The organism is Solidesulfovibrio aerotolerans (assembly GCF_009856865.1).
GTDB classification, from domain to species: domain Bacteria; phylum Desulfobacterota; class Desulfovibrionia; order Desulfovibrionales; family Desulfovibrionaceae; genus Solidesulfovibrio; species Solidesulfovibrio aerotolerans.
Genome location: NZ_WVUD01000025.1, coordinates 1 through 56,938, shown reverse-complemented (window position 1 = coordinate 56,938; position 56,938 = coordinate 1). Strand labels below are relative to the sequence as shown.

51 protein-coding genes (1 of these 51 cut by a window edge) are annotated in these 56,938 nt (G+C 65.6%); 36 read left to right on the top strand and 15 right to left on the bottom strand.

Annotated features, from left to right (window positions below; translation table 11 throughout):
• The 3 genes in view from GTA51_RS13485 to GTA51_RS13475 are tightly spaced (each overlapping or abutting the next) and all read right to left on the bottom strand, a layout consistent with a single transcriptional unit that may run on beyond the window.
• On the bottom strand, positions 1–990 hold the 5' portion of the coding sequence (locus tag GTA51_RS13485; RefSeq protein ID WP_160961878.1) for an efflux RND transporter permease subunit. The gene continues 2,133 nt to the left of window position 1, outside the view; only the first 990 of its 3,123 coding nucleotides appear in the window; the start codon lies at positions 988–990; its stop codon lies beyond the left edge, outside the window.
• On the bottom strand, positions 987–2,198 hold the full coding sequence (locus tag GTA51_RS13480; RefSeq protein WP_160961876.1) for an efflux RND transporter periplasmic adaptor subunit: 1,212 nt from the start codon (positions 2,196–2,198) through the stop codon (positions 987–989). The genes GTA51_RS13485 and GTA51_RS13480 overlap by 4 nt, the downstream gene beginning before the upstream one ends.
• The gene (locus tag GTA51_RS13475) at positions 2,195–2,875 is read right to left on the bottom strand and encodes a CerR family C-terminal domain-containing protein (protein ID WP_160961874.1); all 681 of its coding nucleotides are present in this window, start codon (positions 2,873–2,875) and stop codon (positions 2,195–2,197) included. The genes GTA51_RS13480 and GTA51_RS13475 overlap by 4 nt, the downstream gene beginning before the upstream one ends.
• A gap of 180 nt (positions 2,876–3,055) precedes the next feature.
• Between GTA51_RS13475 and GTA51_RS13470 the strand changes: the two genes are divergently transcribed.
• Together GTA51_RS13470 and GTA51_RS13465 are read left to right on the top strand one after the other, a co-directional pair.
• Positions 3,056–4,663, top strand: a complete 1,608-nt coding sequence (locus tag GTA51_RS13470) for an aldehyde dehydrogenase family protein (protein ID WP_160961872.1) — start codon at positions 3,056–3,058, stop codon at positions 4,661–4,663.
• Positions 4,664–4,744: 81 nt separating this feature from the next.
• Complete coding sequence (locus GTA51_RS13465; protein WP_160961870.1) at positions 4,745–5,050, top strand: putative quinol monooxygenase; 306 nt, start codon at positions 4,745–4,747, stop codon at positions 5,048–5,050.
• A 118-nt stretch (positions 5,051–5,168) separates the two neighbouring features.
• On the opposite strand, the gene GTA51_RS13460 is transcribed toward GTA51_RS13465, so the two are convergent.
• From GTA51_RS13460 to GTA51_RS13440, 5 genes are all read right to left on the bottom strand, one after another.
• On the bottom strand, positions 5,169–6,314 hold the full coding sequence (locus tag GTA51_RS13460; RefSeq protein WP_160961868.1) for an ATP-binding protein: 1,146 nt from the start codon (positions 6,312–6,314) through the stop codon (positions 5,169–5,171).
• A gap of 184 nt (positions 6,315–6,498) precedes the next feature.
• Positions 6,499–6,810, bottom strand: coding sequence for an ACT domain-containing protein (locus GTA51_RS13455; RefSeq protein ID WP_160961866.1), 312 nt, complete (start codon positions 6,808–6,810; stop codon positions 6,499–6,501).
• Entirely contained in the window at positions 6,797–8,482 is a 1,686-nt protein-coding gene (gene ilvB / locus GTA51_RS13450; RefSeq protein WP_160961865.1) for a biosynthetic-type acetolactate synthase large subunit, read from the bottom strand. The genes GTA51_RS13455 and ilvB overlap by 14 nt, the downstream gene beginning before the upstream one ends.
• A gap of 497 nt (positions 8,483–8,979) precedes the next feature.
• Complete coding sequence (locus GTA51_RS13445; RefSeq protein WP_160961863.1) at positions 8,980–11,943, bottom strand: PD-(D/E)XK nuclease family protein; 2,964 nt, start codon at positions 11,941–11,943, stop codon at positions 8,980–8,982.
• Positions 11,940–15,125 carry a UvrD-helicase domain-containing protein gene (locus tag GTA51_RS13440; protein WP_160961861.1) on the bottom strand — a complete coding sequence of 1,062 codons (3,186 nt, stop codon included), beginning with the start codon at positions 15,123–15,125 and terminating at the stop codon, positions 11,940–11,942. The genes GTA51_RS13445 and GTA51_RS13440 overlap by 4 nt, the downstream gene beginning before the upstream one ends.
• Before the next feature lie 100 nt (positions 15,126–15,225).
• On the opposite strand from GTA51_RS13440, the gene GTA51_RS13435 reads away from it, so the two are divergent.
• Entirely contained in the window at positions 15,226–16,086 is an 861-nt protein-coding gene (locus GTA51_RS13435) for a pseudouridine synthase (protein WP_160961859.1), read from the top strand.
• 97 nt (positions 16,087–16,183) lie between these two features.
• Here GTA51_RS13435 and GTA51_RS21410 read toward each other — a convergent pair whose 3' ends face one another.
• Positions 16,184–16,366 (bottom strand): flagellar biosynthesis anti-sigma factor FlgM, encoded by a 183-nt coding sequence (locus GTA51_RS21410; protein WP_160961857.1) that lies wholly within the window; start codon positions 16,364–16,366, stop codon positions 16,184–16,186.
• Positions 16,367–16,575: 209 nt separating this feature from the next.
• On the opposite strand from GTA51_RS21410, the gene GTA51_RS13425 reads away from it, so the two are divergent.
• The 20 genes from GTA51_RS13425 to GTA51_RS13335 all read left to right on the top strand — a co-directional run bounded on the left by GTA51_RS13425 (position 16,576) and on the right by GTA51_RS13335 (position 37,592).
• Positions 16,576–17,307 (top strand): LexA family transcriptional regulator, encoded by a 732-nt coding sequence (locus GTA51_RS13425; RefSeq protein ID WP_160961856.1) that lies wholly within the window; start codon positions 16,576–16,578, stop codon positions 17,305–17,307.
• Positions 17,308–17,376: 69 nt separating this feature from the next.
• A complete protein-coding gene (locus tag GTA51_RS20635; RefSeq protein ID WP_170300338.1) occupies positions 17,377–17,541 on the top strand; it encodes a hypothetical protein in 165 nt (54 codons plus the stop codon).
• A gap of 376 nt (positions 17,542–17,917) precedes the next feature.
• A complete protein-coding gene (locus GTA51_RS13420; protein ID WP_160961854.1) occupies positions 17,918–19,081 on the top strand; it encodes an MFS transporter in 1,164 nt (387 codons plus the stop codon).
• Between the two features lie 225 nt (positions 19,082–19,306).
• On the top strand, positions 19,307–19,696 hold the full coding sequence (locus GTA51_RS13415; protein WP_246198135.1) for a flagellar basal body-associated FliL family protein: 390 nt from the start codon (positions 19,307–19,309) through the stop codon (positions 19,694–19,696).
• Entirely contained in the window at positions 19,693–20,337 is a 645-nt protein-coding gene (locus tag GTA51_RS13410; protein WP_160961850.1) for a histidine phosphatase family protein, read from the top strand. Before GTA51_RS13415 ends, GTA51_RS13410 begins: the two co-directional genes overlap by 4 nt.
• 251 nt (positions 20,338–20,588) lie before the next feature.
• Positions 20,589–21,011 (top strand): hypothetical protein, encoded by a 423-nt coding sequence (locus tag GTA51_RS13405; protein WP_246198134.1) that lies wholly within the window; start codon positions 20,589–20,591, stop codon positions 21,009–21,011.
• Positions 21,012–21,089: 78 nt separating this feature from the next.
• A complete protein-coding gene (locus tag GTA51_RS13400) occupies positions 21,090–21,362 on the top strand; it encodes an LUD domain-containing protein (RefSeq protein ID WP_160961846.1) in 273 nt (90 codons plus the stop codon).
• Between the two features lie 159 nt (positions 21,363–21,521).
• Positions 21,522–22,115 carry a hypothetical protein gene (locus tag GTA51_RS13395; protein ID WP_246198133.1) on the top strand — a complete coding sequence of 198 codons (594 nt, stop codon included), beginning with the start codon at positions 21,522–21,524 and terminating at the stop codon, positions 22,113–22,115.
• Between the two features lie 160 nt (positions 22,116–22,275).
• A complete protein-coding gene (locus GTA51_RS13390) occupies positions 22,276–23,451 on the top strand; it encodes a hypothetical protein (RefSeq protein WP_160961842.1) in 1,176 nt (391 codons plus the stop codon).
• Positions 23,452–23,522: 71 nt separating this feature from the next.
• Positions 23,523–24,842, top strand: a complete 1,320-nt coding sequence (locus GTA51_RS13385) for an HDOD domain-containing protein (protein WP_160961840.1) — start codon at positions 23,523–23,525, stop codon at positions 24,840–24,842.
• A 31-nt stretch (positions 24,843–24,873) separates the two neighbouring features.
• The gene (locus GTA51_RS13380; protein WP_160961838.1) at positions 24,874–26,265 is read left to right on the top strand and encodes a sigma-54-dependent transcriptional regulator; all 1,392 of its coding nucleotides are present in this window, start codon (positions 24,874–24,876) and stop codon (positions 26,263–26,265) included.
• A gap of 137 nt (positions 26,266–26,402) precedes the next feature.
• A complete protein-coding gene (locus tag GTA51_RS13375; RefSeq protein ID WP_160961836.1) occupies positions 26,403–26,831 on the top strand; it encodes an ATP-binding protein in 429 nt (142 codons plus the stop codon).
• Positions 26,819–27,160, top strand: a complete 342-nt coding sequence (locus tag GTA51_RS13370) for an anti-sigma factor antagonist (RefSeq protein WP_160961834.1) — start codon at positions 26,819–26,821, stop codon at positions 27,158–27,160. Before GTA51_RS13375 ends, GTA51_RS13370 begins: the two co-directional genes overlap by 13 nt.
• A complete protein-coding gene (locus tag GTA51_RS21405; RefSeq protein ID WP_343039516.1) occupies positions 27,153–28,856 on the top strand; it encodes a CgeB family protein in 1,704 nt (567 codons plus the stop codon). The genes GTA51_RS13370 and GTA51_RS21405 overlap by 8 nt, the downstream gene beginning before the upstream one ends.
• Entirely contained in the window at positions 28,853–30,502 is a 1,650-nt protein-coding gene (locus GTA51_RS13360; RefSeq protein WP_160961832.1) for a glycosyltransferase family 2 protein, read from the top strand. The genes GTA51_RS21405 and GTA51_RS13360 overlap by 4 nt, the downstream gene beginning before the upstream one ends.
• Positions 30,495–31,928 (top strand): glycosyltransferase family 9 protein, encoded by a 1,434-nt coding sequence (locus GTA51_RS13355; RefSeq protein WP_343039515.1) that lies wholly within the window; start codon positions 30,495–30,497, stop codon positions 31,926–31,928. Before GTA51_RS13360 ends, GTA51_RS13355 begins: the two co-directional genes overlap by 8 nt.
• Before the next feature lie 113 nt (positions 31,929–32,041).
• On the top strand, positions 32,042–33,982 hold the full coding sequence (locus GTA51_RS13350) for a flagellar hook-length control protein FliK (protein WP_160961828.1): 1,941 nt from the start codon (positions 32,042–32,044) through the stop codon (positions 33,980–33,982).
• A 14-nt stretch (positions 33,983–33,996) separates the two neighbouring features.
• The gene (locus GTA51_RS13345; RefSeq protein WP_160961826.1) at positions 33,997–34,713 is read left to right on the top strand and encodes a flagellar hook assembly protein FlgD; all 717 of its coding nucleotides are present in this window, start codon (positions 33,997–33,999) and stop codon (positions 34,711–34,713) included.
• 35 nt (positions 34,714–34,748) lie between these two features.
• A complete protein-coding gene (locus GTA51_RS13340) occupies positions 34,749–36,413 on the top strand; it encodes a flagellar hook protein FlgE (protein ID WP_160961824.1) in 1,665 nt (554 codons plus the stop codon).
• 285 nt (positions 36,414–36,698) lie between these two features.
• Entirely contained in the window at positions 36,699–37,592 is an 894-nt protein-coding gene (locus GTA51_RS13335) for a flagellin N-terminal helical domain-containing protein (RefSeq protein ID WP_160961822.1), read from the top strand.
• Between the two features lie 370 nt (positions 37,593–37,962).
• Here the strand turns inward: GTA51_RS13335 and rnc are convergent, their stop codons facing one another.
• Entirely contained in the window at positions 37,963–38,700 is a 738-nt protein-coding gene (gene rnc, locus GTA51_RS13330; RefSeq protein WP_160961820.1) for a ribonuclease III, read from the bottom strand.
• Positions 38,701–38,976: 276 nt separating this feature from the next.
• On the opposite strand from rnc, the gene GTA51_RS13325 reads away from it, so the two are divergent.
• The 3 genes from GTA51_RS13325 to GTA51_RS13315 all read left to right on the top strand — a co-directional run bounded on the left by GTA51_RS13325 (position 38,977) and on the right by GTA51_RS13315 (position 43,932).
• Entirely contained in the window at positions 38,977–40,038 is a 1,062-nt protein-coding gene (locus GTA51_RS13325) for a phosphotransacetylase family protein (protein WP_160961819.1), read from the top strand.
• Positions 40,039–40,290: 252 nt separating this feature from the next.
• Positions 40,291–42,753 (top strand): CBS domain-containing protein, encoded by a 2,463-nt coding sequence (locus GTA51_RS13320; RefSeq protein ID WP_160961817.1) that lies wholly within the window; start codon positions 40,291–40,293, stop codon positions 42,751–42,753.
• Positions 42,754–42,885: 132 nt separating this feature from the next.
• Entirely contained in the window at positions 42,886–43,932 is a 1,047-nt protein-coding gene (locus tag GTA51_RS13315) for a DUF1786 domain-containing protein (protein WP_160961815.1), read from the top strand.
• Between the two features lie 250 nt (positions 43,933–44,182).
• Here the strand turns inward: GTA51_RS13315 and GTA51_RS13310 are convergent, their stop codons facing one another.
• Complete coding sequence (locus tag GTA51_RS13310; protein WP_160961813.1) at positions 44,183–45,100, bottom strand: LysR substrate-binding domain-containing protein; 918 nt, start codon at positions 45,098–45,100, stop codon at positions 44,183–44,185.
• A 98-nt stretch (positions 45,101–45,198) separates the two neighbouring features.
• Here GTA51_RS13310 and GTA51_RS13305 point away from each other — a divergent pair, with 98 nt between their 5' ends.
• Positions 45,199–46,071, top strand: coding sequence for a carboxymuconolactone decarboxylase family protein (locus tag GTA51_RS13305; protein ID WP_246198132.1), 873 nt, complete (start codon positions 45,199–45,201; stop codon positions 46,069–46,071).
• 291 nt (positions 46,072–46,362) lie between these two features.
• Here the strand turns inward: GTA51_RS13305 and GTA51_RS13300 are convergent, their stop codons facing one another.
• Positions 46,363–47,214: a YitT family protein gene (locus GTA51_RS13300; RefSeq protein WP_160961812.1), complete on the bottom strand. Its 852-nt coding sequence runs from the start codon at positions 47,212–47,214 to the stop codon at positions 46,363–46,365.
• A 152-nt stretch (positions 47,215–47,366) separates the two neighbouring features.
• Here GTA51_RS13300 and GTA51_RS13295 point away from each other — a divergent pair, with 152 nt between their 5' ends.
• Positions 47,367–48,083, top strand: coding sequence for a hypothetical protein (locus tag GTA51_RS13295; RefSeq protein ID WP_343039514.1), 717 nt, complete (start codon positions 47,367–47,369; stop codon positions 48,081–48,083).
• A 128-nt stretch (positions 48,084–48,211) separates the two neighbouring features.
• Here the strand turns inward: GTA51_RS13295 and GTA51_RS13290 are convergent, their stop codons facing one another.
• Together GTA51_RS13290 and GTA51_RS13285 are read right to left on the bottom strand one after the other, a co-directional pair.
• On the bottom strand, positions 48,212–48,643 hold the full coding sequence (locus GTA51_RS13290) for an SH3 domain-containing protein (protein ID WP_160961810.1): 432 nt from the start codon (positions 48,641–48,643) through the stop codon (positions 48,212–48,214).
• A 21-nt stretch (positions 48,644–48,664) separates the two neighbouring features.
• Complete coding sequence (locus GTA51_RS13285; RefSeq protein ID WP_160961809.1) at positions 48,665–49,135, bottom strand: hypothetical protein; 471 nt, start codon at positions 49,133–49,135, stop codon at positions 48,665–48,667.
• A 102-nt stretch (positions 49,136–49,237) separates the two neighbouring features.
• Here GTA51_RS13285 and GTA51_RS13280 point away from each other — a divergent pair, with 102 nt between their 5' ends.
• The 6 genes from GTA51_RS13280 (at position 49,238) to pal (ending at position 54,800) form a co-directional block, all read left to right on the top strand.
• Positions 49,238–49,999 carry an SIR2 family NAD-dependent protein deacylase gene (locus GTA51_RS13280; RefSeq protein ID WP_160961807.1) on the top strand — a complete coding sequence of 254 codons (762 nt, stop codon included), beginning with the start codon at positions 49,238–49,240 and terminating at the stop codon, positions 49,997–49,999.
• Positions 50,000–50,031: 32 nt separating this feature from the next.
• Positions 50,032–50,784: a MotA/TolQ/ExbB proton channel family protein gene (locus GTA51_RS13275; protein ID WP_160961805.1), complete on the top strand. Its 753-nt coding sequence runs from the start codon at positions 50,032–50,034 to the stop codon at positions 50,782–50,784.
• A 3-nt stretch (positions 50,785–50,787) separates the two neighbouring features.
• A complete protein-coding gene (gene tolR / locus GTA51_RS13270) occupies positions 50,788–51,240 on the top strand; it encodes a protein TolR (RefSeq protein ID WP_160961803.1) in 453 nt (150 codons plus the stop codon).
• 45 nt (positions 51,241–51,285) lie between these two features.
• Positions 51,286–52,512: a cell envelope integrity protein TolA gene (gene tolA / locus GTA51_RS13265; RefSeq protein ID WP_160961801.1), complete on the top strand. Its 1,227-nt coding sequence runs from the start codon at positions 51,286–51,288 to the stop codon at positions 52,510–52,512.
• A 191-nt stretch (positions 52,513–52,703) separates the two neighbouring features.
• Entirely contained in the window at positions 52,704–54,029 is a 1,326-nt protein-coding gene (locus GTA51_RS13260; RefSeq protein WP_160961800.1) for a PD40 domain-containing protein, read from the top strand.
• A gap of 255 nt (positions 54,030–54,284) precedes the next feature.
• On the top strand, positions 54,285–54,800 hold the full coding sequence (gene pal / locus GTA51_RS13255; protein WP_160961798.1) for a peptidoglycan-associated lipoprotein Pal: 516 nt from the start codon (positions 54,285–54,287) through the stop codon (positions 54,798–54,800).
• A gap of 103 nt (positions 54,801–54,903) precedes the next feature.
• Here the strand turns inward: pal and GTA51_RS13250 are convergent, their stop codons facing one another.
• A complete protein-coding gene (locus GTA51_RS13250) occupies positions 54,904–55,725 on the bottom strand; it encodes a hypothetical protein (protein ID WP_160961796.1) in 822 nt (273 codons plus the stop codon).
• 202 nt (positions 55,726–55,927) lie between these two features.
• Here GTA51_RS13250 and GTA51_RS13245 point away from each other — a divergent pair, with 202 nt between their 5' ends.
• Together GTA51_RS13245 and GTA51_RS20630 are read left to right on the top strand one after the other, a co-directional pair.
• A complete protein-coding gene (locus tag GTA51_RS13245) occupies positions 55,928–56,713 on the top strand; it encodes a DUF2092 domain-containing protein (protein ID WP_160961794.1) in 786 nt (261 codons plus the stop codon).
• 10 nt (positions 56,714–56,723) lie between these two features.
• A partial coding sequence (locus GTA51_RS20630) for a hypothetical protein (RefSeq protein ID WP_211922568.1) occupies positions 56,724–56,938 on the top strand: 215 nt, incomplete at its 3' end.

Below are 56,938 nucleotides of genomic sequence, written 5' to 3'. Positions count from 1 at the left end.
GGATTCGCGGATGGAGGTGGAGCGGTCGTAGAGGACTTTGAGCGACACCGAGGCCGGCAGTTGGGCCTGGAAATTGGGCATAAGGCCCTTTATGGCATCCACCACTTCCACGGTGTTGGCCCCGGGCTGGCGCTGCACGGCCAGGACCATGCCCGGGGTGCCGCTAAACCAGTTAAACCGCCGCGTTTCCTCCACCGAGTCGGTGACGGCCGCGATTTCGGCCAGCCGCACCGGGGAGCCGTTTCTCCAGGCCACGATAAGCGGGCGATAGGATTCGGCGTTTAAAAGCTTGCCGCTGGAGCGCACGGTGTATTCCCGGGCCGGGCCGGACACCGTGCCCACGGGCAGGTTGACGTTGCCGCGCTTGACCGCCTCGGCCGCCTCGTCCACGCCAATGCCCTTGGCCGCCATGGCTTCGGGATCGAGCTGGATGCGCACGGCGTATTTTTTCGAGCCGTACACCGACACCTGGGCCACGCCCGGCACCATGGAGATGCGCTGGGCCATCATGTTTTCGGCGTATTCGTTGACGTCGGACAGGCGCATGACATCCGAGGAGATGGCCAGGAAAAGGATGGGCGAATCGGCCGGGTTGACCTTGCGAAACGACGGCGGCGAGGGCAGATCGTCGGGCAGATCCTTGCCGGCCGTGGTCATGGCCGACTGCACGTCCAGGGCGGCGGCGTCGATGTTGCGGTTTAAGTTGAATTGCAGGGTGACGCGGGTGGAACCGATGGTGTTGACCGAGGTCATGGAATCCAGGCCCGCGATGGTGGAGAACTGCTTTTCCAGCGGGTTGGCCACGGCAGCGGCCATGGTTTCGGGGCTGGCCCCGGGCAGGGAGACGCGCACCTCGATGGTGGGGAAATCGACGTTGGGCAGATCGGAAACCGGCAGCCGGGTGTAGGCCATGATGCCGAAAATCAAAATGGCGGACATGACCAGGGTGGTCATGATCGGCCGGCTGATAAAGATGGCGGCCGGATTCACTGCTTGGCCCCTTCGCCAGCAGGCTTGGCTTCGCTCGGTTTGGTGTCAGCGGGTTTGGCTTCGGTCGGCTTGGCTTCGGTTGGCTTGGCCGGAGCTGCGGCCGTGCTCTTGATTTCGGCCGCAACGCCCGGGGCCAGCCGCACCTGCCCGTCGGTGACCACCATTTCGCCAGCAGCCAGCCCTTTTTCCACCACGGTTTCGGCCTCGACGATGGGGCCGGGGGTGATCTTTCGGGCCTCGGCCTTGCCGTCTTTGCCAAGGACATAAACATAGGGACCGGTCACGCCGTCCAGCACCGCCTGGGTGGGGATGGTCACGGCGTTTTCCAGGGTGGCAATGGTCAGCCCGACCCGCACGAACTGGCCGGGCCACAGGCGCGCGTCGGCGTTTTCCGCCAGGGCTTTTAAGCGGATTGTGCCGGTTTTGGCATCCACGGCGTTGTCCACCGAAGCGATCATGGCCTTGACCGGGTCGTCCAGGACATCACCGGGGGCTGCGGCGGTGATGGCCAGCGGGCCTTTTTTCTGGCGGGCCATGACTGCCGGCAGATAGCGTTCGGGAATGGAGAAGGCGATAAAGACCGGGCTTATCTGATTGATGATGCAGGCCGTGGCCTCGTTGGCCTTGACCACGTTGCCGGCGGTCAGGAGCACGGCCCCGACCTGCCCGGCGATGGGGGCGCGCACGTCGGCGTATTCCAGATCGAGCTTGGCCCGGTCGAGGGTGGCCTGATTGAGCTTGATGGTGCCTTCAAGGGTTTTGGCGGCGGCAAAGGTCTGGTCGTACTGTTCCTGGGCCACCACGTCTTTGGCTTTGAGCGTCACGTAGCGTTTGAGGTCTTCTTCGGCCTTGGTCAAAAGCGCTTTGTCCCGTTCGAGTTTGGCCTGGGACTCCCGGATGGCCAGATCAAACGGCCTGGGGTCGATGCGAAAGAGCATCTCGCCCTTGGCCACTTTGGCCCCATCGTGGACGAGCTGGTTGAGGATGGCCCCGCCCACCTGCGGTTTGACGGCGACGGTGGCCATGGGTTCCACATTGCCCACGGCCTTGACCACCACCGGGACGTCGGCTGCTTTGGCCGGCACGGCCACAACCGGCACCGGCCGGGCCTCGCGGCTGGCCTTTTTGGGTTCGCCGTTGCCGCTGCAGGCCGCCAGAAAAAACAAAAGCGCCGTAATGACGGCGCGAAGGGGAAAGCTGCGGTTCAAAAGGAGTCTCCTGCCAGCGGGAGCAAGTTGGGGGGGGTAAAGGGGCAAGCCTCGTACCGGGCCAGGGCGGCCAGGGAAAAACGGGTCACATGGGCCGCCACGGCGTCGATGCCGCCCTGGCCCGGATCGCAGCCGGGATGCAGCCGGGAGAGCACCGGCCGGTCGATGGAAAAATGGCGGCACTGCCCGACCACGCTCTGGGCGCAGCGGGCAACCGTCAGGGCGTCGGCCCCGGGGCCGAGCAGTTCGGCCACGATGCCGCGAAGGATCGCGTTGGCCGGGGCCAGACAGCGCTCGACCACGGCGGCCAGATGGGGCGAGGGTTCGGCCATCTCCCGGGCCATGAGGCGAAAAAGCCAGGCATGGCGGCTCTTGTCGGCCAAACGCAGGAGCAGGGCGCGCACGTAGGCGAAAAGGCGGTCCGCAGCCGGGGCTTCGCCGGTAAGCCCCATGGTCGGGGGAAAGCGGCGCAGGGCTTCCAGGTGGGCGTGTTCAAGGACGGCCTGATAGAGCCTGTCCTTGCTGCCGAAATGGTAATGGATAGCGGCGACGTTGGCCTTGGCGACCTTCGTTATCTCGCGGACGGTGGCGGCGTGAAACCCTTTGCAGGAAAAAATCTCGCCGGCGGCGTCCAGCAGCCGCATTCGGGTCTCGTCCTCACGACCGGTGCTGGTCATCTGGCCGCCTTACGTCAAACATATGAAGAATTGGAAAATACGGTGGAAAGCCGGGCCGGTCAATACTTTCGCGCCAAGACGGGGACGCGTTACAGACTTGACATGCCGGCCGAGTCGTTCACTATGTCAGATAAGACATAATGCGTCCGGCCGCATAACGGGCCGGAGCAGGGAGGTTTCATGTCGCAACTCCTCGTGCCACAGGGCTTTTCCCCGGATGCCGGGGCCGTGCCGCCCGAGTGCACCCTGTCCCCGCTTCGAGAGCGCCGCTATCTGATCGGCGGCGAACTGCTCACCTGGTCCGGTCCCATGCAGACCGTGACCTCCCCCATCTACAGCGGCAACGAGCCGACGGTCCTTGGGGCCTGTCCGGAATTGACCGAGGCCCAGTCCCTGGCCGCCGTGGACGCCGTCAGCGCTGCCTGGGATGACGGTCGGGGCGCTTGGCCCACCATGAGCGTGGCCCGGCGCATCGACCATGTCGAGGCCTTTGTCCGACGCATGGTTGCCGTACGCGACACGGTGGTGCGTCTTATGGCCTGGGAAATCTGCAAACCGCTGCCCGATTGCCGGGCCGAGTTCGACCGCACGGTGGACTATGTGCGGGCGACAGTGGAAGCGCTTAAAGATTTGGACCGGGCTTCCTCGCGGTTTGTCATCGAAGCAGGCATCTACGCCCAGACCCGCCGCGCCCCCCTGGGGCCGGTGCTGTGCATGGGGCCTTACAACTATCCGCTCAACGAGACCTTTACGACGCTCATTCCGGCCCTGATCATGGGCAATCCGGTCATCGTCAAAACGCCGCGTATCGGGAAACTGCTCTACGCCCCGTTGCTCGAAGCGTTTGCCGCCTCGTTTCCGCCGGGTGTGATCAACATCCTTTTCGGCGGCCGGCAAGTGGCCATTCCGGCCCTGGCCTCGGGCAAGATCAGCGTCCTGGCCTTTATCGGATCGAGCCAGGCGGCCGATGCCCTGCGCCGGCAGCATCCCGCCCCCCACCGGCTGCGTTGCGTCCTGGGCCTGGACGCCAAAAACGTGGGTATTGTTTTGCCGTGCGCCGACATGGAACTGACGGCGGCCGAAGCCGTGGCCGGGGCGCTCTCCTTTAACGGGCAGCGGTGCACGGCGCTCAAACTCTTTTACGTCCACGCCACCCGTCTGGAGGAATTTCTCGCCCGGGTCGGCGAAGGCATTGCCGCTCTGCCCATGGGCCTGCCCTGGCTGGAAAACGTCCGCATTACGCCCCTGCCTGTGCCGGGGAAACCGGCCGCCCTGTCGGCCATGGTGGCCGAGGCGACGGGCAGGGGGGCCTGGGTGGCCAATCCACTTGGCGGCACGACCGAACGCACCCTGGTCTACCCGGCCCTGGTTGCCGGGGTGACCCCGGGGATGCGGCTTCATGACGAGGAGCAATTCGGTCCGGTGGTGCCGGTGGCCTCCTTTACGGCGGTGGACACGGCGGCCAAAGCAGTTACGGCCTCGCCATACGGACAGCAGATGAGCATCTTCGGGACCGATCCCGAAGCCGTGGCCGCCCTCATTGACCCCATGGTCAACCAAGTGTGCCGGGTCAACCTCAACAGCCAGTGCCAGCGCGGGCCGGACACCTTTCCATTTACCGGGCGCAAGGATTCGGCCGAAGGCACCTTGTCGGTATCCGACGCCTTACGGGCTTTTTCCATCCGCACTCTGGTCGCGGCCAAAGGCTCGTCCCAAAACAAGGAATTACTGGCGAACATCGTGCAGTTTCGCCGGTCCAATTTCCTGTCCACGGATTTCCTGTTCTAGGCCGCGAGTCGTTGACCCGCCGGCCAAAAGCGCCTAGCCCTGGACAATCATTGGAGCCAATCCACCAAGGAGGATCATCCCATGGCTGAAGGTACCGTGCACGTCGTGGCCAAATTCGTGGCCAAACCCGGCCAGGAGGCGGCGCTTAAAACCGCGGTCACCGCGCTTATCGCCCCCACCCAGAAAGATCCCGGCTACATCGCTTACGACCTCTACGAGTCCACCCAGCGCCCCGGCGAATTTGTCCTGGTCGAGGAATGGGCCACCAAGGAACTGCTGGCCGCCCACCTCGACACGCCGCATTTAAATGGCTTTAAGGCCGCTGCCCCGGATTTGCTGGCCGTGCCGCTGTCTGTGAAACTTTTTGCCGAGATGCCCGGCTTCTAGCGCTGCTTTTTCCGCGCAATGCGACGCATTGCACGCGACACGGCCCGGCCGGACGTGCCCCCACGTCGCGGCCGGGCCGTCCCCGTCTCCATTCCCCAGGCAGCAAGAGCCGCTGGCGTCAGGCCGGCTCCCCGCACGGCAGCAGCACATAAAACGTGGTGCCAGCCGCCTCTTCGGTTGTAAAGCCCACAGTGCCGCCGAGATAGTTTTCGGCAAAAAGCTTGGTGCCGTAGGTGCCAAGCCCCCGGCCCCGGCCCTTGGTGGAAAAAGTGCGGCGAAAAATTTGCGTCCGCGCCTCTTCAGGCACCATGGTGGCGTTGTGGACCCAAAACCGCACCTGGGCACCGTCCTGGTGGCATCCGGTGGTCACGGTGCCGCCGGTCGGGGTGGCTTCCAGGGCGTTTTTCTGCAAGTTGACCAGGATGCGGGTGAGGAGCTTGCGATCCGAGCTGAAAAAGACATCGGCGCTGTCCGGCGCGATGGCCAGCGTCTTGCCCCGGCAGGACGATTCCCGGCGCATGAGCGCCGTAATGTCTGAGAGCAGCGACAGGGTGCCCATCTTGTTGGCGGCCACCTCGTAGTCGCCGCGCTCGGCCAGGGTCAGGTCGCGCTGGGACTGGATGAGATCGGTGACCCGTTCCACGGCAAACAGGAGCAGATCCAGTTCGGCGTTGCGCGTGCCTTCCTCTTCCTCGCGCATCAGTTCGCACACGCCGTGCATGCCGGAGACGAGATTTAAAATGTCGTGGTAGAAAATGCGCTCCATGAGATCCAGGCGCTTTTCCGCCCGGATGTCCGACAGCAAGGCGACATGGAAATTTTCCCCGCCATGGCGCAGCGGCCAGAGCCAGATGCGAAAATCCAGATTCTCCAGGCGCTCGACGCCGTGGCGGCTGATGGAGCATTCGCCAGGGGCAGTATCCTGTCCGAGCAGGGCTGCGGCAATGGACTTGGCCGCGCCGCAGGAACGGCACAGCTCCGTGGTGCCGCAACCGCCGGCCGCCAGCTTGGCTCCCAGGCAGGACAGGGCCTCGCCAAGGCGCAGTCCCACCACGGCGGAAACGCCGTGCCCTGTATTGGCCAAGCGGCAAAACACGTCGTTGGCATAGACGATCTGCCGGGACGCATTGAAAACGGCAACGCCTGTGGGCAACCGGTTGAGGATGCCTACTGCCGGACTTTCAGCGAAGAGCCGTGCCTGACGGTCCACGGCCGGCTGCGACGTCCGCTGCGCCGAAAAAAGGGGTACGAGTTGCGCTTTCACGGTACAACCTCCCAAAGCGAAAGACGCTTGGCAGGCCCATACCCCAGGCGGCAGCACTCGTCCAGAACGGCGTTTCACCCCTATCGCCTCCCGTCGTGGCGGGGGCGCAACGACCAGGGCTTGCGCACCGCGTCAGGCCGCAATGTCCGGTGCTTGCTGCCGCGTCTGGTGCTTGCGCGCCGCGTCAGGCTGCCGCGTCGTTGACCAGACCGGCCTGGGCGGCTTGCTGTCCCCGGCCCAGACGTGCGGCCACAATCTCCGGCAAGGCGCGCAGTTCGGCCAGAAGCCGCTCCAACCGGCCGTCGTCGGCAACAGTCACCACCAGCCGGCCATTCCCGGTCGCGCCGGGGGTGCAGGCCAGCCCCAGCAGCGGATAGGAGCGCCGGGCCAGACAGGCCGCCACATGGCGCAGGGCGGCCAGCGTGTCGCCGGTGGTCAGTTCGAGCACGGCCGAGGCAGCAGCGGTCCAAGCGTGGTCGTTTTTAGGCGTGGGCATGGCGATTCTCCAAAATCATTTCATGGTTGGCGGCACCGGGCGGCACCATGGGATAGACATGGGCATCGGGATCGACAGGCAGGCGCACCAGGGCCGGGCCGGGCGCGGCCAGGGCGGCGGCCAGGGCGGCGCGCCCGTCGCGGCAGGGTTCAAGATCCAGGGCCGCGATGCCAAACGAGGCGGCCAGGGCCGTGAAATTGGGCCGGGCGGTGAAAGTCGAGGCGGTGTAACGGCCGCCGACAAACAGGGCCTGTTGCTGGCGAACCAGCCCCAACACGCCGTTATCCATGAGTAAAATTTTGACCGGCAGGCCCAGTTCCGCCAACGTGGCCAGTTCCTGGACGTTCATCAAAAGGCCGCCGTCGCCGGTAACGCAGGCAACCGGCCGCCCAGGCTCGGCCAACGCCGCGCCAATGGCTGCCGGCAGGCCAAAGCCCATGGTGCCAAGGCCGCCCGAGGTCAGAAACCGCCCCGGCCGATGACACGGCCAGGCCTGGGCGGCGCGCATTTGATTCTGCCCCACATCCGTGGCCACCACCGCATCCGGCCCGAGCATCCCGGCGGCGGCGGCCAGCACACCATAGGGACTTTTCGGATCGTCGATTCCCGGCAGGGCAAAGGGATGCTCCCGGGCAAGGCGCTCGCGGATGGCGGTCCAAGCCGGACGCGACCGGGCCGGAAGCAGCGGCAACAGCGCGGCAAGCACCCGGCCGGCGTCGCCGGCCAGGGCCACATGGGCCTGGCGGTTTTTGTGGTGCTCGGCCGGATCGATGTCGATGTGGACCACGGAGGCCCCGGGGCAAAACCGCTTGGCATCGCCGGTGGCCCGGTCGTCAAAGCGCGCCCCGACCGCCACCAGCATGTCGCAGCGGGCCAGCAGATGATTGGCCGTCGGCGCGCCGTGCATGCCGATCATGCCGGCCAGCCGGGGATGGTTGGGCGGCAAAAGGCCAAGGCCCATCAGCGTGGTCACCACCGGCGCGTCCAGAGTTTCGGCCAGGGCGGCAATCGCCTCCCCGGCCTTGGCCGCACCGCCGCCGCAATAGAGCAGCGGCCGCTCGCATCGGGCCAAAAGTGCTGCGGCAAAGGCCAGATCCCCCGGTTCAGGCAAGCCCGACCCGGCCGGACCCTTTGGCCCGGCGCTCGCCGGCCACGCGCCAAGCTCCACCGCCTCGGTCTGGACATCCCTGGGCACGTCCACCACCACCGGTCCCGGCCGGCCCGACGTCGCCAAAGCAAAGGCCTCGGCCATGACGCGGGGCAGATCGGCCGCCCGGCGCACCAGCACGTTGTGTTTGGCAATGGGAATGGTCAGGCCGTAGACGTCCACTTCCTGAAAGGCGTCGGTGCCCAACAAACTGCGCGGCACCTGCCCGGTGATGCAGACGAGGGGCACGGAATCGGCCTTGGCGTCGGCAATGGCGGTGAGCAGATTCATGACACCCGGCCCGGACGTGGCCAGACAGACCTGCGCCCGGCCCGTCACCCGGGCCATGCCCTGGGCAATAAACCCGGCACCCTGCTCATGGCGGGCCAGGACAATGCGGATGGGGGTTTCGGCCAGGGCGTCAAACAGCGGCAGATTGGCACCGCCGGGAATGCCGGCCACGGTGGTGATGCCGTGGCGGCACAGACTCTGGGCAATGATGCGCGCACCGGTCAAGCGTGTCATGGGCGGCTCCTGCTAAAGCCCCATGGCGCGCGGCGGACAGCCCATAAAAAAGCCCCCACCGGCGCGCCGGCGGGGGCTGGAAGATCACAAAAAAGAAAGCTTCCCCGCTAAGGCGCCGCGATAACGACGCCTACTACGACCACGCACGTCGTCGACAGCGGGCAGGCTAGCAGGACGTGGTTGGCGGTAGACATGGCAGGGCTTCCTTGGTCGGATAAAACGTTGACTGCTCCATAGCGCGGGCCGACGGCGGCCGTCAAGGGGCGCGACAGGTAAAAGAGAATCGGGGCGCTGCCCCGAGCCCCGCCGGGGATGATCCCCCCGGACCCCTGCTTTATGGGGTTAGGGGGACTTCCGGTGCACAGTGTCGGCACTTTGCTGGTGTGCAGGAAGCAAAGGGCCTCAGCCTCCCCCCTTCCCGGGGGTCCGGGGGGCCGTCGCCCCCCGGCGGGTGCCGGGCAGCGCCCGGCCGGGGCCTGGGGCAGAGCCCCGGTTTCTTACGCACCGCAGGCGGCGCGGTAGTCGCAGTAGGGGCAGCGGCGTTCGTCGGGGCGTGGGGCAAAGGAGGGGGCGTCGCGCAGGTTGCGCACGAGGCAGGCCAGCAGTTGCGGCGTCTGGCGTCGGATGGCTTCGTTTCGGGCTTCGGGTTCCAGGCGCGGGCCGAACAGCGGTCGTTCCTGGCCCCGGTCGCGCAGTTCGACAAAGGCGGCGTCGGCCGGCGTTTCGTGGCGACTGACGGCATGGAGCCAGCAGTAGAGCGGCAACTGGACGCTGCCGAAGCGTTTGGCCACGAGGTCAAGCAGCGTCTCGTCGTAGGGGCCAAGGCCGCCGGCGGCACCGATGCGGCTCCACAGGGCCTCGTCCCTCCAGACGGTGTTTTTGGGGAGAGACAGGCTGCCGGTCTTGTAATCCAAAATGACGATGCCGTCTTCGCGCCGGTCGATGCGGTCGGCCCGGCCGGCCAGGGGATAGGACCGGCCGTCCACCTCCAGGCTGGCCACGAGTTCGGTTTCCAGGGCCAGGGGCACGGTGCGTGGCGTGGCGGCCACGGCGTCGGCCAGCCTGGCCCGGCCGGAGCGCAGCAGCAGGAGTTGGCCGTCCGGGGGCAGGGCGGCATAGGCGGGGCTGGCCCGCATACGGCTTTCGTACAAAGCAGCCAGTTCGCCCGGGTCAAGGTCGGCTCCGTCGATGTCGCGACCGAGAAACGGGGTGAAGTAGTCGCGCAAGACTTCGTGGACCACTTCGCCCACAGCGGCCCGGTCGCCGTCCTCGGCCACTTCGGCCAACGCTGCCAGGGGCGAGAGGTAGCGGTAGAAAAAACGCAGCGGGCAGGCCAGATAGGTGTCGAAAAAGGTGGCGGACAGGCGCTTGTCGGCCAGATAGGCGGCCAGCCGTTCGGCCACGGCCGGGGTCACGGGCAGGGCGGCGTCGGCTTTGGGGATGGGACACGGCGGCAGGCGCACGATGGAGACCGGCGGCTCTCCGGGGGTGAGCACCCGGCCCAGGCGCTTTTCCTCTTCCCACAGGAGTTGCTCGACGAACCGGCTGCGGCTTGGCCGATCCTCAAAAAGGCCGGTGCCCGTGGCCCCGGTGCGGTAAAAGACCGTGATCTCCTCGGCCCCGAAAAAGAGCCGGTAGAGGTTATAGGCGGCCACCAGATCGCGCTCCCGGGAATCGGGCAGGGCGAGCAGGCGGCGCAGGGTGTCCGGGAGCAGGGCATCGTAGCGCGGCGCGCCCGGGATTTTGTCCTCGACGGCGTCCAGGACGAAAACACGCTTAAAAGACATGAGCCGCGTTTCCAGGACGCCCATGACCTGCAAGCCGGTCAGCGGCTCGGCCTCAAACGGGGCGCGCTCGTCGGCCAAAAGCCGGCGCAGCAGGGCAAAAAGCGTGGCGGTGGGGAGGGCGGCGTCGGCCAGCCGGCCGGCGGTCAGGGCCGGGATGACGTCGGTGGCCAGACGAAAGAGGCATTCGGCGTCGATGAGAAACCGCTCCCAGGCGTCGCCGGCATGGTCGGGGTCCAGCAGCAGTTCGGCCAGCCCGGTGAGGGCGTTGCCCAAGGCCCGGGGGGTGTCCACGATGTCGAAGGCGGTCAGGCAGACGGTGAGCACCCGCTTGGCCAGCGCCAGGACTTCGGGGGAGGGGGGCGCGTCCTCGCCGCCGGGCAACGGCAGCCCGAAGGGATCGACATAGGCCCCGCCCTGGCGGATGGCGGCTTCCAGGCCGTGGAAAACGGCCCGCAGCGGCTCGTCCGGCCCCAGACGCAGCATCTTTAAATAGGGATGGCGCAACAGGGCCACCAGGGCGCGCCAGTGGTAGCGCCCGGCCGACAGCCGGGTTTCCTGGAGCGTCAGCATGGTTTCCAGGAGCCGGGCCAGGGCCGAGCGGGCGAGGGGATAGCCCATGGAGATGTTGACGTCTTTTTGGGGCAGGATATGCAGCACCGGCGAGAGCAGGCCGGTGTCCGGCAGCACGATGGCCGTGCTGTCCAGGTCCGGGGCGTCGCTAAGACATGTCTCCAGGACTTTTAATTGGGCGTGCAGATCATGGGCCTCAAAAAAGCGCAGTTTTTTGGAGGACAGATTGGCGGCGTCGGCGTCCAGGACCAGGGTGGCGCGGGCGGGATCGGCCTTGGTGCGCAGGCGGCGGGCCTTGCCGGCGGCAATGACCGTGGCTTTGGCTTTCCAATCCTTGAGCAGCCGCTGGTGCTCGCGGCAGGCGAAATGGACCGGCCGGCCGCCGTCGGCCAGGGCCGGGTCGGCGTGCCAGATGAGTTCCAGCAGATCTTTTTTCCACAGGGTGTGAAAGAGCTTTTTTTCCGCCCCGGACAGGACGGCAAAGCCGCAGGCAAAAATGCGCCGGCCGTCAAGCGACGCGGCAATGGCTTCGGCATTTTCGGCGGCGAGCGCAACGCACAGGCCCGGCGTGGCCAGTCCCTCGGCGGTCAGGCGCTCCCGGTAGCGGTCGTGGATGGTGCCCAGCCGGGCCAGCAGGGCGGCGGCCGGGGCCAGCACCTGCCCGTCCATGTGGGCCAGATCGCGCCCGGGCACACCCTGGCGCAACAGCTCTTCCATGAGTTCGGCCAGTTCCAGGCCCCAGGGAAAAAAGCGGGTGATGTCGGTGGGGAACTCGCTGTCCTCGGGATCGGCGGCAGCCAGTTCGGTCACGATGTCGTGGAGGATGGCCACCCGGTCCAGGGCGTCGAGCATGACCGGCGGGGCAGGGGCGAAGGTGGCCCCAAGGCCAGCCGTCCATTCGCCCACGGCCGCGATTTCCGGCAGGAGCAGCGGCAGCGGCAGTCCCGGCAGCTCGGCCAGCCGGTCACACAGGTGCCGGGCCGCCCGGCGCAGGGGAAAGAGGACCAGCACGTTTGAAAAATCCCCGCCCGTGGCTGCAACGAGCCGCTCGGCCAGGCCGGCGAAAAATTCCTCGGTCCAGGGAACAATGGCAACGGGCTTCATGAGGCGTACTCCACGGGACAGCACTCCCGGCGGTCGAGATAGACAAGCCAGCCCTTGGCTGGGACCGTGGCGCAGTCGGGCAGATGGCGCAAGAGATCGAGATAGCGGCGCACCTGGACGTCGTGGCTGGCATCGGCCTGACCGGTTTTGAAATCCGCCACGGTTATGGCCTGGGGGCCGGCGGCAAAGAGGTCCGGCCGGTGGCGCTGGCCGTCCGGGGCCAGGATGTCGCGTTCGCAAAAGCCGGCGGCGAGCGTCGGGCGCAGCGCGTCAAGGCCGGCCAGCCACAGCAGCATGGCAGCAAATTCTTCGGCCAGACGGGCGCGCAGCCCCGGGTCCAGGCGGGTTGCGCCAAGAACCAGCCCCACGGCTTTTCGGGCGGCGGGTTCGGGATCGCTGGGATCAAAGCCGGCCCGCACAAACGTCTCGGCGGCAGCGTGGGCCAATTCGCCGCGCCGCTTTTCGGTAAACCGCATGGCGTCGCGGATATCCCGGGCCACGTTGCGATAGACTTTCAGGCGCGGCAGCCAGGACAGCGGTGCCTGGGGCGCAACAGCGGCCGGGGCGGGCAGCGGGGCGGCCGCACAGGCAGCGGCGTTGGCGGGCGGAGCCTCGGTCGGCGCGCCGATGCGGATGGGGGTGCCTTCGGCCGGGTCGGTGCCAAAGGCGGCAAAAAGAACGTCCATGACCCGGGTCAGCGGATAGCGCCGGCCCTCGCGCAAAGGGCCATGGCCAGGCACGAAGGCGTGGAGTTCAAGCTCCGGCCGTGTCCAGGCGACATAGAGCAGATGGATCTGCTCGGCCAAATCCCTGGCCCGGCGGCGGGCGTAGGCTTCGCCCAGGCCGGGCTGGTCGGGCACCAGCAAGGTGCCCTCGTCAAGGATGGCGGTGACCAGTTCGGGATGGCGGTTGTCGGTGTGGAAGTGATGATAGGGCACGACCACGGCCGGAAATTGCAGGCCCTTGGCCTTGTGGATGGTCATGACCCGCACGGCCCCGGCGTTTTCGGGCTGGGGCACCTTTTCGTCTTCGCCGTTTTCGTTCCAAAATTCCAGAAAGGCGGAAATGGAGGCCCGGCCGTCGTTTTCGGCCAGATGGGCGATTTCCAGAAAGCGGCGGATAAAGGCCTCGTCTCCGGGCCGGCGCTCGATCAGGCGATAGCCGGTGACGATGGAGCGCAGGATGTCGTAGGGGCCGGCTAAGCCGGTCTGGCGCAGATAGGGCTTTATGAGCAGTTGCCAGGGGTCGGGCCAGCGGGCCTTAAAGGCCAGGGACAGGGAGGCCCGACCCGGTAGTCCGGCCAGCCACTGGGTCAGCTCGTCGCGCGTAATGCCGGCCAGATCGCCAAAAAGCTCCTGGCCCGAGACAAAAGCCCAAAACGACAGGCTGTCCGGCGGATAATCCAGAAAAGCCAGCAGGGCGGCGAGTTGGCGGATCAGCGGATGGTCGGCCAGGCGCAGGCTGTTTTCGGTCACGACTTCGATGCCGGCATCAACCAGCCAGGAAGCCACCCGCCCGGCTTGGGGATTGGTGCGGGTGAGCACAGCCACGCCGCCGGCCCCGTGGCGCGGCAGCAGTTCGTCGCGCAAAAGGGCCAGCAGCGTTTCCCGGGCGGCGTCGTCGTATTCCTCGGTCGATTCCCCGGGCAGGGCAGTCACCCGGACATGGCCCTGGGGTCCGGCGTAGCTTGGGGGAATCTCCTGGCCGGCTCCGCTAAAGGCCCGGCCAAGGGCGGCGGCCAGTTCCGGGGCGGCCACAGCCAGTTCCGAACCAAGCAATGCCTCGGCCGCCTCCAGGGCTTTGGCCGGCTCGGCCAGGGGGGCAAAAAAACGGTTGTTGGTCCCGACAATGGCCGGGGCGCTGCGCCAGTTGTGGGGCAGGGCTTCAAAGTGGGGCGCGGAAACGGCGCACAGTTCGGGGTCGGCCGGGGCTTCGTCAAACAGGGCCGCGTCGCCGCCGCGCCAACTGTAGATGGCCTGCTTGACGTCGCCGACGAGATACAGGCTGCCGCCGCAGGCCAGACTCTCCAGGGCGAGCAGGCGCAAGACGGCCCACTGGCTGCGCGAGGTGTCCTGGAACTCGTCGATGAGCATGTGGGCCAGCCCTGAACCCATGCGGCACCAGGCATCGGGCACGCCGTCCTCGCCGGCCAGCCGGGCGGTGACCAGGCGCGCCCACTGGGATTGGGGCAGTTTTCGCATACGGGCCAGATAGCCCGGGAAATCCTCGGCCAGCCGTCTGGCCAGGGCCAGAAACGGGGCCAAGCCCATGGCCCCGAGCAGCACCGGCGCTTCCCGGCGGCACACGCCATAGGCCTGGGTCAAGGCGGCAAACAGGCGTTCGAGCTGGGGCGTGACCCGGTCGCGCGAGGCTTTGAGCAGGCACTCGGCCAGGGACTCCTTGGCCACAAAGGTCGAGGTCGGCAACTGGGCGGCGTTGTCGCAATCCCGGCATTTGCGCAAAAAAGTGAGGAAATGGGCGTTGCCGACCAGTCCGGCCGTGTCCAGGGCCAGGAGGATCGCGCCGGCCGCGTTTTGCAGCGCCCCCATGCGCCGGGTCAGGCCCAGGCGCAACGCCTCGGGATCGGTGGTGGCGCAGGCCGGGTCGGCCAAGAGCTTGCCGGCCACGGTAAGCAGTTGCTCGCGAAAGGGCAGGGTGGGCAAAAAACCTTTGCTGCGGGAGAAAAGCGCCGCAGCCGCCTCGCCAAACTGCCGGGCCAGACCGGGATCGGCCGGCAAGCCGGCGGCCAGACGGTCATAAAGGTCGGACAGGATGGCCGTGTCGTCGAAACACGGCTCGAAATCCGGGCGCAGGCCCAGTTCCAGGGCAAACACCCGGGCCATGAGATAGAGCAGGCTGTCGATGGTGCGGATATTGAGGCGCTGGGCGTGGATGAGTAGCGATTCCAACTCGCGCCGGGCCGTTACCCGGTCCTTTGACGCGCCGCCGCTTTGGCCCAGGGCCATTTTTTTGAGCGCCTCAATGACCCGTTCGCGCATCTCGGCAGCGGCCTTGTTGGTAAAGGTCACGGCCAGGATGTCCGGCACCGCATAGGCACCGTCGCCCAGATCGCCGCAGGCCCGGGGCAAATCGCGGCCGGCCGCGAGCACGAGAGACAGGAAGCGGTTGGTCAGGGCGTGGGTCTTGCCCGACCCGGCCGAGGCCTTGACCTGGATAAGCATGGGGGCGGCTCCTTTTGCCTGCGGCTCCCGGCGGTGGCAGTCTTTCGCCATGCCGCGCCGTGCCACTTGCACTTGGCCGGGCGAAGACTATGATGGCGCAATGCATGATGCAATAAAAAGTATGGTTGTGCCGTCCCACGCCGACGGCTGGCGGCTCGACCGGGTTTTGGAAGGTTTGCTCCCCGATGCCGGGCTTCGCGGCCGGCGGCGGCTGGTGGAATCCGGGGCGGTTGCGGTCAACGGCCGGGTTCGGACTTGCAGCTATCGGGTCCGGGCCGGGCAGACGCTGACGGTGTCGCCCATTGTCCGGGAGACGGCGCTTTTTGGGCCAGACGATGTGCCGGTGGTGCTGGAGGCCGGGGAGTATGCCGTGGTGTCCAAGCCGGCAGGGCTGCACACCGCGTCCATTGCCCATGGCGGCGGCGAATCCCTGGAAGCGCTGTTGCCGGCTATTTTTCCGGGAAAGGCCCCTGTCCTGCTGTCCCGGCTCGACCGGCTGACCACGGGGCTGGTGCCGGTGGCCTTTACGGCGGCGGCGGCCGAGGCCTACGGGCATATGGAAGAAGAGGGCGAAGTGTCCAAGACGTATCTGGCCGTGGCCCACGGCGAAGTTCTGGACTGCTTTATGGCCGATAACGCCTTGGATACGGCAGATCGCCGCAAGACGCGCGTGCTGGCCCGGCGGGTGATCGATTCCCTGCGCATGACCGATGTGGAGCCGCTGGAAACGCAGAGCGGCGCCACACTGTTGCGCTGCCGCATCGGCAAGGGGGCGCGCCATCAGATTCGCGCCCATCTGGCCTACAGCGGGCATCCTTTGGTGGGTGATCCGCTCTACGGCTATGGCGATGGGGACAAGCTCTTTTTGCACTGCGACAGCATCGACTGCCCGGCGTTTACCGTGAGCCTGGACGCGCCCTGGACCTTTGCCGAGGCGGTGCTGGAAGTGGTGACGGGCTAAGGCAGGCGAAAGAAAGCGCCAAGTGGCGCGGCAGGGGATTGAGGACGGGGCGGCGTGGCTGGGACAAAACGGCAAAAGCGGCCCCTTGGCCGCCGGATTATTCGGTTTCGGCGGCCAATGAGTCGAGAAGCCCCTCGATAATCTCGTAGTGCTGGATCAGGTAGGTGCCTGAGGCCACGCGGCGCTTGAGGTCCTCGACGCGACGGGCGCGGTCGGCCGGATCTTCCTGATGGCCGGGTGTGACGCCTCGGGCGCGGTGGTGCTTGGCTGGCGCATTCATGACGGACTTCCTTGTCTGTTTTTGCGGGCCTGCCTGAACTTCCTTGGCTGCCCTGAGCTTCCCCGACGCGGTCGGGGGCGACGATCTGTGTCGCTGCTCTTTTCGGCTGGCCCAAGCAGTGTCTTTAGCGCGACGACGAAAATAACGGCGAACGGCTTCAATCAAAAAAAAACTTGCGCCGGGGCGGCGCTTTGTTTATAAAACGCAACATGAACGGACACGACAGACAGCACGATCAGCCCGGGGGCGGCTTTGAGGGCTTTTTTGCCCGGGCCGCCAAGGCGGCCGGCCTTGTTTCCCAGACCGAACTGGCCGGGCTGCTCGGGGTCCATCGTTCCGCCGTGACCCAGGCCAAGCGCAAGGACGCTGTGCCCAAAGCCTGGGTGTTGGCCGTCTCGCGGCGCACGGGCGCTGACCCGGACTGGCTGGAATTTGGCCGGCAGCGTCGGGGCACTGTCGGTATGGCCGGGGGCTACCAAGGAGCTGCGGGGCGCGACGCGGCCATATCTGACGCGGCCCGGGGGGAAAGCGGCGTGTTTGCCGCCGTGCCCAAGGTCCGGGCCAGGTTGTCGGCCGGCGGCGGCTCGTTTGAGGCCGGGGGCGAGGTGGAGCAATTCTATCCGTTTCGCCAGGATTGGTTGCGGGCCAAGGGGCGTCCTTCCGGTATGGTGCTCATGGATGTGGTCGGCAACAGCATGGAGCCGGAGATCCGCCATGGCGACATGGTGCTCATTGACCAGGGGCAGACGGCAGTGGTGGCCCATGGCGTCTATGCCGTGGGGCTTGAGGACACGGTGCTGGTCAAGCGGGTGGAAAAGCGTCCGGGACAGCTTGTGCTGTTAAGCGACAACCGGGACTACGCCCCTATCGTGTTGGCCGGGGATGAACTGGACGCGCTGCGGGTCATCGGCCGGGTGTTGTGGGTGGGTCGGGAACTGTAATTTTTTTTCTCCAACGTGTTTATATTGATAAACAACTATTGCGCAGACTGTGCAACAAGGAGGCTCTCCATGCAACGTCGCTACTGCCGCTGCGGCAAGCCCATTCTGGTCGATTACCGTCCGTCAGGCCCCACCTGGCGCGCTGTTTTTTTCCGGCCGCGCCTGCTGTTTAAAGCCCGGGTGCAGTGTTGTCCCTGTTGCGGTGAAGCGCTGGATATTGACCGCCTGTTCTAGGGGGGCGTTGTCTGGAAGCGTCTTGCGGCGTCCGACCGGGCGCTGGTGCGGTATCGGGCGGGCTTGCGGCTGCGGTCGAGGGCTGGTCGCCGGGCGTCCCCAGGCCGTCTCCCCCACGCTTGGGCCGGGGACGCCTTCCCTGTGGCGACCGGCCCTGTTCGCAGTGGCGTGTTCGTAAACAGGTCACGTCCCGCAACCGGCGAAGGCTGGTCAGCCGGCCCTGCTGCTCGGTCGGTTGTCGCTGCTGTTCGGTCAGTCGGGCCCGGTGGTCTGGCCGCTGGCGTGGCCAAACCCTGGTCATTTTGTCGGGTGAGGCTTTTCTCCGAAGGCGATAGGGGCTATGTGAACGAGGCAGCCTTGCATTGGGAGGGGACGGATGGGGAAGTGGACGCTTTTGGTATTGTATGCCGCAACCGTTGGCGGCATCTCCTCCATCTACGCCCCCCAGCCCTTGCTGCCGCTGTTGGCCCAGGCCTATGGCGTGTCCCAGGCCACGGCCTCGCTGGCGGTCACTGCCACCATGCTGCCCCTGGGTCTGGCCCCCCTGGCCTATGGTTTTTTTCTCGACGCCGTGCCGGCCCGGCCGTTGATCGGGGCCTCCCTGGGCCTGCTCGCCGTCACCACTTTTTTGCTGCCGCTGTGCCCGGAGTTTCCCCTTTTTCTGGGCCTTCGCGTGGTCCAGGGGCTGCTGGTGCCGGCCTTGCTGACAGCGCTCATGACCTATCTGGCTACGGCAGCAACACCTGCCGTGGTGCGGCGGGTCATGGCCGCCTATATCGCGGTGACGGTGTTCGGCGGCTTTTTCGGCCGTTTTTTTTCAGGTCTGGCCGCCGAGGCTCTGGGCTGGCGCTTGCCGTTTTATGGGTTGGGGGCAGCACTGTTGCTGTGCGCCGTGGCCTGCCTGACCCTGCCGCCGGATTCCCGGTCAGCCTTTTTGCCCATACGGCTGCGTGATGCCCCGGATGTGCTCAAAAAGCCGGGCTTTTTAGCCGCCTATGGCGTCGTGGCCCTGCTTTTTTTTGTCTTTTCCGGCATACTCAACCTACTGCCCTTTCGCCTGTCCGAACTGGAAGGCGGCTATTCCCCCTTGCGGGCCGGGATCATGTATTGCGGCTACCTCATGGGCATCGTCACCTGCCTGACCTCCCATCGCCTGACCCGCCGCCTGGGCGGCCCGGCCCGGACCATGGCGTTGGGTGCGGCCGTGGTCATTGCCTCGGCCCTGGTGTTTGCCGTGCCGGCCCAGGCGGCAGTTTTTGCCAGCGTGTTCGTCCTTTGCACGGGCATGTTCATGGCCCATTCCGTGGCTCCGGGGGTGCTTAACGGGGCCGAAGGCGAGCACAAGGGGCTTGTCAACGGGCTCTATATTTCCTTTTACTATTCCGGCGGGGCGCTGGGTTCCTTTCTCCCCGGATTGGTCCTGGCCCGGTTCGGCTTTGCCGCCGCCGCCGCCGTGCTGGTTGGGGCTGCGCTGTTGGGAACACTGGTGGCCCTGTCACTGTGGCGGGCGTCTTTTGCCGTGGACCCAGGGCGCGCCTAGGGTGTGCCTGGGCGGTGGCACCCCGGCCAAAGAGGCGGCAGGAAGCCGGCTGCGACTCTTGCCAAAGGTGGTGTGGAATTGATGGACCCAGTCCCTGTCGTGGACGCTGCACGGGCCGTTGGCGCATGGGCGCGGACAAGGCCGGGCATCCCCCAGTCAATCAGAGGGAAAATAACGCGGGCCGTTGGCGCATGGGCGCGGGCCTGGCCGGGCAGGGGGGCGGCGTTGCTGCTGCTTGCTCTTGTGTGGCTTCTTGTTGCCGGCGCATCGCGGCCGTGTCAGGCTGCGGGCGAAGCAGTGGTGCGTGGCGGCACGGTGACGTTTCCGCCTTTTGAGGTCAATATCGACGACGGCGGCAAAATCGGTCGATTGCGCCTCGCCTTCGAAGTGCTCTTTTCCGACGAGCAGGGCGCAAAAATAGCCGCCTCGGGTCAGGTCCGGGAAGACCTGCTGCTCTTTTTTCGGGATAAGACCGCAGCCCAGCTTCTGGCTCCCCGGGGGCGGGACGCGCTTCGGGCGCAACTGTTGCAACTGCTCAATGCGTCCATCGGCGGCCCAAAAGCCATCAGGCTGTATTTTTTGGAGTATCTTGTCATCAAGGCAGAGAGGCCATGACCGTCATCCGCTGCATCCGCCACGGCCAGAGTGCGTCCAACGCTGGCGACATCACCGAATACCCGGACACCATCCCGCTCACGGCCCTTGGCCATGCCCAGGCCGCCCTGGTGGCATCCTGCTTTTGCCGCGCCCCGCGTCTGATCGTTTTTTCCTCCTTTGATCGGGCTGTGCAAACGGCCATGCCGCTGTGCGAGCGCTATCCCGAGGTGCCCGTGGCCGTGTGGCCGGTGCAGGAATTTACCTATCTGGCCCCGCATCGCTACCTGGGAACCCGGCGCGCAGACCGCCACGCCGCCATCGACAAATACTGGGAACGCCTTGATCCGGGCCACCGGGACGGCGACGGGGCCGAATCCTTTCTGGCCTTTTGGGACAGGGTGGAAGCCTTTCTCGACCGCTTGACCGAGGTGCGGGGGCATGTGACGGTTTTCAGCCATGGCCAGTTTCTGCGCGGGGTCATGTTGCGGGTGCTGTGCGGGCGTCTTGGCGTCGAGGAGGCCATGTTTCGGTTCCGGGCCTTTCGGCAGGCGGTGGCCATTCCCAACGCCGCCATGGTCGTCCTTGGCATGTCGCGCCGCCAGACCGTGGTCGGTCCCGTGGTCACCGATCATTTACCGCCACAATTGTTGTCCACGTAGTGTTGCTTTCGCGTCATTCCGGTATATTTTGCCAAGCAGCGACAGGTGGCCTCTCTGTTTTTGCGTCAAAAATGGCTCCGGTCTTTTTTTAAACGCGAGGGGTGCAAAACCGGCATCTTTTTCTTGCCGGGGCGTTGAAACGATGTATCCCTTGCGTGGTGCGGTTGCGGCTTGGCGACGAATGGGGACGGGACAACGAGGTGCGCATGGGGAGTGGGAGTTGGTCGGGGCCAAAGGGGCCAATGTGGTTGATGCGGGCGCTTGTCCTGTGCCTGCTGGCGGCCGTCTGTGTTGGGGAGGCCGGTCTGGCCCAGGCCGCCACCACGCCACGACGGGCCGGTGCCTATTGGACCGGGCTTTCCCGCGAGCAAAAAACCGATCTGGTGCTCGGCATTTTTGACGGATTCAATCTCAATGAAAATATCTTGGGCATTACGCTTAAAAACGAGTACACGATCTGCTCCGACATCATGGAAAGCATTATGCGCCAGTCCGACGCCTATTTTGCCGACATGACGGCCGGACGGATCGTGACCGCCCTGGACGGGTTTTACGCCGAGCGTAAAAATAAGAATATTCCTATTTCCTGGGGGGTATGGGTCGTGGTGCGCAAGAACCGTCACGATCCGACGTTGCCTGAATTTCTTGAAGAATTGCGCAACCTCTATCCCTGACAGCTCGGTGCCTTGCTTTTTTGGGGGACGCGATTAAAAGAGCTTGCGCCGCCGGTCGGGCCGGGGGTAGGAGGCCGCATGCAAGCGAGCCTTTGGCCCCAAACAGGGGTGGCCGTTGTCGGGCGCAACACCATCGTGCCGGACGTGGCCGCAGCCATGGCCCGCATCAAACATTTCGCAGCGCCGGCCAACGCCCTGCGGCTGTCGAAGAAAACGTCCTGCGTCGTCATCTCCCATTGCACTGACTGCGGCAGTGGGCAGCGCATCTGCAACGTGCGGACCATCGCCGGGAATTGCTTCCCGCGGGGATGCATCACGGTGATCGTGGTCAATCAGGATCTGGGATTCTAACAAGGCCGTCACGTACGGCTGGATGAGGAACCGGCATTGGTTTGGAAGAAGATACCCCCGGAAGCGGATTATTTCCATTGTGAGCCTGGAACGGATTATTTTATCTGTGAGGAGGGCTTTGTTGTTGAGGGCCGCTTCCTGCAAGATGGGCAGGCCAACTTGGACAAGGCCATCTGGCCCACAGTACAGGGAAGCCGGGCCTATATCCGGGTGCGCCGCAAAGGCGTGGACAAAAAGTTCCAACTGGTGCGGATTTTTGCCGAGCTGTTTCCCGAGCTGCTGGAAGCCGAACTGACCTTGCGCACCAGAAAAGGTCCATTCACCTTGCGCATCGAGATCGAGCCCGATGAAGAGGTCGCACCCGCGCGGCCGGCTCCGGTCAAGGCCCGCAAGGAAAAGCCCGTCCGCAAGGAACGCGAGGAAGAGCCTGCCGAAACCCTCCCGGATATGCCCGAAGAGGCCTTTGTCGAGGAGGAAGAGGACGACGAGCCTGTGCTGCCCACGGGCGACAACCGGTTGTGCCGGGTCTGCAACCTGCGCAAGCGCTCCTCGGAATTCAGCCCGCGTGACGACATGTGCCTGGACTGCTATATGGGCCGTGACGAATTGCTCAAGGAAATCATTGCCCGCCGCCGCCGCAAGACCAAGACGGCGGCACCGCGCGCCACCGAGGAAAATGCCGAGGGCGGCCGCATGGAAGACAACCTGGACTCGTTTGGCAGCATGGATTTTGGCATTTCGCTGCCGGAATAACTCCTGAGACAGGCGCGCGACGCCGCCAGCATTCCCGAGGTCCGGCCTGGGGAAGGGCTTGGCGGCAGGCGCGCCGGCATCCGGTCCGGGCGTCGCTTGTGACCGGCCCGGGGGTGCCCGGCGCAAGCCGGCCACCCCCGGGCCAGGCCAGGAGGGAGTTATGCCGACTGCGCCCGATCCGCCTCCCCAAACGTCTGATCCCGGTCCCGCGCCCCGGCAGGGACTGCGGGAAATCGATCTGATCCTGCCCCTGGCCGTGGCCATCTGCATCGTCCTTGGCTGGTACGTGTTCCTCGACTACGAACAACTGCTGCACACGCAGGTCGCGGCCACGCCGTCGATTGCGGCCCGGGTGTTGCGGATGCGTCTGGTGCTGGGGCTGGCCAGCGTCGGCGGCCTGGGACTGGCCTTGCTTGCTGCGCGCGATGCCCGGCGTCGGCGCGTGGCCGAGGCCGCTTTGCTGGTGGCCCACGCCGCCCTGGCCCGGCGCATGGCCCGGCGCACCGATATCCTGCGCCTGCGCACCCGGGCCTTGCGCGAAGCCCGGTTGCGGGAACGGCTGGCCGCGTCAGAGGCTGAAGCCGCCTTTGCCGCCGGCCGCCTGGAGGCGGCCGGGGCGTATCTGCACGCGGTCGGCAACAGCCTGTCAGCCCTGGATCTGGAACTGTTGCGCCTGTCCCGGGCCTTGGCCGCCGCGCCGCGGCTGGCCGCAGCGTTTGCAACGCTTGCCCAGGACATCCGCAGCAGCGACAGCGCCAAAGCCTTGGCCACTGCCGCCATCCTCGAAGAAACCGTCCTGGTCCGGGCCATGCCGCGCCTTGTGGCCGGGGTGGAAGCCTTGGCCGAGGTCAAGGAGCAGATGACGGCAGCCCTGGAACGGCATCGGGGCGAATTTGAACGCCGGGTCAAGACCCGGCCCTATTTGCAGGAGGTGCGCCTTAACGAGGAAGTGGCGGCCATCCTTGACCGCATGCCCCGGTCTGCCGGCAGCGATCCGGTCGTGCGCGATCTGGCCGAAAACGTGCGCATCCGCACGCGCAAACAGCCTTTTCTGGCCGGGTTGGCGGCTCTTTTGCGCCAGGCCCTGGATGCGGCCACGGCTTCGGTGACGGTGCGGCTGGAGAAGGCCTCGGGCGGCCGGGCCGTCCTGGTGCTGGAAGGCGTCGGCCTGCCGGAAATTGGCGAGGCCGCCGTGGCGGCCGGAATCAACTTTCTCAATGAGAACGGCGGGGCCGTTCGCCACAAACCGGCCGAGCCGGGGCGGCCGTCCAGACTGATCATCGAGATCGCCGATCGCTTCGGGGAGCCGGCGTCGGGCGAGCCCGGGCTTTCTTGACAGCTTGGCGCAAACCCGTATGATCACGCAATCACTGGCGTAGTACGTGCAAAATGGATAGACGGGCGGCCATGGTCAGACGCACTATTTCCGAGCTTTTTTCAGGCATGGTCCTGGCCGAGGACGTACGAACCCCGGGCGGGCGTTTTCTCATGCCCCGGGGCACGGTCCTCGACACCGGGCATCTGAAGTCGCTCACCGCCTGGAACCTCGACGCCGTGGTGGTCCTGGGCGAGACGGCACCCGGGCCGGCCGAGCTGGAACCGCCGGTGGCGGCCACAGCCGGCCCGGCTGGCACGGTTGGAACGAACGTCCTGGAGCTTGCCACCGCGTCGGTTCGGGCGCGTTTCGCCTGTTTTAAGCCGGACAGTCCGGCCTGGGCCGCACTGACCCGGCTGGCCTTGGACCGTGAGGTGCGAAAGCGCACCGCCGCCGGCGACGCCGGGGCCGAGGAGCCCTGGGAAGACCGGTCCGCCCCCCCCGGCGAAGCGCCCGCCGTCGTCCCCCCCCTGACGCTTGAATCCCTCCTTCGCGACGAACCCAAACTCGTCAGCCCGCCGGAAGTCTATCTGCGCATCAACGAAGTGCTGCGCGACCCGACCAGCACCGTCGATGACGCGGCCGACAGCATCAAGCACGACCCGTCGCTGGCGGCCAAGCTCCTGCGGCTGGTCAACAGTTCCTACTACGGCCGGACCATGCGGGCCATGAAAGGCCGGTTTCCGGCCAAGGTCGACAGCCTGTCCCGGGCCGTCCTGGTGGTCGGGGCCCGCCAGTTGTCCACCCTGGCCCTTGGCGTCTCGGTCCTGCCGCTTTTTCAGGACATCCCGCCCAAATGGGTCAACATGCATCTTTTCTGGGAACACAGCGTGGGCTGCGCCGTGGCCGCCCAGGCCATTGCCGCCGCCACGGGCAAGGCCAATCCCGAAACCGCCTTTGTGGCCGGTCTGTTGCACGACTTCGGCCGCATTCTCGTTTTCAAGCAGGCAACCCCGCATATCGGGGCGGCCATGCGCCGGGCCGAGGCCGAGACCGAACCCCTGTATCTGGCCGAACGGGCCGTCATGGGCTTTGACCACGCCGTCCTGGCCGGGCATCTGCTTCAGAAATGGCAGTTCCCGGTCAATCTGGAAAAAATGGTGCGCTGCCACCACGACCCCGGCGATCCGATCTATACCGATGAGGCGGCCGTGATTCATCTGGCCGATGTCGTGGCCACGGCCATGGCCTGGGGCGGCAGCGGCAATCGCCGCACCCCGGCCCTTGACGACGACGCCTGGCAGGCCTTGGGCCTGACCGGTGACAGCCTGGCGGCCCTGGTGCCGGTTATGGAAGACAGGCTGGCGGAAACCATGCGGAGTTTTTTCCCGGATCACCAGGGGCCGCCATGATGCGGTCCACGAAAGCCCTGACGGAGCGCTGATGGCCGCCCGAATCCTGGTCATAGACGATGATGCCGCCTTTCGGGAGATGTTGTGCGAGGCGCTGCTCTCCTGGCATTTCGACCCGGTCGGCGTCGGTTCGGCCGAGGAGGGCGTGGCCAGGGCCAAGGCCGAGGCCTTTGATCTGGTGCTCACCGACGTCATGCTGCCGGGCATGGACGGCATCGAGGGGCTTTCCAAAATAAAGGAAGCGGTCCCGGGCAGCGAGGTCATCGTCATGTCCGGCTACTCGGCCCGGGAAAAAGCCCTGGAAGCCGTCAAACTCGGGGCCTACGACTTTTTTTCCAAGCCCTTTTCCCTGGCCGAAATGGAAGTGGTCATCCGACGCGCCCTGGAACGCCAGGAACTGCTGGGCGAACTGCGTCGCCTCAAATCCGCCATGGCTTCGGGCAAGGGGCCGATCATCGTCGGCCAGTCCCTGGCCATGCGCGCGGTGGTGGACATGGTGCGCCGGGTGGCCCCGCTGGATTCCACCGTGCTCATCACCGGCGAGTCCGGCTGCGGCAAGGAAGTGGTGGCCGACGCCATCCAGGCGCAAAGCAAACGGGCGGATATGCCCTTTATCAAGGTCAACTGCGCCGCCATTCCTGAAAATCTTTTGGAATCAGAGCTTTTTGGCCACGAAAAAGGCGCGTTTACCGGGGCTGCGGCCCAGAAAAAGGGTAAGTTCGAGCTGGCCAACAAAGGCACCATCATGCTCGACGAAATCGGCGATATGCCGCTGTTTCTCCAGCCAAAGCTCCTGCGGGCCGTGGAACAGAAGCAGATCGAGCGCGTGGGCGGGGTCAAACCCATCGACATCGATATCCGCATCATCGCCGCCACCAACCAGGACTTGCAGACCATGGCTGCGGCCAAGACCTTTCGGGCTGACCTCTATTACCGCTTAAGTGTGGCCGCCATCCCCCTGCCGCCCCTGCGTGAGCGCAAGGACGATCTGCCGCTCCTCGTCGGCCACTTTCTGGAACGCATCGGCCCTCGCGTTGGCGTCAATCTGCGCGGGGTTTCCCGGGAGGGCATGCAGCTCCTGTTTGCCTACGACTGGCCGGGCAACGTCCGCCAACTGGCCAATCTGCTGGAACGCGCCGCCATCATGAGTTCCGGCGAGGTGCTCACAGCCCAGGAGATCAGCCGCGCCCTGGACGCCCCGGTGCGGCAACAGCCGGCCGAGGCCGGGGTGTGCCTGCCGGAGGCGGTGGCCGGCAACCTGCGCGACACCCTCCAGGATATGGAGCGCAATATGATCCTGGCGGCGCTTCAAAAGGCTGGCGGCGTCCAGAAAGACGCGGCCCGCAGCCTGGGGGTGAGCCCCAAAAATCTCTGGAACAAAATTCAGAAGCACCGCATCGACCCGGCCGAATACCCGGCTTAAAGCGCCTCTCGTGGCGTGTGGGAAAGCGGTCAGGGGATTTTGAAACGGCCACTTGACGCGGCCCGGCGTTTCGGCGCAAACCCTAAGCGGGGCAAGGCGCGGCGAACGGCGTCGGGGCAGCCCCGGAGTAAAAGGACATGGAGCGTGCGGTGACCCGCAAGGTCTTTCGGACTATTTCCCATCCAGGGGACAGTCGGCGGCTGGCCAAAGAAGTGGTGGACTATCTGGCCGGGCATGTCGCTGACGGCGACATCCTGCACGATCTGGACATCATTTTGACTGAGGCCTGCGCCAACGTCTGCCGCCATGCCTACGGCGGCGAGCCCGGGCCGCTGGAAGTGCGGCTTGCCGTCACCCCTGGCGCGTGGATCGAATTGGAGATCGTGGACTGGGGCCAGGGCTTTGGCTCCGGGGTGCGGTTTGAGAATCCAGGGCCGGACGCCGAGGGCGGCCGGGGCATGTACATCATGCGCATGCTCGCCAGCGACTGCCGGGTGCAGCGCCGGGACGGGGAAAACGTGGTCTTCATTCATAAAGATATAGGGGCGGCGCAGTGGAAAACCTAACGATTCGGCGTGAGGGCGGGGCGTTGCTGCTCAAGTACGCCGGTGAGATCACCCTCGAGATGACGGGCGACCTCAAACGCCGCCTGGACAGGGAACTCGGCGAAGGCGATGTGGCGGTGGTGGTCATCGATCTGTCGGCCGTGCCGTTTATGGATTCTTCGGGCATCGGCTTGTTGGTCTCCGTGAACACGCGCATGAAAAGCGCCGGCAAAGCTTTTTATCTCTACCAGTTAAGCCCGGCCGTGGAAAAGACCCTGGGGCTTGTGCAGCTTATTGGTTTTTTTACGGTGCTGCCCGATCAGGCGGCCCTGGCCGGAGTGTGTGGCTAGCGTCGAAACGGAAGCGGCTGCGCCGGTCAGTGCGGCCGTGCCCGTGGTTACGCAGGGGCGCGTCGTTGATGTGCGTCTGACCGTTGGCGGCAAGACCTGGAGCCTTTGCGGCCGCAACGCCCAGGCCGCAGCCCGGCGTCGGGCCGAAACGGCCCTGGCCTCGGGCGCGTTGCCGGTTTTTCTCGGAGCCGGCCTGGGGCTGGCGGCGGCCCACTGTCGCCGGGCCGGCGTCCCGGTGGCGGTTGTGGACCGCGACCCGGCCATCGCTGCAGCAACCGGAGCCGAGGCGGCCTTGGCCAAGGATGCCGCGGCGCTGTGGATCGATGCGCCCGACCCCCTCCTGGCGGCCCGGCAGGTGCGGGAATTTGCCCGCAGCCACGGTTTCACCACCCTCCATATTTCCCAGCATCCCGTGCACAAGCGCCTGCATCCGGCCTATTTTGCCGCCCTGGCTGCGGCCCTGGCCGGGGAACCGGCAGCCAAAGCGCCGCGTTTCCAAAACGTTCTGCCGCGCGTGCTGTGCCTGACCAACAAACTGTTTCTCCTGGGCGAGGTTACGGCCGCGTGTGCCCGCCTGGGTGCGCCGTGCCACTATCTGGAAACCGGCGACGAGCTGGACCGCGACGCCTTTATCGCCCTGGTGCGCCAGACCGTGGCCGCGTTTCGGCCGGATTTCGTGCTTACCATCAATCATATGGGCGTGGACCGCGAGGGCGTGCTGCTCTCCCTTCTGGACACCCTGGGCCTGCCCCTGGCCTCGTGGTTTGTGGACAGCCCGGAATTGATCCTGCCGCTCTATGCCCCGGCTGCCACGCGCGACACCGTCCTTTTCACCTGGGACGCCGACAGCGTGGCCCCGCTTGTCACCGCCGGATTTCCCCAGGTCCACTATCTGCCCCTGGCCGCCGACGAGACGCGGTTTTGCCCGCGCCCCCGGCTGGCCCCGGACCATCCCTGGCGCGCCCGGGTGTCCTTTGTCGGCAATTCCATGTGGCGCAAAACCGGCCTGCGTCTGGCCGCTGCTGCGCCACCGCCGGTTTTGGCCGAGGCTTTCCCTGCCCTGGCTGATTCCTTTGGCGCGTCCCGGTGCCGCACCGTGCGCCAGCATCTGGCCGAGGCCCGGCCCGAACTGTTGCCGGCCTACGAGGGGCTTGGCAGCATCGAACGGCAGCTCGCCTATGCCACGGCTGTCATCTGGGAATCCACCCGGCGCTACCGGGCCGCGTGCGTGTCCCGGACCCTGCCCTGGCACCCCAGTCTGGTCGGCGATCCGGGCTGGCGCGAGACCTTTGCCGGCGAGGGGACGGCCTGGCGCTATCTGCCGGAACTGGCCTATTATGACCAATTGCCTGATTTCTATCCGCTGTCCGAGATCAATTTCAACGCCACCAGCCTGCAGATGAAAGGGGCGGTCAACCAGCGGGTCTTTGACGCGCCGGCCTGCCGGGCCTTTCTTTTGACTGACGCCCGGCGGCAGATGGAACGGCTTTTTGAGCCGGGCCGGGAAGTGGCGGTGTATAACGATCCCGAGGAAATCGGCGACCTTGTCAGCCGCTATCTGGCCGATCCGGCCGCCCGGGAGCGCATGGCCGCCGCCGGGCACCGCCGCCTGCTGGCCGAACATACCTATACCCGCCGCATGACCGAGCTTTTTGCCATCATGGGCGCTACTTTTGGCGGGAAAGGGCCGTTATGACGGATTTGCCCTCCACCGTCCCCCAGGCCCTGGCCCGGCTGCTGGCCGTGGGCGGCACAGGGACCGGCCTGATCCCGGCCCGGGATGCGGCCCTGGCTGGCGGGCGGCACACTGCGGCCCTGGCCGACGGGCTGGCCCTGGCCGTGTGGGAGGAGCTGCCGTTTGACCCGGCTGCCGCGCGTCTGGCCGCCCGGCGTCTGGGACCGTCGTCCTTGGCCGGCCGTCTGGCCGCTGCCGTGGCGGCCTGCGCCGGTGCGGCCGAACCGGAGCCGTATTTCGAGCGTCTGGCCGCCCGGCGCGATATCGCCCGGATGGTCGCCTATCTGCTGGCGCGCCAGCAAAAGGCCCCGGGCGATACCGGCGTCCTGGCCCGGCTGGCGGCGCTGGCCCCCATGCTGCCGGCCGGGGAGAGCGCGCGCGAAATTGAGGCCGTCTTTGCCGGACTTTCGGGCGATCTGGCCGGCCCGGGCCAGATGGCGGCCGGCGAACTGGCCTTGCTGGACGGCCGGGCCGGGGAAGCGCAAGCCCGGTTGCGGCTGGCCTTGGATATTTTGCCCACTGGCGCGGCCCGGCTGCGGCTGGCCGAGGCTTGGCTGGCTCTGGGCGAGCGGCGCGAGGCGCTGGCGCAATTTGCCGCCGCCTGGGCGCTGCGACCCTGGGACAGCCTGCTTGTGGCCCGGTTCGCCGACGTTATATCCGGCCTGGATCGCCGGGTCGTGCCGCTGCCCGGGTCTGTTGCCGTGCTGGTCTATTGCTACAACAGCCCGGCCCTGCTGGCCCGCACCTTGGATGCCCTGGCCGCAACCGATTGGCGGCTGGCCCCCCAGGCGCGGCTGGTGGTCCTGGACAACGGCAGCCCGGGGACCGACGTGGCCGCAGTCCTTACCGCTGCCGCCGGGCAGTTCGGGGAGCGCCTGGCCACGGTGCGGTTGCCGGTCAATATCGGCGCGCCGGCCGCCCGCAACTGGCTGGCCGCCTTGCCTGCGGTGCGCGCCTGCGCTTTTGCGGCCTATTTAGATGATGACGCCCTGGTTGCGCCGGACTGGCTGGGCCGGTTTGGCGCGGCGGTGGAAACCTGTCCCGGGGCCGGGGTCTGGGGCTGCCGGGTGCAGGGGGCAAGCGCCCCGCATTACGTCCAGTCCGGCGACGCCCATCTGCTCCCCACGCCCCGGGAGCCGGGAGCCTTGGCCCGGGGTTTTGAACTGGCGCGCCCCTGGCTGGCCGCCCCGGACTGGGGACAGTTTGCGCTTTCCCGCCCGTGCGCCTCGGTGACGGGCTGCTGCCATCTTTTTGCCGGTCCGGTCCTGGCCGGGCTGGGCGGCTTTGATATCCGGTTTTCGCCCACCCAGTACGACGACCTCGACCACGATGTGCGCCTGCTGTTGGCCGGGCGGACGCCGTATTATTGCGGCCATCTGACCGTGGTCCACGCCAAGGCCACGGGTGCGGCCGGCAACCCGGGCGGGGCGGGCTACGGGCAGGGCTTTGCCAATCAATTAAAGCTGCATGGCAAATACGACGACACCGCCATTGCCGCTGCCGCCGAGACGGCCTTCGCCGCCCTGGCGGCAGACCATGCGGCCAAAATGGACGTGGTCAACGCCTGGCTGGCCGGGCAGGGAGCAGGGGAGGGCGGACGTGGCTGATGCCGACACCCGGCCCATTGCCGTCATCCAGACCCAGCGCATGGGTGATTTGCTGCTGACCTATCCGCTGCTGCTGTGGCTTGCCCGCTGCCACCCCGGCCGGCCGGTGACCGTGGTGGCCGAGGCCGGGTTCGCCGGTCCCCTGGCCCAGATCAGCCCCAGGGCCGACTACGTTTCCCTGGAACAGGCCCGGGAGCGCCTGGGTAACCGGGAACACAGTCTGGTCATCAATCTGGGTATCCGGCCCGAGGCGGCCCGGCTGGCCGGGGAAATCCCGGCCGAGACGCGTCTGGGGCCGGTGGCCGATGCCGGCGGCATCATCCGGGTGCGCGGCGACTGGCAGCTCTACCGGGCCTCGGTGGTCCACCTCAACCGCCACAGCCGGTATCACTGGGCGGAATTAAACGCTTTGGATGTCGTGCCGGCCGGCCTGATTGCCAAAACGACGTGGCCCGAGCCGCGTCAGGGCGGGCCGGGGCGCCGCACGGTGGGCCTTTTTGTCGGGGCCAGCCAGCCGGGCAAACATCCGGCCCCGGCCTTTTTTGCAGACCTCATTCGGGAACTGGCGCGCCGGGGGCTGACCCCGGTGCTGCTGGGCGGTCCGGGCGAGACGGCCCTTGGGGACGAGGCGGCCCGGCTGTCCGGGGTGCCTGTGGCCAATCTGTGCGGCAAGCTGGGTCTGAAAGAACTGGCCCTGCTCGGCCAGGAGATGGATTTGCTCGTCAGCCCGGACACCGGCCCCATGCATCTGGCCGCCTGGACCGGCTGGCGGGTGCTCAACCTGTCCATCGGGCCGGTGAGCGCCCACGAGACCGGCCCTTACCAGCCCGGCCATTTTGTGTTGCGCCCGCGTTTGTCCTGCCGGGGCTGCTGGGCCTGCCTGCGGTCCTCGGTGGTCTGCCGGGACCGGCTTGATGCGGCCCGGGTGGCCTATGTGGCCGCCCGGCTGGCCCGGGGCGAGGATACGCGCCTGGGCGGGGCGCGCATCCCGGGCTTTGAACTGTTGCGCACGGTCATGGACGAGAATGGCTTGCGCCGGCTGGAGCCGTTGTCCCTGACTGGCCAGGCCGGCCCCGGGCCGGACGGCCGGGAATTGGTGGGAGCGTTCTGGCGGGCGGTCTTCGGCCATATTTTCGGGCTGTGGGACGCGGCTGCTCCCCGGTCGGCGGCAGCAGCCCTGGCCGCCGGCCAACCGGCCTTGCACGCTGCCCTGGGGCGGGGACTGGTCCGCCTGGGCGGTGCCCTGGGCCGGGATCTGCGCCGGGGGCGGGTGCCGGACGCCTCCTTTGCCGCCGCGTTTGCCCCGGGGGTGCGCCCCCTGGCCGGCTATCTTGAGCGGCTGCTGCAAAACAGCGACGGGGATCGGGCCTCGCGCCTGGTGAGCCTTGCGCTGCTGGAGCGCACGGCCGCCCTTTTTGCGGGCTGACCAACCGGAAAAAACTGCCCTTTCGCTGTGACGTGCTCTGGCAACGCTCTGCCAGGGCACGTTTTTTTTATTTGGAACGGGTCTTGTAGTAATGGGGCAGCAGGAGGCCCGGTATGCAAATTCTTCCACTGATCCAGCGCAGTTCGCAAAGCGCCGCCAGCGATGCCGCCACAATCGGCAGCGCCGGGCTGGGCAGCCGGCAATCCGCGCTGTTCGCCAGCATCCTCGACAGCGCCCGCACCACCGCCGCCTCCACGGCCGACCAACCCAAGGCCAGCTCGTACGGTACGACCAACGAGGACACCAGCCGCGTCGATGTGGCCGAAGCCGCCGCCCAACCCAGCGATGCGGAACTCAAGGCCCTGCCCGTGACCCGGGAAGATATTGCCGCCCTGCGCGACGATCTGAAGGAGCAGGGCTTTAGCGACGACGAAATCAGCGCCCTGGAAGACGAAGCCGGCGACGGACAGAGCATGACCTGGGGCGATCTGATGGGCAAGGTCGAAAAGAAGGTGGCCACCACGGAGAAGGCCGAAAAAAAGACCGTCAGCAATGACGATCAGGCGCAGCTCCTTGGCCTTTTTGGCAAGCTCGGCTTCACCACGGAACAGTCCCAGCAGATGATTGAAGCCCTGTCCAAGGGTGAAACCCAGTCTGTCTGGACCGCCATCAACACCAAGCTGGACACGCTGTCCGGCGACGACAGCGCCAGCCTGGCCGCCTCGGAACTGAACGCTCTGGGCCGGGCCATGAATCTTTCCGACGACGCCCAGTCCCGTCTGACCGCCCTGTTCAACCAGTCCGGCGCTGCAGCCGGTCTGTCCGGCCAGGGCATCGTCACTGCCATGGGACTGCTCAAAAATGAATTGACGGCCCAGATCGGCAAGGAAAACCAGGCCCTGGCCGAATTCCGCCAAGCTTCGTCCGGCGTGTTGGCCAATGCCTGGCAGCGCGAGGCCGGCAAGCGCAATTCCGATCTGCACCAGGACGACGTGGCCCGCAAAGCCGGCCAGATCGTGGCCATGAGCAGCGAGCAGGGCGGTGCCGACACTTCTTCCGGTTTCGACGCCCTGGCCGATGTGCCCCAGGCCGGGCAGGGCGTTGCCGACGCGGCGACGCTGGCCACGGCCGAGACCGGGCAGGCCGTCCACAATGGCAGGACCGCAGAAACTGCCCAGACCGCAAGCCCTGCGGCCGTGACCGCCGCTCTGGCTGGCAAGGCCGGGCCGGTGGCCGCCGAACAGGCCGCCCTGGCCGGTGAAACCGGCACGGCCACCACGACGCAGCAGGCCGCCCAGTCGGATCTCTCCCGCTCGGCCACGGACAAGGCCGCCGCAACTGTCGCCTCGGCCACCGCCGGACGCGACACCCAGAATTTCTTCGGCGGCCAGCAGGGTACCGCCGGCAACAACTTTGCCGGTCAGGAAAACCCGGAAGACGCCCTGGCCGAGTTTATGAGCAAGATCCGCTTCGGCGGCAAGACCGGGACAACCCTGGTGGGCCAGACCGCCGATGTCACTGCGACCACGGCCGCCATGGACGCCGTGAAGACCACCACGGCCAACCAGCAGGCCAAGGCAATCGATCCCGCCCTGGCCGCCCGGGTCGCCAAGCAGGTTGAAACCGGTATTTTGAAGGGTGTCGCGCAGGAAGCCAAGCAACTGACCGTCAATCTGACCCCCGACGAACTCGGCCCGGTTCAGGTGACGCTGTCCGTCAAGGACAAGGAAGTCCGCGCCGTCATCACCGCCGACAACGCCGACGCGGCAGCCATACTCCAGCAGCAGACGGCGAAGATCAAGCAGCAGTTGGAAGATCAGGGGTTCACGGTCAGCAAGCTCGACGTCCAGACCGGCCTGACCCAAGACAACCAGACCGCCGCCTGGGACAGCCCCGAACGCCACAACGAAGCCCGCGAACAGCGCGAAGCCCTGGAGCGCGTACGCTCCTCGGCGCGTCTGGCCCGTGAAGCCGTCGGCTTTGATGCCGACAGCCTGTCCGCCATCCCCGGGGCCATGACCGCCCGCGCCGCCGGGCTGGACCTTTTTGCCTGAGAACGGAGTAGGCCATGAGTTACGTCGACAGTCTTCTTTCCTCCACCGCGGCCAGTACCGCCAGTTCCACGGCTTCTTCCAGTTCGACCACGTCTGGTCTGGGGATGGATGCCTTCCTGCAGTTGCTCGTGACGCAGTTGCAGTACCAGGATCCATTAAGCCCCATGGATGACAAGGAATTCGTAGCAGAGTTGGCCCAGTTCTCAAGCCTTGAGCAGCTCACCGAAATCAATTCCGGCATAGACAAGCTGTCCTCCATCGGCCAGGAGCAGCAGTTGCTCGGCGCGGTCAACTTCATCGGCAAGACCATCGAAGCCACCGGTACTGCCGTCAGCCTGAGCGAGGGTGAAGCCACCGCCGTGACCTTCAGCCTGCCCGAAGACGCCGCCACCTGCCTGGTCAACGTCCTGGACAGCGCCGGCAGCATCGTGCGCACCGTGGACCTCGGGGCCACCACCGCCGGCGATGTGGAATTCGCCTGGGACGGCAAGGATTACGACGGCAACGTCCAGGACGACGGGCAGTACCAGGTGTCCGTCACCGCCACCAACGCCGACGGCGAAGTCATGACAGTGGGCGCTACCATGAGCGGCACGGTCGTCGGCATCACGCAGAGCAACGGAACATACTATCTCGATATCGGCAACGGCCGCAATGTGGCCTTCACCGACATCACCAACGTAGTCGATTCGTCGAACGCCAGCGGCAGCGACAGCGACAGCAGCAGCTAGCCGGGCGCGGGAAGCATAAGGGAGAGGAGGTCGTTATGGGAGTTGGATTAGGAACGTCCATGTGGTCCGGAGTGTCGGGCCTTCTGGCGAACTCGACGAAGATGAGCACCATCGGCAACAATCTGGCCAACGTCAACACCGTCGGCTTTAAGGGCGCGCGCACCGATTTCATGGATCTCATGAGCGCGGACATCGGCACTGCCGCCGGCGTCAAGCAGATCGGACGCGGTGTCCGCGTGGGCTCGGTGGTTTCAGACTACTCCCAGGGCGGCCTGGAGACCACCAGCAACAATTTGGATATGGCCATTAACGGCAACGGCTTTTTCATGGTCAAGCAGAAGAGCCAGGTCGGTTCCAACGGCAAGATGCTCAACACCGGCAACGCCACGACCTATTATAGCCGGGCCGGCAACTTCAGCTTCGATTCCGACGGCTATCTGGTCAGCCCCCAGGGCCTGGCCGTCCAGGGCTGGAAGGTGGACCAGGACCGTATCGACTCGGCCACGTCTGCTGGCACCGTCCTCAGCCAGACCCCGGTGACGGGCGAGATTCAGGACATCCGGCTGACCCAGTTCACGAGTCCGGCCAAGGCCACCTCCTCCGTGACCATGGTTACCCAGCTTGATTCGGATACGACCAGCCAGAGTACCCGCGCCGCCTCCAACGGCAACTATTATTCAGCCATGACCGCGCAATGGGACGGCTCCGTCAGCCCGTCCATGCCCACCACGGCCTACGGCTACCAGACCACCATGAAGGTCTACGACGAGAACGGCTCGCCCCATACCCTGACCACGTATTACGACAAGGTTTCCAGTGCCAACGGCAAGTCGTACTGGGAATACACCGTCACCTGCGATCCGAGCGAAGACGGTCGGGTCGATACTGCCGGAACCGCTTTTGCCGGTACCGCCACCGCCGGCCTGCTCATGACCGGCACCATGACCTTCGATTCCTCGGGCAGTCTCGAAAATATGAGCGCCTATACCTTGGCCAGCGGTTCCGCTCCCGGGGCCTTTAACCAGGCTGACTGGACTGCGGCCACGGTGACCAACGGCTACCCGAATTTCACCGCCAACTTCAAGTCCGTTTCCAATGCGAGTTACACCACCTCGGCAAGCGCACTGAACATTTCCTTAAACATCGGCCTGAACAATAAGGACGGTTTCGTGGCTGGCAGCGGTGGCTCGACCCTGGCTGACGCCAATGCGAATCTGGTCACCCCGGACCCCACGGCTCTTGTCTCCTTTAATCCGTCCACGACCACGGTCAACAGCACCGTGACCACCAGCTACGCCACGTCGTCCTCCACGGTGTTTAGTTCGCAAAACGGCTACACGTCGGGATTGCTGACCAGCCTCGCGGTGGATTCCGACGGCGTCCTGACCGGCACGTTCTCCAACGGGCAGACCCAGAAGCTGTGGGCTCTGGCTCTGGCCAACTTCACCAACACGCAAGGCCTCAGCCGCCAGGGCAGCAACCTGTACGCCGCCACCCTGGATTCCGGGCAAGGCACCACCAACCGGGCCAATACCGGCTCTGTCGGCTCCATCTCCGGCAACACGCTGGAAACCTCCAACGTGGACATGGCCACGGAAATGGTCAGCATGATCCTGACCCAGCGCGGCTTTGAAGCCAACAGCAAGACCATCACCACCGTTGACTCCATGCTCTCGGAAGTCATCCAGCTCAAGCGTTAGGCGCGCCATTGCCTTGGCCGCGAAACCGCCCCCGCCAGGGGGCGGTTTCTTTTTTGGTGGTGTGCCCGGCAAAGCTTGCCCGCCTGGACGACCCATGGCGGCGCTGGGGCGGGTCTGGCCAGGCCCAGCGTAAGTTTCTTGGCTCCATCAGGGGATATTTTTTCCCAGGAACAAAAATTATATTATTAAGACACCGTGATTACTTGATAAATTGATTTTGGAACGCCTCCTGCTTTAACAAGGCAAAACCAACACGGATCGTCTGGTTGCAACAAGGAGGTTTCTATGTCTCTGGTTATCAATCATAACATGATGGCTGCCAATGCTTCGCGGAATCTGTCAAATTCCTACGGAGCCCTGGCGACATCCACCCGGCGTCTGTCTTCGGGCCTTCGCATCACCACCGCCGCCGACGACGCGGCCGGATTGGCCATTCGCGAGCTGATGCGCTCGGATATTTCCACCCTGAGCCAGGGTGTGCGCAACGCCAACGATGCCATTTCGCTCATTCAGACGGCCGACGGCGCTCTTGGCGTCATCGATGAAAAGCTCATCCGCATGAAGGAACTGGCCGAACAGGCCGCCACCGGTACCTACACGTCGGACCAGCGTCTTATTATTGACTCGGAATACCAGGCCATGGCCTCGGAAATCACCCGAATCGCCAGCGCCACGGACTTTAACGGCATCTATTTGCTCAACGGCAACCTTTCCAGCGCCACGCACGACGGTTCCGGATTGACACCCTCGGGCAAGCTCAAGGTCCACTTCGGTACCGGCAACGCCAGTTCCGAGGACTATTACTATCTGCAGATCGGCTGCTCCACGGCTTCGGCCTTCGGCGTGGGCCTGGGCGCTGCCAATGGTGCCGCCGGCAAGAGTATCTCCACGCAGGATCTGGCCCAGAAGGCGCTTGACGCCATCACCTCCGCCATTGTCTCCAAGGATAAGATCCGGGCCAACCTGGGTGCGTTGCAAAACCGCCTGGAAAACACCATCTCCAACCTGCAGATCCAGGCCGAAAACCTGCAGTCTGCCGAATCCCAGATTTCCGACGTCGATGTGGCCACGGAAATGACCCAGTTCGTGCGCAACCAGATTCTCACCCAGTCGGCCGTAGCCATGCTGGCCCAGGCCAACTCGCTGCCCAAGATGGCCATGCAGCTCATCAGCGGCTAAGCCTGATAGTTAGGCGTACGCAATGGAAAAGGACCAGGGAGGCGTGGATCGCGGGACTGCAATCCCTCCCTGGTCCGAAGCCGGCGGCGCGTGACATGACGGAATTTTGACGCGGGGAACCGCACGCCCCGCCGCGCCAGCGCAGCGGTGGTCGCGCCGCAGCCCGCGACGGCGCAGAGAAGGACACCGGGCGACTCCGCGTACAGGGCTGTCGCCAGGGTGCCTCGCGCCGGTGCAGACAAAGCGGCAGGTGATTTGGGTGGGCGCTACGGCCTGTCGCGTTGTGAAAAAACAGATGTGTTTTCAGAAAAAACAATGATTACAGGATTTTGTCATGCAAAGAGCATGGCGGCCTTTCCAGAACGCACCGCTAGTCGGTATCGGTAAACGCTTCCTGGCCCAATGACTGCAAGGCCAACCGGGCCGCCATCTGCTCGGCTTTTTTCACGCTTTTTTCCGTAGCCAGGACTTCCCGGCCACACGGCAGGGTCAGGCGCACCTCAAACCGTTTGTCGTGCTCCGGGCCGGCGCTGCCAAGCAGGGCATAGGTCGGCCGGGTCTTGTGGGTTTTCTGGGTGTATTCCTGCAACCGGCTTTTAAAATCCTTGGTCTTTGGCGCGGCGGGTCTGGCCGGCCACAGGCCGTCAAACACCCGGTCCACAAACTCCCGGGCGGCCCCGTAGCCGCCGTCGAGAAATACCGCCCCGACCACCGCCTCGAACACGTCGCTGAGAAGCGACGAGCGCGACCGGCCGCCCTGGTTCTCCTCCCCCCGCCCCAGCAGCACATGGCTTTCCAACTGGAGCCGCCGGGCCATCTCCGCCAGGCTGGACTCATTGACGAGTTGGGAACGCAGCAAGGTCAGTTCGCCTTCCGGGGCTTCGGGGAACCGGGAAAAAAGTTCCGCTGAGACGCACAGCTCCAAAACCGCGTCGCCCAAAAATTCCAGGCGTTCGTTATGGCCTGCGTTTTCACCGCGTTCGTTGGCAAAAGAACTGTGGGTCAGCGCCGTGGCCAGCAGCCGGGGATCGGCAAAAGCGTGGCCTAAGGCGGCGGCGATGGTGTCGCCGGCGACGGCCTGGGCGGCGGGGGGGGATACTGCGGGCATGGGGCGGCTCCGTAAGCTGGGTTGCGTCGTGCGGGCGGCAAGGGAGGCGGGAAGCCTCGTGCGCGACAGCGTCCCTACGCCTTAGCCTTTCCCGGTCCCGATTCCAACCCGAACCAGCCACCCGAACCGGCTAGCAGCTGTTTTTACGCCCAGTCCCGCCAATTGTCTTGATTATCATGGCCGGGGAAGGCATTTTACAGAGACGAGGCGGCCGTGCCCGATCAGGGCCGGCGAAGTGCGATGCGGACCCCGGGGCCGCCACAGCAGGAGGGTGCCATGGCTGGATTATACGTGGGAGCGACGGCCGGATATTCGGGCAAGAACATGGTGGTCATGGGCCTGGGGCTGCGCCTGCAAAAAGAAGGCTACCGCGTCGGCTACTTAAAACCCGTAGGGGCCGTGCCCAAGGAAATCGATGGCCGGCTGTGGGATGAGGACGCCTACCATGTCCAGCGAATCCTTCGCACCAACGAAGAACCGCAGACCCTGACCCCGGTCATTGCCACCCATGATTTTCAGGTCCGGGCCTTCCGCAACCAGGTCGGCGACGTCATGGCCTCCATCCGCGACGCCTATGCCACCGTCAGTGCCGGAAAAGACGTCACCATCGTGGGCGGTTCCGGCGGCATGCACACCGGCCGCTACTGCCAGGCCGACGGCGTGCGGGTGGTGCACGAACTGGGTATCAAAGCGCTGGTCATCGACCGCTATTCCAAGGAACTCAACTACGACTATCTGCTCGTGCTCAAGGAGCAGCTTGGCGACCATCTGGCCGGCGTCATCTTAAACGACGTGGCCCCCAATTTCATGGACGAGACCAACAAGCTCATCGTGCCGTTTTTGCGCGACCGGGGCATCCGCGTCCTGGGCGTCATTCCCAAGGATCCCCTCATGGGAGCCATCAAGGTATCGGATCTGGCCGACCGGCTGGGCGGCAAGGTCATAAGCGCCCACCACAAGTCGGATCGCATCGTGGAAAGTTTTCTCATCGGCACCATGCAGGTGGAAAACTTCATGACCCATTTCCGCCGCCAGAAAAATTCCGCCATCATCGTCGGCGGCGACCGCTCCGACGTCCATCTCGTGGCCCTGGAAGGCGACAGCCCGTGTCTGGTGCTCACCGGCAACCTCTATCCCAACGACATCATCCTGACCCGCTCCGAGGTGCTGGAAATTCCCATCATCGTGGTGCGCGAAGACACCTACACCGTGGCCAAGAAGATGGAGACGCTGTTGATGCGCCACAAACTGCGCGACGAGATCAAAATCCGCCAGGGCGCGCAGTTGATTAACGCCAATCTGGATTTCGCGGTCCTGCGGGAACAGCTCGGGCTGTAGCCGCGCCCGGGGCGCCGTTGTCGCGGGGCGCAACCGGGAGCGACGGGCTGTTTCCGGCCCAGGCCTGCGGCCCCGCCCCAGTTCGGGGCAGGCGCAGGGTTGGTTCCAGGTGCCTCGGCCCGGACGGTTGCCGTGCGTTGCGGCGGCGAGGCAGCCCTTTGACAGCGCGTGCGCCCGCTTGCCATCGCCGGTGAATTCGGGCATCGGCCTGCCCACGGCGCTCCCCGCAAGGACGCTGCCCAAGGAGGTTGCATGGGCGACAGGCTTTTGGCTGAAATCATCACCCCGGACGTTATTGCCATATCCCCCGACGCCCCGGCCCGCGAAGGGCTGGAGATCATGCGGCGGCACGGCATTTCCTGCCTGGTGGTCACCGATGCCGGCCGGCCGGTCGGCATTGTCACCGAGCGCAACGTCTTGTGGGCTGCCGCCCATCGCGGCGGGGATTTTGCCGACCGGCCCGTGCGCGACCTCATGAGCTCGCCCGTGGTCACCGTGGGCGAGGACACGGTGCTGGTCGAGGCCTACCATCTCCTGTCCCAAAAGCGCCTGCGCCATCTGGTCATGGTGGACGCGGCCGGCCAGGTCAAGGGCGTGCTCACCCAGTCCGATCTGGTCCAGCGTCTCGGCTACGATTCCCTGTCCGAAATCAAGCGCGTCAGCGAAATCATGACCCGCGAGGTGGTCACCGCCGGCGGCAACATCACCGTGCGCGAGGCTGTCGGGCGCATGGCCGACCGCTCCATTTCCTGTCTCATCGTGGCCCGCGACGGCCGCCCGGCCGGCATCATCACCGAACGCGACGTGGTGCGCCTTTTGGCCGAAAGCCCGCATCTGGGGCGGCTCAAACTTTACGACATCATGAGCTGTCCGGTGGTGTGCGTGGAAGCCGACCGGCCGGTGTTCGAGGCGGCCCTGGTCATGCGCAAACGGCGCATGCGCCGGCTGGTGGTGGTGGACGACGACCGCCGGGTCATGGGGCTGGTCACCCAGTCCGACATCGTGCGCGGCCTGGAAAGCAAGTACGTGCGCACGCTCAAATCCGCCCTGGAAGAAAAAGACGCGGCCCTGCGGGTGGTTGGCAAGTCGCTGGTCGAAAAGACTATGTTTTTGGACAATCTGCTGCGCTGCGCCGAAATGGGCATTGTCGCCGTGGACGAATGCTGGCGCATCACCTACGTCAACCCGGCGGCCGAGGCCATTTTCGACGTGCGCGCCGAAGCACTGGCCGGGCGCGATCTGCGTGAACTCCATGTCCAGATGGGCGTGGAACTGAGCCGCCTGGGCCGGGGGCTGGAGGCAGTGTCGGCCCACAACGGCTATGATTTCGTTTTCCGTTTTGAGGGAGGCGGGCAGCCCCGGCGCTACGCCGCCCGGGTGTCGGGCATTTATGACAAAGAGGGCATGCCGACCGGCTACGTGCTCATGGCCCGCGACGACACCGACCGCCGCCGGGCCGAAGAGGCACTGGAGGGCCTGACGCGCAACCTTGAAAACCTTGTGGTGGAACGCACCAGCGATCTGGCCCACAAGGCCCGGGAACTGGAAGAGGCCAACGAACGCCTGCGCGGCATGGACGAGATCAAAAGCGCCTTTCTCTCCTCGGTCTCCCACGAACTGCGCACGCCGCTGACCTCGCTGCTCGGCTTTGCCAAGCTTATTGCCAGGGATTTCACCCGGCATTTTTCGCCCCTGGCCGGCGACGACGCCCAACTGTCCAAACGGGGGGCCCGCATCGAGGACAATCTGCGCGTGCTCTCCCACGAGGGCGAACGGCTGGCCCGCCTGCTCAACGATTTCCTTGACCTGTCGCGCATCGAATCCGGCCGCATGCAGTGGCGCGACCGGGAAATCTGCTTAAACGACGTGGTCGCCAGCGCCGTGGCCGCCGTGGCCGGCATTTACGCCACCCGGCCCGAGGTCGATCTGGAGACGCGCCTGCCCGAGATTTCGCCCATTGTCCTGGCCGACCCGGACCGTCTGGAGCAGGTGCTGCTCAACCTTCTCGGCAATGCGGCCAAATTCACTGCCGTGGGCGGGGTCACGGTGGTCGTGTCGCAGCCCAGCCCGGAGATTGGCCGGGTGACGGTGGTGGACACCGGACCGGGCATCGCCCCGGCCGACCGGGAGCTTATTTTCGACAAGTTCCGCCAGGTGCGCCTGGACCCGGAAGGCTCGGCTCCGTCCAAGGGCACGGGCCTGGGGCTGGCCATCTGCCGCGAGATCATGCACCACTACGGCGGGCGCATCTGGGTGGAGCCGGCCCCGGCCCGGGGCGCGGCTTTTGTCTTTGAGTTGCCAACGGTAGCAGGCCAGACCGCCTGCCAGTCGTCGCCGCTGCCCCGCCCCCGGGACCGCGACCGGCCGCTGGTGCTCGTGGTGGACGACGACCCGGCCGTGTCTTCGTTCCTCATCCAGTTTCTGGAAGGGGAGGGCTACCGCGTGGCCGCCGCCCACGACGGCGCTTCCGCCCTGGCCGCCGCCCAGAAACTGCGCCCCCACGTCATCACCATGGACATGGCCATGCCCGGCATGGACGGGCGGGCAGCCATCGAGGCCCTGCGCCGCGATCCCTTGCTTTCCCACATCCCCATCCTGGTCATCACCGGCTACGATGTCCCGGCCCCGGGCAGCGCCGACGCGGTGCTCCAAAAGCCGCTGGACCCGGCCCATCTGCTGGCCGCCATCGAGGGATTGCTCCTGCCGCCGGTGTGATGGCCGGCCCGGGGCGTGCCGGCCCAGGTCGGCTCGTTGCGTCAGCGCTTGCGCCATCCTTGCCGGTGCGCCCCTTGAGCTGGCCTGTCCTATGGCGTAGGGAGAATGGCCCCAAGACAAGGAGGCCGTGTCATGCCCCAGCGTCGCGTGTTATGCCTGGACATCGGTTCCGGCACCCAGGATGTGCTCTACCATTTTCCGGATCTTGAACCCGAGAACTGCCCCAAATTCGTGCTGCCCGCCCCGGCCCGGCAGGTGGGGGCGCGGCTGGCCGCGCTGACCGCTGCCGGGCGCGCCGTCTATCTGTGCGGGACCAACATGGGCGGCGGCTTTTTCAAAGCCTACCGGGCGCACCTCAAAGCCGGCCTGCCCCTGGCCGCCCACCCCGACGCCGTGTGGGCGCTCACCGACGACCCCCAGCGCCTGGCGCTGACCACCCCGGTGGTCATCACCCGGGAGCGCCCGGCCGCCCACGTTCCCTTGCCGCTTGCCGACTACGATCCCGGCTCCTGGCGGGCCTTTCTCGGCGCGGCCGGGCTGCCCGAACCGGAACTGGTCGTGGCCTGCGCCCAGGATCACGGCCTGCATCCCGGCAAAAGCAGCCGGGAAGGCCGTTTCCAGCTCTGGGAGCGGTTTTTGCGCGAATCCGGCGGCCGGCCCGAAGCCCTGGTCTATCGTACCCCGCCCCCGGAACTGACCCGGTTGGCCGTGCTGCAAAACGCCATCGGCGGCGGACCGGTGGCCGATTCCGCTGCCGCTGCCGTACTCGGGATGCTGGCCGATCCGGCCATTGCCGCCCGCAGCGATGCCACCGGCGTCATGCTCGTCAATGTCGGCAACAGCCACACCGTGGCCGCGCTGGTCCACCGTCGGCGCATCCACGGCATCTACGAACACCACACCGGCATGCTCGAACCCGACGCCATCTGGGCCGATCTGGAACGCTTCCGCCGGGGAGCGCTTCCCAACGCCGAAGTCTTTGACAGCGGCGGGCACGGCTGCCTGACCCTCGCCCTGCCGCCCGAGGCCGGCATCTTCCCCTATACCTCGGTCATCGGCCCCAAACGGGCCATCTTTGCCGGCTTCGATGTGGATTTCCCCAGCCCCGGCGGCGATATGATGCTGACCGCCTGCCATGGGCTGATCGGCTGGCTCAAAAGCCGCAAGGGCGAGAAATAGGACGGGAAGAGAAGGCAGAAGAGAAGACAGAAGATGCCTCCGGCGGCCGGGAGGGGGTAACCCCCTCCCGGACCCACCCTGCCTGGGACGCGCTTTTGGGCCAGGCAGGGCCTGACCCAAAAGCGCGTCCCAGAAAGTGAGGATTCGGGAAAGGAAATCGCGCGGACCGCTCAAGCGCCACTTCGGCTGTTCTGGTCTGTAGCCGACGAGAGTGCTCGCCAGTGCTGTACCCCTGCTACAACTTTTCTCGTCAAGGGGGTCCGGGGGGGATTATCCCCCCCGGCCGCCGGAGGCACTCTTGGCATTCCTCCACCAACCGCGTCGCCGCGGGCGAGGCGCGGCCGGCGGGGGTGATGGCGGCCAGTTCCACCAGCGGCAGTCCTGGCTCCAGTTCGCGCCACACGACTGCGGCCCGTTGCCAGATCCTCGCCGAGGCCGGCAGCAGCGCCAGCCCCACCCCGGCGGCCACCAGCCCCAGCATGGTGAATTTCGAGACCGCTTCCTGTACCGGCACGGGTGTTGCCCCGGCGGCGGCAAATGCGTCGGCCATGGCCCGGGCCAGGGCCGGCAGGCCGGTGCGCGGCGGCACAATGAGCGGTTGGCCGTTGAGAGCAGCCAGGGGCAGCGGCGTGCTGCCGGCCAGGGCATGGCCGGCCGGCAGGGCCAGAATGTAGGGTTCGCGCGACACGACTTCGATGGCCGCCCCGGGCAGCGTCTGGCCGGTGAAGCGGCAAAATCCCACATCCAGGCGTTCCCCGGCCAGGGCAACGGCCTGCTCCCGGGTGGTCATCTCCCGCAAGGACAGTTCCACCTCCGGGGCCGCCTCCCGGAAGCGGGCCAGGGCCTGGGCCAAAAAAGCGTCCATGGCCGGGTTGACGAACCCGACAGTCAATTTTCCGGCCAGCCCCAGCCCGACCCGCCTTACCTCGTCCCCGGCCGCTGCGGCCAGTTCCAACATAGCCTTGGCCCGTTCCCAAAAAACCCGCCCGGCCGGGGTCAGGGCGACCTGCCGGCTGGTGCGGGCGAAAAGCCGCGTCCCCAGTTCTTCTTCCAGGGCTTTGATGCGCAGGCTCAGCGGCGGTTGGGCCATGGCCAGCCGCTGGGCTGCCCGGCCAAAATGCAGTTCTTCGGCCACGGCCACAAAACACTCGAAATCCCGCAGTTCCATGGATTGATATGTTTCACGTATCAATCGCTGCGTAAATTGATATTTCCCATATGGCTCGTCCGGGCCTAGCGTGCAGCCAGTCAGGCAAGGAGGCGACCATGTCCAAGCCGTCCCGTTGTTGCTGGCTGGCCGTCCTGGTTCTGGGACTGGCCCTTGGCCCGAAACCCGTACAGGGAGAGACGCAAATGGAAACGAACCAACGCTACGAGCGCGGTTTTGCCGCGTTAGCTGCCCTGGCTCCGCAAAAGGCCCAGGCCGTGCAGGACGCGCTGGCCGACATTGCCCCGGATCTGGGACGTTTTGTCATCGAATTTGGCTACGGCGACATTTTTACGCGTCCGGGATTGACGCCGGCGCTGCGCCAGGTTGCCACCATCGCGGCGCTTACGGCGCTTGGCAACGCCGCACCCCAGCTGGCCTTTCACGTCGAGGCCGGGTTGACCGCCGGGTTGTCCCCCGAGGCCATTATCGAGGTCGTCTACGTGGCCACGGTCTTTGCCGGTTTTCCGGCTGGCCTCAATGCCATCGCCGTGTGCCGCGAGGTGTTTGCGGCCAAGGGCGTTACGGTGGCCAAGCGCCCGGCCCATCCAGCCGGCGAGACGGATCGCCGCCGTCGCGGGCTGGCCACTTTGGCCCTGACCAGCCGGGATGCCGGGGAGCGGGTGGTGGCGTCTCTGGCCGATATCGCCCCGGATCTGGCGGATTTTATTTTGGATTTTTCCTATGGCGATGTCATCTCCAGACAGATTCTCTCGCCCGGCCAAAAAGAGATCGCCATGATGGCGGCGGCCACGGCCCGGGGAACCATGACGCCGCAACTCAAAGTCCACGTCAAGGCGGCCCGGGCTGTGGGCCTGACCCGGGAGCAGATCGTGGAGACGATTCTTCAGATGGCGGTCTACGCCGGCTTCCCGGCAGCGATAAACGCTATGCTGGCGGCCAGGGACGCCCTGGCCGAGTTGGGGGAGTAGTGGAAGCAGGGGGAGAGAGAAGGCAGAAGAGGCCTCCGGCGGCCGGGGGGGATAATCCCCCCCGGACCCCCTTGGTGGGAGAAGTATTTTAAGGGGTTATGGGCGTTGGCGGGTAAACTGCCTGGCTATGGACCGGGGCAAGCTTGCCCTGCGGCATTGCCCACCCGAGGGAAGTGCATTTTCGTCCTACCAACTATCGCAGCAACGCCGTTCCCCCTTAACCCCTTGCCTTCAGGTGGGATTCCAAAGGGCTCAGCCCTTTGGCCGCCGGAGGCACTCTTCCTCTTGCATCTAATATACCTTGCGACGAGAAAAGCCTTCGCCCAGGACGTTGAAGGTGTTTTCCACGACGAAGAAGGCGTTTGGGTCGTGGGAGAATACCAGTTCTTCCAGGCGTTTTATTTGCACGGTATTGGTGATGGTCAGGATGACGCGTTTGGATTTGCCGGTATAGGCTCCGGCACCGTGTAAAAAGGTGGCACCGCGTTTCAGGGTGTGGATGATATCCTTGGCGATGTCGTCGGCTTTGTCGGAAATAATGAAGACCATCTTGCGCTGGTTGAAAAGGGCCAGGAAATAGTCCATCACCTTGGAGTTGGTGTAGGACAAGATAATGGAATAGAGGACCAGCGTGGGCTCGTAAAAGGCCAGCCCGGCGGCAAAGATAGCCAGATTGAAAAAGAAGTTGAACTGGCCGATGCGCAGATTGTATTTCTGGTTGAGCCAGATGGCCAGGATGTCGGTGCCGCCGGCCGAGCCCAGGGTGCGCAGCATGAGTCCTGAGCCGGCCCCCATGACTGCGCCGCCGAAGATGGCGGCCAGCAGCGGATCGGTAATGAGCGTGCGCTCGGGCATAAGCTGCATGAAAAGGCTCAAAATGCCCATGCCGTAGACGGTGTAGAGGATGAACCGGCGCGACAGGGTCACCCAGCCAAGGCCCATCAGCGGCAGGTTGAGCAGGAAATAATACACACCCGGCCCGAGCACGCCGGTGAGGTAATAGAGCAGCAGGGCCACGCCCGAGACGCCGCCGGACATGAGGCCCTTGGCCATGACGATGTCCTTGACGCCTATGCTGTAGATAGCGGCTCCGAAAGTGAGCAGACCGATGTTAAAGACTGGGCTGTTGGTTATGCGTTGCATGCTCTGACTGGTAGTGCCGGTTGGGTGCCTTGGCAAGGCCCGTTTGGACGCGGCCCGGGGCTTGCCAGCGCAGCGCGCCGGGTGTAGCCGCATAGAGTGAAAAAGGCGGCCTCCGTACCGGGCCGGTTCGCAAAACCAGCCGGGGAGGGTGTGTGGTGGATGACATCTGGGAACGTGTAAGCGCGGTCTTGCTGGCGTTTGTGGGCAAGGCGGCTGATTTTTTATTGGAGCTTGGTGACGCTGCCGGGCGCAAGGCCCTGGAGCTTGGGGCGGGCGCGGCCGGCAAGTTGGAGGCGCTGGGGGCCAGGATCGCGGCGGTGCCGCTTTGGATTGTGCTGCCCGGGGGGCTTTTGGTTGTGGGCTTGCTGGTCTGCTACATCTTGCGGCAGCGGCTGTATGACCGGGTGCTTGTCTATCATCTGGTGTGGCTTAAGCGGCGCGGGTTCGCCCGCCAGCGTCTGACCGTTGCCCGGGGAGCGGTGCGCGAGACCGTGGAGGCCATGGCCCGCCGGGTGCCATTGCCCCGGCGTTTTGCCGCCATCGCTTTGTACGAGGTCCATCCCGACCGCTATCTGGTGGCCTATGGGCCGGCCGGAGGGGTGGCCGAAGACGTGCGTTTCTACCGCCGGGATCTGCGGGCGGGGCTGGCCGCCATGGGCAATGACATCATCGACTATTTTCACAAAAACGCCCGGATGCTCCATGCCGATGCCGAGTTGCGGGCGCTTTTTATCGTGCTGGACGACCTGGACCCGGGCTTTGCGGCCTGCCGTGCGGCCCTGGGCGGCGAGGAAAAAAAGCGGACGGCCAGCGGCACATCGCCGCAAACCGTCCGCGAACTGGCTCTGGAGCGCGCAGGCACCCCGTAACCGAGGCGGCAGGATTTTCCCTTTGCAAAGGCCGGGTGCTGGTCCCCGCTCCGTGCTTATTTCTTCCCCAGGAAGGGAGGGTCCGGGAGGGGGCTACCCCCTCCCGGCCGCCGGAGGCGTTCCCCCGCTCAGCGTGTCAGGCGGTTGCGCTTGGTCCAGCCTTCGAGGCGGGAACCGGGCACGTGCACCAGCACGAAGGGACCATCCCAGGCCAGGATCTGCACCGGCGTGCCGCGCGACAGGGCGGTGGTCGGTGGGCAGGCTTCGCCGGGGCAGGAGCGCAGGGTGATGGAGCGTCGGGCCACCTGTTTGATAGCGGGATCATAGACCGGTGCCGGGGCATAGACCGGCGGCGGCATGTAGCGGGGCGGCGGCACGTAGCGCGGCGGCGGCATGTAGCGCGGCGGCGGGTAGTAGCCCGGCGGCGGCGCTGCGGGCCGGCAGCCGCCCGGGGTCCAGATCATGCCCGGCGGGCAGGGTTGGGCCTGACCCGGCTGGGGCAGGGCCAGGACGCCGAGACAGACGGCAAGGCCAAGGACGAGGGCAAGGGTGCGGTTCATGGCGTCATCCTTTACGGGCGGTTAACGCATGTTGGCCCGGGTGGTGCAGCTGACGAAGGCGACGTTGCACTGGTTGTTGCACATGGTTCTGGAGCGGCCGCGGGTGCGGTAGTTGCAGTTCCGGGCGCAGGACGTCTGGCGCTGGTTGCAGCGCATGAGGGCCTTGGCCTGCCGGTTCTGATGCCGTCTCGAGGGCGCATAGCCCGGCGGCGGGCCGCTGGGCATGGGTGCGACCATGACCGGCGGTGGGACCATGGGCGGCCTGGGCTGCTGGACGCCATAGCCGCCGCGGTGCTGCTGTCCCTGGGGCTGGCCTTGCTGCTGGCCCCAGGGCTGCTGCTCCTGGGGTGGTTGGCCTGGCGGCTGGTCCTGCTGGTAGCCAAACGGGGGCGGGGTCTGCTGCTGGGCCAGGGTCATGTTCCCGGCGGCGAAGCCCTGGACCGGCAGGGCCAGAACAACCGCCAGGGTCAGGATGCGGATGGATTTTTGCATGGGAGTGTCCCTCCTTGGGACATGTCTACGGATCGACACGTATGGGGCACTATAAGCCTGTTGCGGAAAACTACAATGTGTTTTGTTGCGATTGGGGGAAACATGCCGGAAGTGGCGCTGGAAAAAGCCCTGGAGCAGGCGGCCGGGATGCTGCGCCGGGCCGGGTCGGTCGTTGCGCTGACCGGGGCCGGGGTGTCGGTGGCCAGCGGTATTCCGGATTTTCGCAGTCCCGGCGGGCTGTGGGAACGCCATGATCCCATGGCCGTGGCCACGGCCGAAGCGCTGGTCCGCCGCCCCGACCGGGTGTGGGCTTTTTTGCATGAAGTCCTTGGTATGGTGGCTGCGGCCCGACCCAATCCGGCCCATTTCGCTTTGGCCCAATTGGAGGCGGCAGGGCGGCTTGCGGGGATTATAACCCAGAATATCGATGGGTTGCATCAGGCCGCCGGCTCGCGCAACGTGGTCGAATACCACGGCGGTCTGGGCCATTTCGCCTGCATGGGGTGTGGCCGCGACCACGATCCGGCCCTGGCCAAAGGTCTTGCGCCCGAGGCCTTGCCCTGGCATTGCGAAGCCTGCGGCGGGGTGGTACGCCCGGACATTGTCTTTTTTGGTGAAGCCATTCCACTTGACGCTCTGCGCAAAAGCGGTCAATTGGCCTTGGCCGCCGACGTAATTGTGGTGGTTGGTACATCGGGGGAGGTCGCCCCGGCCAATTGCCTCCCCCGGGAGGTCAAGGCCAGGGGCGGGGGTGTTGTGGTAATCAATCTTGCGGAAAGCGCCTTTTCGGGCCTGGCCGACGTCAGTCTGTACGCGCCGGCGCAGGAAGTCCTGCCGGCTCTGGCTGCGCGCGTGCTTTCCTAACCAGCTACAAATTTTCCCACAGGTGGGTCGCAATGGACGCGCTTACGCCGCATGGCGGCATATGGGCCATGATGGCCGGCGCTACGCCGACGGTTATATTCGTCTTGTGCGTGCTGGCTTTTATGTCCCTTGGTTGCTGGAGCATTATTTTCGTCAAATTTTTCACCTTGACCGCCGCCAAGCGCGACACGGCCCGGGATTACGAGCGCTTCCAGGAAGCCGACACCCTGCGCGGGGCCATGCAGGCCCTGGGGCAGTCGCGCCACTCGCCGGCGTTTTTCGTCGGGCGCATGGCCTTTGAAGAACTGGTGCGCATGGAGCAGGCCGACCTTGATCCGTCGGAAAAGGGCCACATCGCCATGGACAACATCCGCCGGGTGTTGCGCCAGGGCGTGACCGTTGAACTGGCCAAGCTCTCAAAGTCACTGCCCTTTTTGGCGACAACGGCCAATGCGACGCCCTTTATCGGCCTTTTCGGCACGGTCTGGGGCATCATGAACTCGTTTCATTCCATCGGCCAGCAGCAGTCCGCCGCCCTGGCGGCCGTGGCCCCGGGTATCTCCGAAGCCCTGGTGGCCACAGCCATCGGTCTGGCCGTCGCCATTCCGGCGGTTCTGGCCTACAACTATTTCCTGGGCTTTATTACGGCCATTGAAAACGAACTGGTCAATTTTGCCGGGGCGTTTTTAAACCGCATCCAGCGCGAGGTCACCTGGACTCCCCGCGAAGCCGCCCCGAGCGCTGCGGCGGCCCCGCGCCGCCCGGCTGCTCCCGAGAGGTTCTAGGCCATGGGCATGCAGACCGGCGGCAAAGGGCGGTATCTGGCGGACGTCAACGTCACGCCCTTTGTGGACGTGATGCTCGTGCTGCTGATCATCTTTATGGTCACAGCGCCCATGATGACCCAGGGGCTGGAAGTCGATCTGCCCCAGACCCGGGCTGTGAGCGTTTTGCCCAAGGAAAGCGACAGTCTGGTCATGACCATCAAGGCCGACGGTTCATTGTATCTGGACAAGTACCAGGTGGAGTATGCCGACCTGGAAGGGCAGATCAAACGGCTGGTGACGGATCAGAAGAAACAGCTTTTCCTGCGGGCAGACCAGTCCGTGGCCTATGGCACGGTGGTCAAGGTCATGGGCATCATCAAAGCGGCCGGCGTGGACAAACTCGGCGTCGTGGCCGAGGACGAAAAGACGGCCAAAGCCGCCGCCGCTGCCGTCGGCGCAGCCAAAAAGAAATAGGTCCGGGCGGGACACGGTTCCCGCCTGCGCCCAATCGAGAGCATCATGCGCGTCCTTGGCGGGATATTTTCCATTTTTTTGCATCTGACCGTGGTGTTGGCGAGCTTGTTGTTCGTCAATATGGAACCGGTCAAATTCCAGCTCAACGTGCCGGTTTACGAGGTCGATCTCGTGTCCCTGGCTCCTCCCGGCCTGCCGCCGGGCGAGGCCGGGCTGCCCCCTGGCCCCAAAGGCGCGGGGGAGCGCCCGGAACCCGGCCCGCCGGAACCGGCCGGCGGGCCTGACGAGGCGGCCAAGGCCCCCGAGGAACTGCCCGAGCCGCCCCAGGCTCCGGCCACGCCGGCCAAGCCGATACCGCCCGAGCCGGTGGCTGCCGTGCCTGAGCCGCCCCAGCCCAAACATACCGAGCCCGAGCCCGAGCCCAAAAAGCCCGAGCCCAAACCCAAGCCCGAGCCGGAGCCCAAGGCCAAGCCCATTCCCACGGAACAGGCCAAGCCCGAGCCTGATTTTAAGAAAATCGAGGAAGCCACGCGCAAGGCCGAGGAAGCCAAAAAGCTCGAAGAGGCCAAAAAGGTCGAGGAAGCCAAGAAAAAGGCGGAAGAGACCAAAAAGGCTGAAGAGCACAAGAAGGCCGAAGAAGCCAAAAAGAAGGCGGAAGAGACCAAAAAGGTTGAAGACGCCAAGAAAGCCGAGGATGCCAAAAAGGCGGCCGAGGCGAAAAAGGCCGATGACGCCAAGAAAGCGGCCGACGCCAAGGCAGCCGCGGACGCCAAGGCGGCAGCCGATGCCAAGGCCGCCAAGGATACCCTGGCCCAGGCCCTTAAGGATGCCAAATCCAAGGCCGGTCCCGGCGGCGGTTCCGGCGCGGGCCAGGGGCCGGGCAAGGGCGACGCCGGGGGCGATCCCGTGGCCAAGGCCCTGGCCGACGCCAAACGCGCCGCTGGTGGCGGCGGCGGTGGCACGCCCGGCGGTGCCGGCGGCGGTGGCGGCGGCGTGACCATGGGCGTGTACGGCCAGATCGTGAATCGCGAAGTGAAAAAGAACTGGCGTTTTCCCCAGACCGGTCTCAAACAGGTGTTGATCGCCGTGGTCGAAGTCCACATCGACCCCAGCGGGCGCATCCTCAATGCCCGGCTGGTGCAGCCCTCGGGCCAGGCCAGTTTCGATAGCTCCACGGTCAGGTCTGTGAACGAGACCGAGACCTTGCCGGCTCCGCCGGCCGGACTCAATGTCTTGCAGTTACGATTCAGTTCCCAGGAACTGGGACAGTGACGATTTGAGGCAAATCGTCCCGGGCAATTGCGCCCGGGACGAGATCAGGCTATGAGCGGTGGTATGGTGCGCCAGACCGCCACAACAGGCGGCAGACGCGACGCGCCTTGGCGGACCGGACCCACGTCCCGGACCGCCGGGCCGCCAGGACGCACTCCTTAACCTCCAAAGTTTTTCAGGGACTTCAGGCAATGACCACGCGTAAGCAGATGCTCGTCAATGGTTTTTGGAGCGCGGCCCTGGCCGTCCTCATGTGCCTTCTGGCCAGCCCGGCCCAGGCCCAGTCCTCCCTGGCCGTTGATATCCAGGGGCCTGGACAGGCCAAAATGAATCTGGTCATGGCCCGGCCCTTTGCCGGCGGCGGCCAGCTTACCCCGGCCGACAAGCTCCAGGATCTGATCAACAAGGATTTGCAGTTCCTGCCCTTTTTACAGTTGGTCCCCCCGTCCAACGTGCCGGGGCAGGTGGGCGGCGCCACCGTCGATCAGATCGATTTCAAGCCGTTTTCCCTGGCCAAGGTCGATGTGCTCGTTACCGCCAACTGGACCCCGGGCGGCAACCTCGGCAATGTCGAACTGCGGGCCTTTGAGGTGTATTCGCAAAAAGTGCTGGTCGGCAAAGGCTACGACTCCGTCACCGACGCGCAATTGCCCGATATCGCCGACAAGTTTTGCATGGAACTCATGCAGGCGCTTACCGGCCAGGGTGGTTTTTTCAATTCCCAGATCGCCTTCGTCAAACCCAGTTCCGGCAAGGGCACCGACATCTGGACCGTGCGCCCCACCGGGCGGGGCCTGACCCGGGTGACCAGCTACAACGAACTGGGCATGGCCGTCAGTCCCAGCTGGTCCTTTGACGGCCGGCGCATCGTTTTTACCCTCATCGGTTCGCGCGCCCATTACCTGGGCGTGTGGTCCGGCGGCGGCAAGCCGCAGGTCTACACCCTGCCGTCCACCAACGTCGTCAGCCCGCATTTCCTGCCCGACGGGCAGGTGGCCGTGAGCCTGACCATGCAGGGCAAGGCCGACATCTATCTGCTCGGAGCCGGATTCCAGCCGGGCCGGCCGCTGACATCCGGCGGCGGCATCAAAGTGTCGCCCTCTTTCGACGCCTCGGGCCACACCATGGCCTACGTCTCCGACCAGACCGGCAGCCCCAACATCTACGTGACATCCGTGGGTGGCGGTGGGGGCCGCCGGGTCACCACTTCCGGCTACAACACCAACCCGAGCGTAAGCCCTGACGGCAAGCTCGTTGCCTTCACCAAGCAGCTCGGCAGCGCCCAGAAGGTCTTTGTCCTGGATCTGGGCACCGGCCAGGAAACGCAAGTGACCTCGGGCGGCGGCTCGGACGAGAATCCGTCCTTTTCCCCGGACGGTTATTTCATCGCCTTCTCGTCCACCCGCAGCGGCGGGAAAAAGATTTTCGTGACCACCCGGCACGGCGCGACCCCGGTGATGATCCCCACCGGCGACGGGTCCGCCTCCATGCCGAGTTGGGGGCCGCTGCCCCAGTAAAGGCCTTTGCGCCGGCCCGGGAACGGGGCGGCGTGCGGTCATAACCATGTGGACCTGGGCAAGGGTCTCAGGCAGTTGCGTCATTTTCGCAACACCCCGGAACCTCCATGAATTGCCTGTTGCAATTTATTGCAGGAGGCGTAATTGGGGGCCGGTTCCGGTGGCGCTTCGCCAGCTCAATCCGGGAACAGCCCTGGGGCAAAGCCCTTCGGTTTTTTGACTGCCCTGGCGGGCAATGTGAGGAGGAAGGAAATTATGATGCGTTCGAAGATGATGACTTTGGCTTTGTTGGTTCTGATGCTTTCCCTGGCCGGTTTTGGTTGCGCCAAAAAGGCCGGCGGCCCTGGCGACGGTTCCGGCACCAGCTGGGAAGAGCAGGAGCGGGCTCGTCTGGAACAGGAGCGCGCTCTTCGTGAGAAGCTCGGCGCTGCTTCTGCCGAACTGTCCCAGATGGTCAATTTCGCCCTGGACAGCTCCAATCTGACGGCTGAAGCCCGGCAGAATCTGACCCGCAAGGCCGAGATCCTGCGCCAGTATCCCCAGATCAAGCTGATTGTCGAAGGCAACTGCGACCAGCGCGGCACGGCTGAATACAACCTGGCCCTTGGCGAACGCCGGGCCCAGGCTGCCGCCCAGTACCTGTCCAACCTCGGCATCGGGGCTGATCGCCTGTCCACCGTCAGCTACGGCAAGGAACGTCCCCTGGATCCGGGCACTGGCGAAGCCGCCTGGGCCAAGAACCGCCGCGACGAATTCCGCGCCACCTACTAGGCATTCTTTCGCCACGCGCGCCCAGAACGGCCATCGGGGATTCCCGGTGGCCGTTTTTTTATGGCGCGCCCGGCAGGGGGGCGGTACTTGGCCGTGGCTGCTTTCACAGCCGTAATGCATCCAGCTCCCGCAGCGGCCACACCGCCGCGAAATCAAGGTACCCGGCCACGCGGTTTTGCCGGTCATAGGCCGACGATTCTTCGGGACGTGGGGCGATGCGCCAGACCCAGGCCCGGTCCGGCGGCGGCAGGATAACGCCTTCCAGCGCGTCGCACTGCTCCAGGATCGTTTCCCCGTCGGCCTGCTCCCAGGCCGTGTCGCAGATCAGGCAGATCCTGCCCGGGAGACCGGCCAGCCAATCGAAATGGGCCGTCACCACCCCCCGGTAAAAAGCCTCCCGCTCCGTTTCGGCGACGCGGCTGCCCAGCAGCCGGTAAAACGGGATGGGGAGTTGGGAGGCCAGATTGACCGAGGCCGTCAAATCCGGCCGCAGCCCGGCCAGGATATCCGGCAACGGCGGCGGGCAGGGCAGGGGAGTGCGCCCCCTGGCCGCATCCCGGGCGGCCTGGACCAGGCCGGTGACGTCAGCCACGACCAGACGCACATTGGGCAGGCGTTTGGCCAGTTCCCGGGCCGGGCGGGGATGGTAGGCATCGACCAGGACCACCTGCCCAAAACACCCGGCCAGTTCGGCCACCGGCACATCTAAGCAAGCCCCGGAGCCGAGCATCACGGCCAGCCCCTGTCCCGGAGCCGACGCGGCGGCATCGAGGATGAGCCGCTTGGTGGCCTCCAGATGCGGCTGCCAGGTCGCCCGGCAACGCCGGTGGCGGGCATCGATGGACACGGCTTCCCGGTCCTGCCCCAGGCTTCGGGCCAGACGCGCCCCCCTATCTCGCCACAAGGTGAATAGTTCCCGCAACATGTCGCCTCCTGGGAATGCGGTAAACCAGCCCGGCCTGCGCTGCAACCAGGGAGCGTCCCGGCCACGCTTTTTGCGGGCGTCATCCGGCTTGTCTGCCCGGCCTGTCCGCTTGACACTTGCCGGATGGACTTCTACGGTCAACATACGAAAAAATCGGTTCGCCACGGCGTGTTACGCGAACCGGCTACCCGAGGAGGTAAGCATGCGGCGCATCTTGATACTTGTTGTCCTGCTTGTCTGTCTGGCCGCTGCGGCCCAGGCAGCGCAAGGGACGCCGGGAACCGTCCCCGAACCGGCCCAAACACCGGACATCGCTCCCCAGGCCAGCGCCCCGGTTGCGGCCATGTGCGGGCTGCTGGCTTCCCGCCAGACATTCACTTTCACCGCCGAAGTCAACCATGAGCAGGTCTATCCCAACGGCCAGACCGTGGAACTCACCAATGTCGTCGAGACTGCCGTGTCCCGGCCCGACAAACTCTACGCCCGCATCACCGGCGACGAGCGCGACCGGGTTTTTGTTTATGACGGCAAAACCGTGACCGTGGCCGATCTCGACCGGGGCGTGTACGCTGTCATCGACGCGCCAGCCACCATCGACGCCACCCTGGATATGTTGACTGAAAAGTACGGCATCGTCGCCCCCATGGCCGATCTGCTCTATGCTGATCCGTGCAAGGAAATTTTGGCCAACGTGCGCACCGGCGACTGCGTGGGCGTCCATAGCGCCGCCGGCAAGGCCTGCGACCACCTGTTTTTCTCCCAGAAAAATGCCGACTGGCAGTTGTGGGTGGAAAAGGGCAAGTCGCCCCTGCCGCGAAAGCTGGTCATCAACGACAAAAATCTCATGGGCTGGCCGCAGTACGAGGCCACCTTTGCCGAATGGAATCTGACGCCGCATCTGCCGGCGGGGCTGTTTAGCTTCAAGCCGGGCAACGATCTGCGGCGCATCGATTTCGCCCCCCTCATCGCCCGCCAGGAAGCCAAGTGAGGCTGCTCGTATGAGAAATCACCACAGACGGCATCGACTGGCGTCGCTGGTCATGGTTTTGGCGGCCGCGTTGACCCTGGTGTTTGACGCGCCGGGTCTGCTCACCATGTCCCACCTGTTTGCGCCAGAGGCCCAGGCCCGGGGCGGCGGTGGCGGACGGGGCGGCGGCGGCTTTGGCGGCGGCGGGGGAGGCCCGCGCGGCGGCGGTTTCGGCGCACCGCCGGG

Bases quoted from the DNA above. Each gene is read 5' to 3' on its own strand.
- GTA51_RS13475 (WP_160961874.1), bottom strand. From the start codon at position 2,875: ATGACCAGCACCGGTCGTGAGGACGAGACCCGAATGCGGCTGCTGGAC.
- GTA51_RS13470 (WP_160961872.1), top strand. From the start codon at position 3,056: ATGTCGCAACTCCTCGTGCCACAGGGCTTTTCCCCGGATGCCGGGGCC.
- GTA51_RS13465 (WP_160961870.1), top strand. From the start codon at position 4,745: ATGGCTGAAGGTACCGTGCACGTCGTGGCCAAATTCGTGGCCAAACCC.
- GTA51_RS13455 (WP_160961866.1), bottom strand. From the start codon at position 6,810: ATGCCCACGCCTAAAAACGACCACGCTTGGACCGCTGCTGCCTCGGCC.
- ilvB (WP_160961865.1), bottom strand. From the start codon at position 8,482: ATGACACGCTTGACCGGTGCGCGCATCATTGCCCAGAGTCTGTGCCGC.
- GTA51_RS13445 (WP_160961863.1), bottom strand. From the start codon at position 11,943: ATGAAGCCCGTTGCCATTGTTCCCTGGACCGAGGAATTTTTCGCCGGC.
- GTA51_RS13440 (WP_160961861.1), bottom strand. From the start codon at position 15,125: ATGCTTATCCAGGTCAAGGCCTCGGCCGGGTCGGGCAAGACCCACGCC.
- GTA51_RS13435 (WP_160961859.1), top strand. From the start codon at position 15,226: ATGCATGATGCAATAAAAAGTATGGTTGTGCCGTCCCACGCCGACGGC.
- GTA51_RS21410 (WP_160961857.1), bottom strand. From the start codon at position 16,366: ATGAATGCGCCAGCCAAGCACCACCGCGCCCGAGGCGTCACACCCGGC.
- GTA51_RS13425 (WP_160961856.1), top strand. From the start codon at position 16,576: ATGAACGGACACGACAGACAGCACGATCAGCCCGGGGGCGGCTTTGAG.
- GTA51_RS20635 (WP_170300338.1), top strand. From the start codon at position 17,377: ATGCAACGTCGCTACTGCCGCTGCGGCAAGCCCATTCTGGTCGATTAC.
- GTA51_RS13420 (WP_160961854.1), top strand. From the start codon at position 17,918: ATGGGGAAGTGGACGCTTTTGGTATTGTATGCCGCAACCGTTGGCGGC.
- GTA51_RS13410 (WP_160961850.1), top strand. From the start codon at position 19,693: ATGACCGTCATCCGCTGCATCCGCCACGGCCAGAGTGCGTCCAACGCT.
- GTA51_RS13405 (WP_246198134.1), top strand. From the start codon at position 20,589: ATGCGGGCGCTTGTCCTGTGCCTGCTGGCGGCCGTCTGTGTTGGGGAG.
- GTA51_RS13400 (WP_160961846.1), top strand. From the start codon at position 21,090: ATGCAAGCGAGCCTTTGGCCCCAAACAGGGGTGGCCGTTGTCGGGCGC.
- GTA51_RS13390 (WP_160961842.1), top strand. From the start codon at position 22,276: ATGCCGACTGCGCCCGATCCGCCTCCCCAAACGTCTGATCCCGGTCCC.
- GTA51_RS13385 (WP_160961840.1), top strand. From the start codon at position 23,523: ATGGTCAGACGCACTATTTCCGAGCTTTTTTCAGGCATGGTCCTGGCC.
- GTA51_RS13380 (WP_160961838.1), top strand. From the start codon at position 24,874: ATGGCCGCCCGAATCCTGGTCATAGACGATGATGCCGCCTTTCGGGAG.
- GTA51_RS13375 (WP_160961836.1), top strand. From the start codon at position 26,403: ATGGAGCGTGCGGTGACCCGCAAGGTCTTTCGGACTATTTCCCATCCA.
- GTA51_RS13360 (WP_160961832.1), top strand. From the start codon at position 28,853: ATGACGGATTTGCCCTCCACCGTCCCCCAGGCCCTGGCCCGGCTGCTG.
- GTA51_RS13350 (WP_160961828.1), top strand. From the start codon at position 32,042: ATGCAAATTCTTCCACTGATCCAGCGCAGTTCGCAAAGCGCCGCCAGC.
- GTA51_RS13345 (WP_160961826.1), top strand. From the start codon at position 33,997: ATGAGTTACGTCGACAGTCTTCTTTCCTCCACCGCGGCCAGTACCGCC.
- GTA51_RS13340 (WP_160961824.1), top strand. From the start codon at position 34,749: ATGGGAGTTGGATTAGGAACGTCCATGTGGTCCGGAGTGTCGGGCCTT.
- GTA51_RS13335 (WP_160961822.1), top strand. From the start codon at position 36,699: ATGTCTCTGGTTATCAATCATAACATGATGGCTGCCAATGCTTCGCGG.
- rnc (WP_160961820.1), bottom strand. From the start codon at position 38,700: ATGCCCGCAGTATCCCCCCCCGCCGCCCAGGCCGTCGCCGGCGACACC.
- GTA51_RS13325 (WP_160961819.1), top strand. From the start codon at position 38,977: ATGGCTGGATTATACGTGGGAGCGACGGCCGGATATTCGGGCAAGAAC.
- GTA51_RS13320 (WP_160961817.1), top strand. From the start codon at position 40,291: ATGGGCGACAGGCTTTTGGCTGAAATCATCACCCCGGACGTTATTGCC.
- GTA51_RS13315 (WP_160961815.1), top strand. From the start codon at position 42,886: ATGCCCCAGCGTCGCGTGTTATGCCTGGACATCGGTTCCGGCACCCAG.
- GTA51_RS13310 (WP_160961813.1), bottom strand. From the start codon at position 45,100: ATGGAACTGCGGGATTTCGAGTGTTTTGTGGCCGTGGCCGAAGAACTG.
- GTA51_RS13305 (WP_246198132.1), top strand. From the start codon at position 45,199: ATGTCCAAGCCGTCCCGTTGTTGCTGGCTGGCCGTCCTGGTTCTGGGA.
- GTA51_RS13300 (WP_160961812.1), bottom strand. From the start codon at position 47,214: ATGCAACGCATAACCAACAGCCCAGTCTTTAACATCGGTCTGCTCACT.
- GTA51_RS13290 (WP_160961810.1), bottom strand. From the start codon at position 48,643: ATGAACCGCACCCTTGCCCTCGTCCTTGGCCTTGCCGTCTGTCTCGGC.
- GTA51_RS13285 (WP_160961809.1), bottom strand. From the start codon at position 49,135: ATGCAAAAATCCATCCGCATCCTGACCCTGGCGGTTGTTCTGGCCCTG.
- GTA51_RS13280 (WP_160961807.1), top strand. From the start codon at position 49,238: ATGCCGGAAGTGGCGCTGGAAAAAGCCCTGGAGCAGGCGGCCGGGATG.
- GTA51_RS13275 (WP_160961805.1), top strand. From the start codon at position 50,032: ATGGACGCGCTTACGCCGCATGGCGGCATATGGGCCATGATGGCCGGC.
- tolR (WP_160961803.1), top strand. From the start codon at position 50,788: ATGGGCATGCAGACCGGCGGCAAAGGGCGGTATCTGGCGGACGTCAAC.
- tolA (WP_160961801.1), top strand. From the start codon at position 51,286: ATGCGCGTCCTTGGCGGGATATTTTCCATTTTTTTGCATCTGACCGTG.
- GTA51_RS13260 (WP_160961800.1), top strand. From the start codon at position 52,704: ATGACCACGCGTAAGCAGATGCTCGTCAATGGTTTTTGGAGCGCGGCC.
- pal (WP_160961798.1), top strand. From the start codon at position 54,285: ATGATGCGTTCGAAGATGATGACTTTGGCTTTGTTGGTTCTGATGCTT.
- GTA51_RS13250 (WP_160961796.1), bottom strand. From the start codon at position 55,725: ATGTTGCGGGAACTATTCACCTTGTGGCGAGATAGGGGGGCGCGTCTG.
- GTA51_RS13245 (WP_160961794.1), top strand. From the start codon at position 55,928: ATGCGGCGCATCTTGATACTTGTTGTCCTGCTTGTCTGTCTGGCCGCT.